General features: G+C 63.8%; 37 protein-coding genes and 1 pseudogene. 17 read left to right on the plus strand and 21 right to left on the minus strand.

The annotated features are described in order from the left end of the window. From ACFSXZ_RS21915 to ACFSXZ_RS21970, 12 genes and pseudogenes are all read right to left on the minus strand, one after another. Positions 1 to 184: pseudogene (locus ACFSXZ_RS21915) on the minus strand (hypothetical protein); the annotation flags it as partial. Between the two features lie 47 nt (positions 185 to 231). Further along, a complete protein-coding gene (locus ACFSXZ_RS21920; protein ID WP_378267012.1) occupies positions 232 to 687 on the minus strand; it encodes a pilus assembly protein TadG-related protein in 456 nt (151 codons plus the stop codon). Continuing rightward, positions 684 to 1211, minus strand: coding sequence for a TadE/TadG family type IV pilus assembly protein (locus ACFSXZ_RS21925; RefSeq protein WP_378267013.1), 528 nt, complete (start codon positions 1209 to 1211; stop codon positions 684 to 686). The genes ACFSXZ_RS21920 and ACFSXZ_RS21925 overlap by 4 nt, the downstream gene beginning before the upstream one ends. A gap of 4 nt (positions 1212 to 1215) precedes the next feature. Continuing rightward, positions 1216 to 1605: a TadE/TadG family type IV pilus assembly protein gene (locus ACFSXZ_RS21930; protein ID WP_378267014.1), complete on the minus strand. Its 390-nt coding sequence runs from the start codon at positions 1603 to 1605 to the stop codon at positions 1216 to 1218. Between the two features lie 107 nt (positions 1606 to 1712). Beyond that, complete coding sequence (locus ACFSXZ_RS21935) at positions 1713 to 1901, minus strand: hypothetical protein (RefSeq protein WP_378267015.1); 189 nt, start codon at positions 1899 to 1901, stop codon at positions 1713 to 1715. A 31-nt stretch (positions 1902 to 1932) separates the two neighbouring features. Continuing rightward, a complete protein-coding gene (locus ACFSXZ_RS21940; RefSeq protein ID WP_378267016.1) occupies positions 1933 to 2826 on the minus strand; it encodes a type II secretion system F family protein in 894 nt (297 codons plus the stop codon). Positions 2827 to 2831: 5 nt separating this feature from the next. Further along, positions 2832 to 3764: a type II secretion system F family protein gene (locus ACFSXZ_RS21945; protein WP_378267017.1), complete on the minus strand. Its 933-nt coding sequence runs from the start codon at positions 3762 to 3764 to the stop codon at positions 2832 to 2834. Then, positions 3761 to 5233, minus strand: a complete 1473-nt coding sequence (locus ACFSXZ_RS21950) for a CpaF family protein (protein WP_378267048.1) — start codon at positions 5231 to 5233, stop codon at positions 3761 to 3763. The genes ACFSXZ_RS21945 and ACFSXZ_RS21950 overlap by 4 nt, the downstream gene beginning before the upstream one ends. Before the next feature lie 35 nt (positions 5234 to 5268). Further along, entirely contained in the window at positions 5269 to 6003 is a 735-nt protein-coding gene (locus ACFSXZ_RS21955) for a chromosome partitioning protein (protein ID WP_378267018.1), read from the minus strand. 164 nt (positions 6004 to 6167) lie between these two features. Further along, complete coding sequence (locus ACFSXZ_RS21960; protein ID WP_378267019.1) at positions 6168 to 6875, minus strand: SAF domain-containing protein; 708 nt, start codon at positions 6873 to 6875, stop codon at positions 6168 to 6170. Positions 6876 to 6980: 105 nt separating this feature from the next. Further along, positions 6981 to 7463: a hypothetical protein gene (locus tag ACFSXZ_RS21965; protein ID WP_378267020.1), complete on the minus strand. Its 483-nt coding sequence runs from the start codon at positions 7461 to 7463 to the stop codon at positions 6981 to 6983. Positions 7464 to 8026: 563 nt separating this feature from the next. Beyond that, positions 8027 to 8452 carry a hypothetical protein gene (locus ACFSXZ_RS21970; RefSeq protein ID WP_378267021.1) on the minus strand — a complete coding sequence of 142 codons (426 nt, stop codon included), beginning with the start codon at positions 8450 to 8452 and terminating at the stop codon, positions 8027 to 8029. A 439-nt stretch (positions 8453 to 8891) separates the two neighbouring features. Between ACFSXZ_RS21970 and ACFSXZ_RS21975 the strand changes: the two genes are divergently transcribed. From ACFSXZ_RS21975 to ACFSXZ_RS21985, 3 genes are all read left to right on the plus strand, one after another. Beyond that, positions 8892 to 9530: a prepilin peptidase gene (locus ACFSXZ_RS21975; protein ID WP_378267022.1), complete on the plus strand. Its 639-nt coding sequence runs from the start codon at positions 8892 to 8894 to the stop codon at positions 9528 to 9530. 92 nt (positions 9531 to 9622) lie between these two features. Continuing rightward, complete coding sequence (locus ACFSXZ_RS21980) at positions 9623 to 10195, plus strand: TetR/AcrR family transcriptional regulator (RefSeq protein WP_378267023.1); 573 nt, start codon at positions 9623 to 9625, stop codon at positions 10193 to 10195. A gap of 65 nt (positions 10196 to 10260) precedes the next feature. Continuing rightward, entirely contained in the window at positions 10261 to 11430 is a 1170-nt protein-coding gene (locus ACFSXZ_RS21985; protein ID WP_378267024.1) for an MFS transporter, read from the plus strand. A 238-nt stretch (positions 11431 to 11668) separates the two neighbouring features. Here the strand turns inward: ACFSXZ_RS21985 and ACFSXZ_RS21990 are convergent, their stop codons facing one another. Continuing rightward, the gene (locus ACFSXZ_RS21990) at positions 11669 to 12598 is read right to left on the minus strand and encodes a phosphotransferase (RefSeq protein WP_378267025.1); all 930 of its coding nucleotides are present in this window, start codon (positions 12596 to 12598) and stop codon (positions 11669 to 11671) included. Further along, on the minus strand, positions 12595 to 14196 hold the full coding sequence (locus tag ACFSXZ_RS21995) for a hypothetical protein (RefSeq protein WP_378267026.1): 1602 nt from the start codon (positions 14194 to 14196) through the stop codon (positions 12595 to 12597). Before ACFSXZ_RS21995 ends, ACFSXZ_RS21990 begins: the two co-directional genes overlap by 4 nt. Before the next feature lie 716 nt (positions 14197 to 14912). Between ACFSXZ_RS21995 and ACFSXZ_RS22000 the strand changes: the two genes are divergently transcribed. Then, complete coding sequence (locus ACFSXZ_RS22000; protein WP_378267027.1) at positions 14913 to 15419, plus strand: GntR family transcriptional regulator; 507 nt, start codon at positions 14913 to 14915, stop codon at positions 15417 to 15419. A 433-nt stretch (positions 15420 to 15852) separates the two neighbouring features. Here the strand turns inward: ACFSXZ_RS22000 and ACFSXZ_RS22005 are convergent, their stop codons facing one another. Together ACFSXZ_RS22005 and ACFSXZ_RS22010 are read right to left on the minus strand one after the other, a co-directional pair. Next, positions 15853 to 16551: a hypothetical protein gene (locus tag ACFSXZ_RS22005; RefSeq protein WP_378267028.1), complete on the minus strand. Its 699-nt coding sequence runs from the start codon at positions 16549 to 16551 to the stop codon at positions 15853 to 15855. A 514-nt stretch (positions 16552 to 17065) separates the two neighbouring features. Continuing rightward, a complete protein-coding gene (locus tag ACFSXZ_RS22010; protein WP_378267029.1) occupies positions 17066 to 17347 on the minus strand; it encodes a hypothetical protein in 282 nt (93 codons plus the stop codon). A gap of 871 nt (positions 17348 to 18218) precedes the next feature. Between ACFSXZ_RS22010 and ACFSXZ_RS22015 the strand changes: the two genes are divergently transcribed. The 4 genes from ACFSXZ_RS22015 to ACFSXZ_RS22030 all read left to right on the plus strand — a co-directional run bounded on the left by ACFSXZ_RS22015 (position 18219) and on the right by ACFSXZ_RS22030 (position 21542). Continuing rightward, a complete protein-coding gene (locus tag ACFSXZ_RS22015) occupies positions 18219 to 19019 on the plus strand; it encodes an ESX secretion-associated protein EspG (RefSeq protein ID WP_378267030.1) in 801 nt (266 codons plus the stop codon). Positions 19020 to 19118: 99 nt separating this feature from the next. After that, a complete protein-coding gene (locus tag ACFSXZ_RS22020; RefSeq protein ID WP_378267031.1) occupies positions 19119 to 19556 on the plus strand; it encodes a hypothetical protein in 438 nt (145 codons plus the stop codon). A gap of 7 nt (positions 19557 to 19563) precedes the next feature. Next, positions 19564 to 20103, plus strand: coding sequence for a DUF3558 family protein (locus ACFSXZ_RS22025; RefSeq protein ID WP_378267032.1), 540 nt, complete (start codon positions 19564 to 19566; stop codon positions 20101 to 20103). An 11-nt stretch (positions 20104 to 20114) separates the two neighbouring features. Continuing rightward, complete coding sequence (locus tag ACFSXZ_RS22030) at positions 20115 to 21542, plus strand: hypothetical protein (RefSeq protein WP_378267033.1); 1428 nt, start codon at positions 20115 to 20117, stop codon at positions 21540 to 21542. A 64-nt stretch (positions 21543 to 21606) separates the two neighbouring features. On the opposite strand, the gene ACFSXZ_RS22035 is transcribed toward ACFSXZ_RS22030, so the two are convergent. After that, positions 21607 to 23058, minus strand: coding sequence for a DNA phosphorothioation-associated putative methyltransferase (locus tag ACFSXZ_RS22035; RefSeq protein WP_378267034.1), 1452 nt, complete (start codon positions 23056 to 23058; stop codon positions 21607 to 21609). Positions 23059 to 24801: 1743 nt separating this feature from the next. On the opposite strand from ACFSXZ_RS22035, the gene ACFSXZ_RS22040 reads away from it, so the two are divergent. The 3 genes from ACFSXZ_RS22040 (at position 24802) to ACFSXZ_RS22050 (ending at position 25836) form a co-directional block, all read left to right on the plus strand. Next, positions 24802 to 25014 (plus strand): hypothetical protein, encoded by a 213-nt coding sequence (locus tag ACFSXZ_RS22040; RefSeq protein WP_378267035.1) that lies wholly within the window; start codon positions 24802 to 24804, stop codon positions 25012 to 25014. Further along, positions 24990 to 25247 carry a hypothetical protein gene (locus ACFSXZ_RS22045; RefSeq protein WP_378267036.1) on the plus strand — a complete coding sequence of 86 codons (258 nt, stop codon included), beginning with the start codon at positions 24990 to 24992 and terminating at the stop codon, positions 25245 to 25247. The genes ACFSXZ_RS22040 and ACFSXZ_RS22045 overlap by 25 nt, the downstream gene beginning before the upstream one ends. Positions 25248 to 25476: 229 nt before the next feature. Then, positions 25477 to 25836 (plus strand): GNAT family N-acetyltransferase, encoded by a 360-nt coding sequence (locus tag ACFSXZ_RS22050; RefSeq protein ID WP_378267037.1) that lies wholly within the window; start codon positions 25477 to 25479, stop codon positions 25834 to 25836. A 105-nt stretch (positions 25837 to 25941) separates the two neighbouring features. Here the strand turns inward: ACFSXZ_RS22050 and ACFSXZ_RS22055 are convergent, their stop codons facing one another. Genes ACFSXZ_RS22055 through ACFSXZ_RS22065 form a run of 3 tightly spaced genes read right to left on the minus strand, consistent with a single transcriptional unit; the run spans position 25942 to position 30394 of the window. Continuing rightward, entirely contained in the window at positions 25942 to 26835 is an 894-nt protein-coding gene (locus tag ACFSXZ_RS22055; protein ID WP_378267038.1) for a phospholipase D family protein, read from the minus strand. Then, the gene (locus ACFSXZ_RS22060; RefSeq protein ID WP_378267039.1) at positions 26832 to 28829 is read right to left on the minus strand and encodes an ATP-binding protein; all 1998 of its coding nucleotides are present in this window, start codon (positions 28827 to 28829) and stop codon (positions 26832 to 26834) included. Before ACFSXZ_RS22060 ends, ACFSXZ_RS22055 begins: the two co-directional genes overlap by 4 nt. After that, the gene (locus tag ACFSXZ_RS22065; RefSeq protein WP_378267040.1) at positions 28823 to 30394 is read right to left on the minus strand and encodes a DEAD/DEAH box helicase; all 1572 of its coding nucleotides are present in this window, start codon (positions 30392 to 30394) and stop codon (positions 28823 to 28825) included. Before ACFSXZ_RS22065 ends, ACFSXZ_RS22060 begins: the two co-directional genes overlap by 7 nt. 584 nt (positions 30395 to 30978) lie before the next feature. Between ACFSXZ_RS22065 and ACFSXZ_RS22070 the strand changes: the two genes are divergently transcribed. The 6 genes from ACFSXZ_RS22070 to istB all read left to right on the plus strand — a co-directional run bounded on the left by ACFSXZ_RS22070 (position 30979) and on the right by istB (position 41338). Next, positions 30979 to 32148 (plus strand): cysteine desulfurase family protein, encoded by a 1170-nt coding sequence (locus tag ACFSXZ_RS22070; protein ID WP_378267041.1) that lies wholly within the window; start codon positions 30979 to 30981, stop codon positions 32146 to 32148. A gap of 61 nt (positions 32149 to 32209) precedes the next feature. Continuing rightward, positions 32210 to 33316, plus strand: coding sequence for a DUF4007 family protein (locus tag ACFSXZ_RS22075; protein ID WP_378267042.1), 1107 nt, complete (start codon positions 32210 to 32212; stop codon positions 33314 to 33316). Beyond that, the gene (locus tag ACFSXZ_RS22080; RefSeq protein ID WP_378267043.1) at positions 33313 to 36921 is read left to right on the plus strand and encodes an ATP-binding protein; all 3609 of its coding nucleotides are present in this window, start codon (positions 33313 to 33315) and stop codon (positions 36919 to 36921) included. The genes ACFSXZ_RS22075 and ACFSXZ_RS22080 overlap by 4 nt, the downstream gene beginning before the upstream one ends. An 8-nt stretch (positions 36922 to 36929) precedes the next feature. Then, positions 36930 to 37763, plus strand: coding sequence for a phosphoadenosine phosphosulfate reductase domain-containing protein (locus ACFSXZ_RS22085; RefSeq protein ID WP_378267044.1), 834 nt, complete (start codon positions 36930 to 36932; stop codon positions 37761 to 37763). Positions 37764 to 38867: 1104 nt separating this feature from the next. Further along, the gene (istA, locus tag ACFSXZ_RS22090) at positions 38868 to 40571 is read left to right on the plus strand and encodes an IS21 family transposase (protein WP_378267045.1); all 1704 of its coding nucleotides are present in this window, start codon (positions 38868 to 38870) and stop codon (positions 40569 to 40571) included. Further along, the gene (gene istB, locus ACFSXZ_RS22095) at positions 40568 to 41338 is read left to right on the plus strand and encodes an IS21-like element helper ATPase IstB (RefSeq protein WP_378267046.1); all 771 of its coding nucleotides are present in this window, start codon (positions 40568 to 40570) and stop codon (positions 41336 to 41338) included. Before istA ends, istB begins: the two co-directional genes overlap by 4 nt. A 205-nt stretch (positions 41339 to 41543) precedes the next feature. On the opposite strand, the gene ACFSXZ_RS22100 is transcribed toward istB, so the two are convergent. Next, on the minus strand, positions 41544 to 42848 hold the full coding sequence (locus ACFSXZ_RS22100) for a DGQHR domain-containing protein (RefSeq protein WP_378267047.1): 1305 nt from the start codon (positions 42846 to 42848) through the stop codon (positions 41544 to 41546). Between the last annotated feature and the right edge of the window lie 1043 nt (positions 42849 to 43891).

Raw genomic sequence — 43891 nt, forward strand, 5'->3', positions numbered from 1 at the left:
GCTCAGCCACTACAAAAGACGCGGATACCCACTCACCTAAGTGCCGTTGCAGTACTAGTTGGTCGGCAATCGTCGCCCGGCGCTGTGCCAGTTCACCGACTCGTTTGGCCGTAGCCGACCTTTTCGCGTTACGAGCGGCATCACTCTCGTGGACGCGCCGTTCGATTTCTTCGGGTGTAGCCATGCGGTTCCTTCCTGATGCGTCGCAAGAGATGCGAGCGACGACTGCGGTCATGGTGAGATCGTCACCACCCCGCGTTGAGGATGAGCGCTTCCGCTTCCATGGACGGTGAGGCTGAAAATCCCCACCATGCTCAGCAGCTGAGTGTTCTGAGACGCCGTGATGGTGACGATCACGGTGTCGCCGGAGGCGGTCACTGTTCCCGATGCGTCCACGGCGGCGAGGTAGGCACGGGCGTCGGCGACGGCCTGCGCGGGAATCAATTGCATGGCGCCGGTATTCCGGTAAGCGGTGAGGTCAATCGCTTGGGCGCCGGCACGAGCAGCGGCCTCGGCCTCTCCGTTGGCCCTGACCTTGGCCGCCAGCGCCAGGCCACCGTCGAGGGTGAGCCCGGCCAGGGCCAGGATCGCAGTGACAAGGACGACGACGAGGGCGGTGACTCGGCCTTCGTCGGCCTGCCACCAGCCCCGCCAGGTCGCTCCCGCGTGCCGTTGCGGGCGGCTCATGAGCCACCTCCGCTAAGCCCCCGCCACCTGTCTATCGGCTCGATCGCGTTGGCGGATAACCGTTTCTGGCTGATCCCGCCGAGGATGAGCGCTTGGCTGATATCAACGGTGCACGAAAGGGTCACGGCGACCGTGCCGCCTGAATGCATGCCGTCGGTTGCGGTGTCCACAGACAACGACGCACACGTGAGCCCCGCCGCAGACAGCGCGCTGGCCGCAGCCGACCGGGCTGCTCCTGTCGCGGTGACGGGAGTGCGTTCAATACTGGCGGCGCGTGCGGCCTGGTGTGCGGCGTCCTCCACCCGCAAGCGCGCGTCGACGCCTCGGTGGATGACGACGGCGACGAATACGAGCAGCATGACCAAGAACGGGGCAACGAGCGTGACTTCTGTGGCGACAGAGCCGCGGTCGGCGCGCCACCAGGTCGCCCACCACCGCAGGCAGCGTTCCCATCTCAGCGGATGTCCTGGGACGCCGGACGACGGTGTCGCAGCGGTGCGCACAGGGTTCGAGTTCGCGGCCATCGGGTCACCCTCCGCTGGCCAGGTCTGGCACGAACCGCTCGACCGGTCCAGCCGCCTCCGCGCGTACCGGCAGGCGCAAGAACGGGATCACCGAAGTGGCGTTGCCGATGATCCGGATCGACGCCGAGGTCGCTGTGCGGCCCGCGCTGACGTTGATGTCGGCCAGAGGGCCGCGCGCGAGTTGGTCGAGCATTCGTTGCGCATCCACACGGCCTTCGTCCGCACTGCCATTCTGAGCTCGCACGACGGAAAGTCCTTGGGAGGCAGCGGCCTGGGCGATGTGGGTAGCATGTGACCACAGGGCGAACTGCACGATCGCCAGCAGCATGAGGAGAAGTAGCGGTGTCGCGATCACCAATTCGGCGGTAACCGAGCCACGGTCGCCGCGCAGCAATCGCCGTAGGAGGCCCGCACGCCCATACTCAGGCCGGGCACCGCACCGCCAGTCAGCCACGTCACTGCTCAGGACACGCTGCTGTATCTGATGCTTGCGTGTCATGGCTACATCTCGATGCTGCTCGCTTTGGCGGAGACCTTTGCGACCACGACCGCGATGATCGCGAGCGCGGCCACGACCAGCAGTGCGGTCACCAAGACCGTTTCGGTCGAGTAACCAGCATCCGGTTGCTGGCGCAGCAGGTCCCACCGCGCCTTCAACGTTGTCCACAACGCCACCAGGTAGGGCTGCATTGTGTTCTCCTTCCTTGGTAAAGGCCGAAACTTAGAGTCCGGTTAGGACTTTCACGAGCCCGGGATAGGCAATGAAGGCTAAGAACCCCAGGAACAGCAACATCACCGGCAGCGACATCCGTTCGGTAGCGGCCTGCGCCTCGCCTTCGGCGTCGGTGAGTTGATGGGTGCGAAGGGCGGAGGCTTTCGCGGCCAGCGAGGTGCGGACCTTGGCGCCCTCGGTGCCGGCCAGGCTCACTGAAGCGGCGAGCTCGGACAGTTCGGTGACATCGAGCTCCTCCCCGAGCTGGCGCAGCTTGGCCCACGGCGTCGTGCGCATCAGCCGTGCGCTATCCAGGGCTCGGCGGATCTGCTCGAATGCCCAACCTCGGCCGACAGCGACAGAACCGGTCAGTGCGCTGTCCACCCCGGCGCCTCCAGCGAGGGTGATCCACACCAGGTCCAGGTAGGCGGACAGAGCATGCCGAAAATTGGTGCGTAGCTTCGCCGCGTCCGACTTCGTCTGCACATCGGGCAGGACGAACCCAATAACGGCCAGCACGACGCCGCCGACGATCGGGAGCTCGATCCCCAGCGACAAACCACCGAGAACGAGGAGTAGTTGCACCACGACCGGCGCGACCAGTCCGGTGATCGCCAGCGTGGCTTTCTCCGCCAGATGCGTCGCGACCGGTCTTCCGGTCACGGCCAGCTCGCGGGTCAGGCGCTGGCCGGGCAGGCCCAGTGCGCGCAACGGGGTGACGAAGGGGCGACCCAGCTTGGCTGCCCAACCGGTGTCTTCGGTGGCCAAAATCGGCTCTGGTGCTGACAGCTTCGTGGCGTGTGCCAGGATCGTTCCGAGTGCGGGGCGTGGTGGGAAGAGCCAGACCGCGAGCGACCACAGGCCGATGCCGAGTCCTGCTCCAAGAGCGAGCGCGGTGATCATGATGGTTACACCTGCCTTTCGGCTATGGCCGGGCCCTGACCGGCAGCGGTGCTTACTTCTACGAGGAAGCGTTCGGGTTCGGGGACGGCGGCGATGCGCGCCAACCATGCGATGCCCGACGAAAACAGCACGCCGATTCCGAGCAGGACAATTTGTCCGGTGGTCGAGTCATACGCGGAGAGGTAGCCACGGTTGAACAGCACGACGGCCACGGCGAAGGTCAATGTGGTGCCCACGATCACCCGCACCGAGGTCCGTGTGCGGGCGCGGCCGGCCTCGACGCGCATCCGCATGGAGGCTTGTTCACGGGCCGCATGGGCCAGCGAACCGAGCAGGTCGGAGAGCTGACGGGCGTGCTGCTCGGCGGCGAGCAAAAGTGCGGCGATCACCAGGTCGCCGGTGGGGTCGGCGAGCCGGTTGGCGAGTATGCGCAGGGCATGCGCGAGTCGGTCGCCGTTCTCGATCCGGGCGGCGAGTTCGCCGACCTCGCCACGGATGGCTTGTGGCGCGAGCTGCGCGGTGGCGAGGATGGCCTGTTCCAGACCTGCGGCGGCGGAGAGCGTATCCCGCAGCATTTCGGTCCAAGTCGCGATCGCTTCGATCCGGGCCACGCGGCGAGTTTGTTCGGGTTCGCGGCCGACGAGGCGGGGCAAGGCCCAGACCGCCAGTCCTGCCAGTACGGAGGCGGCGATCCATCCGGTGGCCAGCCCGATCGCCACACCGACCGCGAAGGCCAAGGCAATCCGTAGTATCCAACGTCGGTCCTGCGTCGCGACTGAAGCCCGCTGGGACCACAGGCGACCGAACGGCCCGGGCCGCCGGTTGGGATCTACTCCGCGCCAACCAATGATGACCAGCAGCAGGCCAACACCCGCCCCCAGCCCCAATACGGCTGCGAGGACGGTGGTGGCACTGATGGTGATGTGTGCCGGGGTCATCGGGGCCACCAGCCTTCCGGCTCCGCCAGCACGCCGGGGTCGAATCCGACATCGACCAGGTCGTCGAGGGTGTCGGTACGCAACGCTCCGGCAACCGGGCGCGCGCGTCGGTCAGCACCGGGTCGGTAGACCTCGTTGGAGATCACCTGTGGGCCGTCTACGCCGACGACCTCGCGGATGGAGGACACCACGCGAGTCGTTCGGTCGGCGGCCCGGGCGAGGTGCACGACGAAATGCACCGCGGACGCCACAAGCAGGTTGGTGGCTTCCAACGGAAGACGTTCGGCGCCTTGGGCGGCGTAGGAGGCGAGGCGGGTGAACGCGATTCTCGAGCTTGAGGCATGCAGGGTCGCCATGCTGCCGTCGTTGCCCTGGCTCATCGCGTTGCACATCGGGATGACCTCCGGGCCGCGGATTTCGCCGACGATCACCCGGTCCGGGCTCATCCGCAGGCCCCAGCGGACGAGTTCGGCCTGGGAGATCGCGCCCTCGCCTTCGACGTTGGGTTCACGGGCTTGGAAGGCGGTCACGTCGGCGTGGATGCTGGGATCGCGTTGCAGCCCGAGTTCGAAGGCGTCCTCGATCGTGACGACGCGTTCCATTGGGTCCATTTCGGACGCGAGCGCCCGCAACAGCGTGGTCTTACCCACTCCGGTGCCGCCGGTGACCAGGGTGTTCTTGCGTGCCTTGACCAACGACCGGAGGAACTGTTCCAGGCCGGGGTCGAGGGTGCCGCGTGCCCGCAACTGCGGGAGGGTCACGGTGAGGTACCCGTGCCGGCGGATCGACAGAGAGGTCACTCCACCTGCCGTGACTCCCATCGCCGCGAACAACCGTTCCCCTCCGGGGAGTTGAAGGTTGACCGCCGGGGAACCGTAGTCGAAGCGTCGTTCCTGACTGGAAGCACGGGAAGCGAGCATCCGCACCAAGTCGGTCAGTTCCTCGTTCGACGAGGCGATCGGTGCGACGTGGGCACGGCGACCGTCTGCGTATTGGACAAAGACTCGGTCGAACCGGTTGGCGTTGATTGTCTCCACGGCGGGGTCGTCCAGCAGTGGTTGCAGGCCGGCCATCCCGAACAGCTCGTTGATGACCTCGCCGATCACGCGCTGCTCGGCCTCGCGGCCGACGAGTGCACGGTCGGCCATCAGTTCGCTCTCACTGTGCGCGAGAACCGCCTCGTCCAGAATCGCGCGGGCCAATTCGCGGCGAGCATCCGTGTTCACCGGAGTACCGGTACGACGTTGCAGCGTGTCCACCCGCGCCGGTAGTTCGGTGCCGAGCGTCTCCCGGAGGTGCTGGCGAAGGCGCCCTACGGCCTCGGTGTTCGGCCTTGCTTCCGTGGAGACGACCTGCGGTGGGAACGGGCCATCTGCGTAGTGCGGAGCGGGTTCCTGCGGCCCTGACTGGTCAGCGGTCGTAGGCGGTTGCCGAGGGTCGCGGCGAGGTTGTCGGTGGCGTGGGAGCAATGGAACAGGCGGCGGATACCCATTGTCGGTGCCGGTCATGACGTGGTTCCCTTCCCCGAGGTTCCAGTACGTGGGCCGGGCTCGAATGGCGACGCAGGCCGTAGCGCGCTTATCGAGACCGGGTTGACGGGTACGTCGGGGACCGTCCGCCCGAGCAGCATGGGTTGGCTTTCGGCGGGGCCCTGGCGTGGCAGAGCGGCAAGTGATGTTCGGTCGGCGATGACGGCTTTGGCGACTTTGTGTGCGACCTGTCCCAACGCGGAATGGGCAGGGCCGCTGCTGCGCCCTCGTAGCGTGGGCCGTCCGCACAAGACCGCCGCGCCGCGTGGATCATCCGGTATCCGGCCAAGCGGCGGCACACCCAGCTCGCGGGCGACCTCGGTTGGCGAATAGCCGTCCCCCACCAACAGCATGGCCGGGCTTGGGGTCCAGCGGCCTAGGCTCGTCAGCCGGCGTGCCAGGTGCGCGAGGTCGTCCGCGTGAGCACGAGTCAGCAAGATCATCGCGTCGGCCGAACGTACGATCGGAAGGGCCGCAGACCCCGCGTCGATCCGGCCGCAGTCCGCGATCACCGCCGTCTCCCACCTGTTCGCGGCGGCCCGCAGGATTCCAGCACCGGTGATCGGGTCGACCAGTGCGGATAGCGCGGCCCGCGCACGGTCGGCGTCCGACGGCGCGGCCACCACGGGCAAACCACCCGGAAGAGCCTGCGCGTGCTGCCACAACAACTCCGGGTCAGCACTGCGCCGCGTGGCCGACGCCAAGCTCACCAGCCCTGGCGTCGACTTTAGGGAGAACCTCGTTCCAACGTCTCCGCCGGAGGGGTCGGCTTCGATCAGCAGCGCCTGCGCAGGCGCTGGCCATCGCGCAGCGAGTGCGACCGAGAACGTGGTCACCCCTGGCGAGCCTTTCACCGAGACCACTACGACCAACATCACTCGCCTCCGGAAAGCATCACGATCGAGAGCTGCCCTGCGGTCACGGCGGCGATCTGGAGGGCAGCAGCCTGGCTCAACTGCACCGACACCACGCTGGTTTGCTGGTTCGGCGACGACGTGACCGCGGCGACCACCGCTGGCCACACCGACATCGCATCGGGGCTCGGAGGACTGGCCATGGCTGTGCCTGTCTGACCCGGCACGAACACCACCGAGACATGCGAGCCCGGCGATACTTGCGGCGGGAACTGGCCCGCCTTCAATGGCAAGGCCGCGATCGCTTGCCCTGCTGCGGGAAGCCCGGCTCCGCTGACCGCGTCACGAGTGAGTAGCGCTCCGGCGGGCAGGCTTACCGACAACGTCCTGCCCACCAATCCGGCTGCCTGGCGGACGTCCACGACGGACACCTCAGGATCGACAGCGACGTTGACCTGCTTGAGATCTTGTGGCATCAGCACCTGCCCGACCGATACCGGTCGCGCCAGTGCCAGAACCGATTCCCTGTTGCCTGAGTTCAGAGACACTACGGCGAAGGCGGCGGCGCAGGCCAGCACGAGCAAGACGCCCAGCAGTAGGTGCGGGATGCTGCGCCGCCGTTTCATTGCCCGCAAGCGCGAGGCGGCCTTCGGGCTGGCCGTGGTCCATGGGGCATCGGTCGACGTCGTGGGTCGGCTGGTGTCCGATTGAGTGATGTTTGTGGTCACGCTGGCACCTCCGGGCATGGGGGTAGTACGCCGCGTCGCCGGGTTTCGACGAGCGGAGAGAAATTCGGTTTTGTCTTTTCGCTGCGGTGGGACCGGGTGCTTGGGTTAGCCTCCGCCGTTGTTGAGGGCTTGAGCCTCGGCGACGCGGAAGGCCGCGTTGCCGGTGGCGGTCATGTCCGGGAAGGTGCCGCTCTGGCCTGCTCCGGACCAGGCGACTGTCCAATGCACCGTCGCGGTGACCGGGAACGCTTGTCCCATCTGGCTTGCCGAGGACATCCGGTAGGTGTGCCCGCAATCCGGTGAGGAGGCGATGGGGTCGGTTCCGGGCCGGAAGGGAGTGCCCGCTCCGGTACAGGTCACCGTGCTGTCATCACCCATCGACCATGTCACCGACGTTGGCGTCGCCACCGCGGTCACGGATACCCCGGGTACTGAGGCGGTTGCCGAGACCGGCCCCCAACCGCTGGACAACCACAGCCAGGTCGGCAGGTTTACCAACTGGTCCCCGGCCGGGTTCGCCGCGATCGCCGGTGTCGGCAACCGCAACTGCTTGCGCGCCATCGTCGCCAATTCCGCAGGCGAGGGCAATTGTGTAGCTCCCGGTTCCTGGCCGTCAGGAATCCACACGGGCGGCCGGTACACCGCGTCCGTACCGACTCCCGGGCCAGTGCACTTCCACACGTACCAAGAACCGGATCGTCCTGGTGTCGGCCCGGCCGCCGACAACGCACCCACGGCGGGCCGCGCTACGGCGTCGGAGCGTATGAGGACCGCCTCCTGCACAACGAAACCAGGCCTGAGCGGACGGTGGTATGCAGCGGTGACGACGCCGGACGGAGGCTCATAGTCGCTTTTGACGTAGGAGCAACTCGCCAGATTCGGTTTGCCACCGTTAATCGTGTCGCCAGGGCTTCCGGCGTTGTTGCCGCCGCTGGATGTGCCTGCCTCTTGGTGGCCGGGCTTGCCGTCGTGACCGGGACTGCTCCCTGACGATCCGCTATTACCGCCCTTGCCCGCGCCGAGATCGCAGACCGGCGCCGGCATCTGCTGGCACTTTGTGCTGCCGAATCCATCGTCGGCCACGGCAGGGGTGGTGCCGCACAGGCCGCTGATCAGAACAAGGCCGGTGACGACTGCGATGCCTTTCGGTCTCAACATGTCGACACCTCGTGGACGCCGTACTCGGTGACTTTCCACGATCCGTCCGACTGTTTTTCGACAATTGCGTTGACCAAGTGCCGCCCGCCAGGGGTGTCGTCAGCGAGTTGTCCGTTGTCGGCCTTGTACTTCAACCAGCGGGTCGCGTCCGCGCAGTCTGTGACCACTATCTTGCGTGGATCACCCGGAGGGTCCACGGAGGACACTGCGGGCTGAAAAGTCGGCTGTCCCTTGGTCACGAGGCCGTTGTAGTGGTCGGCGTACAAGGCGCGCGACATGTTCGTCAGTGCGGTGCCCGTCGCGTATTGACCGAGCTTGGGAGAGCGCCAATCCGATGTTGCTCCGGCGTCGACGAAGTCCTGCCACATGCCCCGGTACACCGTCAGTGCGTCTTTCCTGGCCTTGTCCTCGATGGACATTGCGGTCGACGAAGGAGCCGAAATCGATGTTTGCGCGCTTGGTTGTGTCGCCCCAGACATGGGGGCGGTTGCGGTACCGGAATGACACGAGGTCACGCTCGTCACCGTTACGCCGCTAACCAGTATGGCCGCCACGCGGCATCTCGCGGGGGTCACGACCTTGCCACCTACCACAATCCACCTCCGAACAGCCGAGACAATCGTTCAACATCAAGTGATGTTCAACACGTCTACACCACTGCCCCCTACCGACTGCAAAGTGTGCAAGCACTGACTTTGAAGTCGGAATGGGCGTATGCAGGAAATCTTCACCCGGTTCGGTTACGCCCATTCGGGTCCACGGTCGGCGTGCGCAACACTGGCTCATGGTGACCAGCGTTTTTCGGGAGCAGCGCGGGCCAGATTGCCCGCTGATAGCCGCTGACGGCGGTGGCCGCTGATGTCTGTCGTGGTCATCGCGTCGTGGACGGCTGTCGGCCTTGCCGTCGGGTGTGGGCTGGCGGCAAACGTCGAGCGGCTACTGACCACGGCCCTGAGCGGTCCGTCGAACACGGACATGGTGGTCCCGCTGGTGACTGCGCTCGCGTTTGGTGTTCTCGCCGGACGCTTCGGTCTCCAGTTCGACCTGTTGCCGTACAGCGTTCTCGCGGCCTTGGGGGTCGTGCTCGGGTTGATCGACCTCATCGAGCAGCGACTGCCCAGCGTGCTCATCTACTCCGGAGTCGCCCTCATCGGTGCTCTGCTGGCGACCGCGGCGGTGGCGCAATCCCGAGGATCGGAGTTCGGGCGCGCGCTGGCCGGCATGGTGGTTCTCGCGGCTTTTTACCTCGTTCTGGCGGTGGCTTCTCGAGGAGGACTTGGTGCAGGAGACGTGAAGCTGGGCGGCTTACTCGGGCTGGCGTTGGGTTGGCTGAGTTGGTCGGCGCTCGTGGTCGCCACGTTCCTCGGGTGGCTCACCGCCACGCTGGTCTGGCTGGCCCTCTGTTTGATCGGACGGAGACCGAACGATTTCGCGTTACCCATGGGTCCGTTCCTCTTGCTTGGAGCCTTTGTCACGGTCACCGCTATGCCGACCTGACGTCTGTGGCACACGGCACCTGGGTTCGGACACGGTCCCTCGACGAGCAACGGGGCACTAATTAGTAGTTAGTAACTGGTAACTTGTCGGTCATGGCTGGACGGATGAGTGGAACCGAACGACGTGCGCAGGTGCTGGCCATCGCGGCGGAGGAGTTCGCGGAACACGGGTTGCACGGGGCGTCGACGGAGGCGATCGCGAAGGCGGCGGGGATCACGCAGGCGTATATCTTCCGGATGTTCGGGACGAAGAAAGCCCTGTTCCTGGAGCTGATCCAGACGGCGTTCGAGCGCGTCAGCGACGGGATGCGGGCGGCGGCCGAGGGGAAGACCGGGCTGGAGGCGCTCTCGGCCATGGGCGCCCAGTACTTCGACCTGCTGGCCGATCGGACCGGGTTGTTGTTGCAGCTTCAGGGCTTTGCCGCGTGTGGCGACCCGGAGGTGCGGGATGCGGTGCGGTCGTGTTTCTCGCGGATGTGGGGCACGGCCGAGGAGGGCACCGGCCTGGACCCGGTGACCGTGAAGACGTTCCTCGGGTTCGGGATGCTGCTCAACGCCGGCGCCGCGATGGACGTCGAGCAGGTCGACGCCGGGTGGGCCGAGGGTGTCCGCACCCGGATCAAGCCGGGCCTGTTCGCGCACATCACCACCGCGACGAACCGATGACCGCCCGCACTGACGGCCGCAGCGACGTCTCCGCCCCGCGGAACAGGCGGCTGAGCGTCGCACTGGTGTGCACAGCGTTGGCGGGAGCGGTGATCGGCAGTGTCGGAGCGCCCCTCATCACTGCGGTCGCCACGGGAATGCACGTGTCCCTGGATGCTGCGCAGTGGACGTTGACGGTGACCCTGTTCAGCGGGGCTATCGCGGGCCCGGTGCTGGGCAGGCTCGGCAGCGGCCCGTACCGCCGTGTCACGATCCTGGCCACACTCGCCCTGGTCATGGCCGGTGGACTGCTGACGGTGCTCCCGCTTCCGTTCGCGGCGTTGTTGATCGGACGCGGATTGCAGGGGCTCGCGGTCGCGGTGGGGGCACTGCTGATGAGCGTCGCCCGCACACACCTGCCACCGGAACGCTCGGCATCCACGATCGCCGCGTTGTCGGTCGCAACGACCGTAGGCATCGGGGTTGGCTACCCGGTGATCAGCCTTCTCGACCAACTCGCAGGCCTGCGCGCCGCGTACGGACTCGGGCTCCTCCTCTCCGCAGTCGCGCTCGCCATCGCCTGGCGGACCCTGCCCGTTGAGGCGCCCGGGGACCCGCCCCGCATCGACATCGCCGGCGCATTGCTTCTCGCTGTGGGCGCTCTCGGGATCCTGTTGGTCATCGCCGAACCCTCGATCTGGGCGACCACCTGGCTGGCCGGTGGCATCGTCGCCGGTGCCGTCGCGGTCCTGGCTGTGTGGGCGTTTATCGAACAGCGCGTGACGATGCCGTTGGTGAACCTTCGGTTGCTCGGTCACGGGCCCGTTCTTCGCGCGAACCTGGCGATACTCGTGGCAGGGACAGGTCTGTACCTGCTGTTCAGCCTGTTCACCCGCTACGTGCAGACCCCCACCGGCGCCCATTACGGGTTCTCCCTTTCCGGTGTCGCCGCCGGAGCGGCACTGATCCCGTTCTCGCTACTCGGGTTCCTCGCTGGAAAAGCAGTGCCGCGTCTCATCGCGCGCATCACCGAAGGATGGACCTACATTCTCTCGATCATGATCGCCGGCGCCAGCGCACTGCTGTTCACGGTCGGCAACCAGTCGCTGATCCTCGTCCTCGCTGCGATCGCCCTCCTCGGCTTCGCCGTCGGAGGTGTCTTCGCGGTGATGCCCAGGCTCGTCCTCGTCGGTGTGCCCCAGGAGAAACGGCCAGCGTGCTCTCGATCAATCAGATCGCCCGCAGCATCGGAATGAGCATCGGCAGCGCACTCACTGGCTTCCTCCTCGCTACCGCCACCCCGAACGGCGCCACGCTCCCCACCCAAAATGGCTACCTCACCACCGCGCTATGGGCACTACCCCCACTCGTCGCCAGCACACTCATCGTCGCCACAAACAAATGCTCACGCCGACAAGTGCAAGGGACAGACCTAGTTCAAGCATCAGCAACGTCCTGACCCGCAACAGCCAGGCCGTCCTGCCACGCAGCGTTTCAGAATTCTCTCCACGGGGCGGCGTCGTCATTCCTGATGCCGTCGATCCGTTGCCGTAGGGCTTGCGCGAGCACGGGTTCGGTGGCTGCCCGGCGAAGCGGGCCAGCGATCTGCACCAGGTCCCGCATGGCCAGGAGAGGGACATGCCCGGGCCAGCGAGAGAGGTCGTAGCCGTAAGCATCTGCGAACGCTTGTGCCCAAGCAGGCCCGCGTCCGTAACGCCGAGCCGCGTGCAAGGACGGGATAAGGTCGATCTCACGGGGACCCCAGCACACCGAATCCCAGTCCCCGAGGACGGTGCACTCGGGGCCCTGAGCGTGGTTCCAGAGCAGGTTGCCCGCCCACGCGTCGCCGTGGACGAGGCCCCACCCCAGGGGCCAGTCCAGGCCGTCGAGTTCGCGGCGGACATGCCGGATGTGGTCCAGCAACCAGCGCTGGTCCTCGGAATCCATCACAGTCAGGATGGACGGGGCGCACAAGGCGGTTTCGAGCGATGACAGCGGGGTCCACCGCGGCAATTCGATCGTCGGGCGCGGCATGTTGTGGAGGCGGCGGACGAGTTCGCCCAGGTGTCCGGAAGTCGGCCGGTGACCGTTGTCGCGCTGAGGGTAGTAGATCCAGAACGTCGCCGTTGTCGTCTCATCGACCGCAATCGGCTCGCTTTGTGGAAGCGGGGCAGTCGCGGGGAAATCGTGGTCATCGACGAGCCAACGCGTGATGCCGAGACTCGTCGCCGCGCGGTTCGGCACCTGTGCCCCCTGTTGCAGGCGAGCGACCGCGTTCTCAGCGGGGAGCAGATACACCGCGTTGTCGTACTGGTGGATCAGCCGGGCGCCGTGGGCGTCAAGGTCCGCGAGTTCGCAAGCTCGTCGGATGGTGTTTCTCAGCTCGGGGGTTTCGTAGCCGTTCTTGGTGGGATTGTCCTTCACGAACCGAGAATCTCACGCGGTTCCAGGTCGTAGCTTTCGATGGCAGTACGGACGTCACTAGCGAGTCGTGATCCTCGATAGGGCTGTTGGGTGAGGGTCGACGCCAGCGTCGAGAGCGGGTTGCGTAGCGGCTCGATGCGGAGGCCAGCCGGTAACGCCAGGACCGGCTGGATCGCTTCCCGCATGCCGTCGAGGTCGTTGGTCGTGAGCCGGGCGGCCGCGACATCGAGCCACGCCAACGCGAGATCGCCGTACGAACTCTGCTCAGGCGGACCGCTGGTGTAGCTGGCGATCGCGGCAAGTGCGTCGCGCTCGGCCGAGTCACATCGCCCGAGCAGCAGGTTGACTTCTGCGGAGTAGAACTCCTGTTTCGCGTCGGGGAAAGACAGGATGCCGCCGATGTCGTCCAGGTCGGCGATCTCCCCTCCGCCACCCACCTGTGCACGGGCTTCTCCCGCCGCAGTGAGCGCTGCACATGCGCGCTCGCGTTGCCCTGCGCGCGCGGCGATCCTGGCCTCGTAACTGGCCAGGCGCACCGCGGCCGTGCCGGGGACGCGCGATCGCGCAAGCTCTTCGCTGGCCGCGCGCAGGTGGAGCAACGCTTCCTGGGGCCGGTTCGCCGCCTCGGCAAGCAATGCCCGGGTCCCGAGTGCCCATGCGTGGAGTTCCACGTGACCCGCTTCCCGGGCGCACAACTGCGCGAGTTGCGCGTGCGTGACGCCGGACGACCGGTGCCCCAGGACATGGGAGGCGTGGGCGAGCACAACGCAGGCCATGCCGGTCAGCGCGTACAAGTCCCGCGACCGTCGCAACGGCTGGTGCTCGTACAGGTGTCCCAGCAAGGTGGAGCGCAGGCGGACCAGCCGCGGGAACAAGGAGGCGGCAGGCTGGTGGAGGAACAGGCCGCTCAGCTCGCGGAGCTGGCTACCGTAGATGTCGATAGTCGTTTCACCCAACTCCCTCGACTCCGTCCAAGCCGCGAAGTCACGCGATTGATCAGCGGCGGCCAAGACGAGGTGGTCGAGGTCCTGATCAGCCGTGACGTCATAAAGGATGTTGTCTCCGCGGGCGGCTCCGGTCCCTGGGCCACGCTCGTAGGGCCCGGCGGGGACCGACCTCGAAGCGGAGTGGGCAACTCCCGGATTCCGGCGAGGAATCACGGCGTGCTCTGCGTCGGTCGCCGGGGTCACGGGTGACGGAACATGAGTGGCATGCAACACCACTTGATCCCTGCGGGACAGCTTGTCCACGTCCGCGCGCGCGATCAGGCGATGCGGCGCAGTCCCGTAAACCACGGCCAGTACCGCCAGGTTGTAGGCGGTCGGTGTCTTCGCGCCCCGAGCCACCGGCCATTGCTCAAGCTTGGAGATCAAGCTGGCATCGACCCGTGCTCGATCATCACCGATGACCTCGTTATAACGAACCGCCGCCTGCATCTGGGTGAGGCCGGCCGCATAGCGATATGCGGCGAGCGGCGTGAACTGCCAGCGAGCTCGGAACTCGTCTGCCACTTCTTCGATCGCGCTGCCTCGAGCCAGCATCATCGACCGTAGCTCGTCCCGCTCGCCTTTACCGCCGGATTTTCCTAATCGTCCCACTTCCCCTCCTGCCACCAGTTCACGAAACCAGCGTGGCGTGTCGGCGGTGCTACATCAAGGCCCTGTGTGAAAAATTCTCTTGCACTACGGTCAAAAAATGCATGACCGCAGGTGTGCATACGCAGGTGAACGCCTATGCGTGTGTTCGTACAAGGGTTGGATATCCGGCCCGTGACCCGTGTCGGATTTAAGGGTTGTCTGATAACCAGCCGTTGACACCACCTGAAAGGAAAATACGTGAGAACGAGAAGCTTTGACAACGAACCGTGTCTCGGAGGTGGTTTGGCCCTGCGCACGCGCATGCGTGTGATGCCGATGGCCCGACGACTGGCCCGTTCGGGTTGCCAACGCGGTCTCGGCCAATGGACGGTGCGTTGCCGCGACGGGCGCGGCCGCCGGGCGCGCTTGACCATTCACCTGCATGAACACGGAATCATCCTGACCACATCGTCGCCAGGCCCGTGGTCGTTGGCCCCACTCGACGCCGGACGCTTGCGCGGAGCTATAAGAGACGCCCTGCTCTGCTTCAACCAAATGACGCGACTCCCGAACAGCGGAAAGCACTCGACTTCAGCCATCGACGGATCGCGTTCTCCCCCGACGAGTTCCCTCGAACGCCCGCCGTCACCGCGAACAGCACACCCCGTCGACGGCCGGAACGGACACCCTTTGGATTTTGCCGCAAACACCCATTACTGATTAGGAACCCGTAACCTATGTCTGTCGAAGCCCACCAGGAGCACGCCACGTGCGGGCCGCTCATGAGCCATGAGATCGACCGCGATAACACGATTGGCTACCTCTATATGCAGGTCGCCCAGCATCTTGCGCGACGAATCGCAAGCGGGGACCTGCCAGCGAACAGGCGGTTACCCGCCGAGTTGCAGTTGGCGCGAGAATACGGCGTCTCGCTCGGCACCGCGCGGCATGCGACCGAGGTTCTCCGGGAGCAGGGAATCGTAATCACCGTTCGGAGTAAAGGCACCTTCGTCGTGGCCCGGCCTGAGGCCGAGGGTGACTCCATGGAAGACCAGCCGCACGCCAGCCGGTTGTCATCGATACGGCAACTCGACAAAGTGACACCGCCGCTGGACGACTGCCCGCCTCAAGCACCTTTGCCCTCACCTCAGAACCAACCGCGCGAGACCGACAGCGCAGCGGCGCGGTGGATCCCCGCGCAGGGCGGCGCGGCCAATCCCGGCATGGCCAGCACTAACGGGTGAGCAACGCCCAAACCCGTACGGGCGCCGGGGCCGATGTCGGCCGCACCGCCCTTGCCCGCACGGTATGACCACGCCCACCAGCATCTGATCGCCGCCGACGGTCTTCCCGCGGCCGAAACCGGTCCGCTCGCGGCTGCAACCGGACGGTCGACCGTCGCAGTGCTGGGGGCTTTATGAACGGGGAGACGCGCCCATACCCTCCCCCAGGCGCGTCTCCCCGTTTCTCTACACACCAACAGACATCGCGTTCCCGAGCCATCGACGCCGATGGTCAGTCACTGACACCTTGATCATTCCTGATGGAACCTGGGTACGAAGCCGGTTGCCGTCTTGATCGTTGAGATCAGACACATTACGAAGGGTATCGACTTTGTCGAAGTGATCGCCGATGGCGACTTGACCCTCAATACCGCGTCACCCCGCCCTGCCATGATTACTCGGGGACAGACTGTTTGGTAAGGGGGTATTCCGGGGCTTTCGCCCAGTCGATGGTTTCACCCATCTCCTCGGCGACCAGGGTTGCGATATGACGTGCACCATAGAAGTACAGGCGAGCGCACGAGATGGCGCCGGTAAGTCCAATCGAGTGGCGTCCTCCGGGCTTCGCCCTCAGGACACTGCTTGCGGGCGTGCTGCTGACGTTCTTGATAGGCCCTGGCCAGACCTCACTGCGCCAGCCGCTGGCAAGTCCGTGAGTCAGACAGTGGCGGACCTCCATCCAACCATCTGCTCGTGAGACTGCCTGGTCCCAGCTGACAGTCTCGGTCGCCGGGCGACCGTTGACGCCGGGGATGTTCCAGACCCGCAAGGAAAAGCCGTCTCCCACGCGGGTGGCGATAGATGGAAGCTCTGCGGAAATTTTGGAGGCGAACAGCCTCACTGTGGGGTTATTGATGGTGATTTTCTTTGCCACTTGCGCGAATCCGTGGCCCCGCAGAAGTAGTACTGTGGCAAGAAATTCCTCGACAAATCCCTCGAACGCGGCGATGACCGAGAGTGTGACAGCTGGTGCGAGCGCCGCGTGGTTTCCGGATCCTCCCGCCGTGCGTGGGTGCAGCGCGATAAGTCGTTGCGACACCTCAAGAGACCGGAAGTACTTGTCCGCTGCGGATTGCAGCTCTGGTGAAAACACTTACATCCTCCGTATCCACGCAGCTCTCGCCACAAGATGCGTTACCGTCGTGTTCTTCGCTCCCATTTCACCCGAAATATAGGCTATAGCCTATGGAACTGCCTCCGTAACGGTGTTTCCGGCCCGACAGCTGGGCGCGTGCTCGGGGGATGGGCGCGGTCCGGCCCGAAGTGACTGCTCAAGCGGTTGACCAAGACTGTACTGGAAGCGGCGCTGGAGGCGGAGATGACCGTGCATCTCGACCAGCCAGGCTCCGGCACCTACGGTCCTGATCGATCACTGAGGTGGTGGATCAGTCCGCGTCGCTGGCGCCGCACAAGATCTGGGCAGCCTGATCGACCGCCTGGTCTGCGGGGACTTCTTCGCCGATGATGCTGGCTGCGCGACTGTTGTGCGCCCGGCCAACAGGAAGAAGATCACTCTAACGGCAGCGTCTCGGCGCGGCCAAGCGCGCAGCATGCGCTGGGAGATAGGCCGTGGGCGAGGGCAATATACCGACAAGAAGATGCAGCGTTCACGATTGCTCATACCGCGCGCGACGCACTCTGTTCGTCAAGAATCCGACAGGAGATTCGGCTCCGACCGCGAGCCACTCAAGGGTGTGCGGCTCCAGTTCGACGACCGCCTCTCGGAGGAGTCCTTCCATCTTGCGCGCGTCGCCATGCCCAGCCGAAGCGAGTACAGCGGCGAACCTGCTGAAATCTTCAGAACTCAACACCGCATACGCGGTGTCCACGGGCAACACCTCTTGAACCAGTTCAGCCACGTACTCGTCGCGATCATCTTGATCGGTCACTGACGACCTCCTGCACCTGAGCCCAAGGACGCGGTTCAGACCACCGCTTCGTGCACCAAACACGATGGCAGAGCTTATCGACCGACGAAGCAACAGCAGGAGGCCCGTGGAGCCGGGTTATCTGCACGTAGACGTTTGGCGCTCATGCACGGCCGCCCTGCAGGCAACCCACAGCTGCGTTGATCAGCACTTTTCCGCCGAAGCGTGCCTGAGCCAAACCTTTGAGCACCACACCGTAGCGGACTGGCTGCCGTCCCCTCGCACGGTGTGAATCACGCCCACCAACGTCTGAACGGCGCCGGCGATCGTCCCGCGACCGGAACCGGGCTGCCCGCGGCTGCAACTGGACGGTCGACTGTCCCGGTGCTCAGGGCTTACGAACCGGGAGACGCACCCCGGATCCCCGCCGAGGTGCACCGACCGGAGTCTGTCCCCGCGCTTCCCCACCGTCCAGTTCCCATGAGCCCGGGGCCCAGCAGATCGCTGGGTCATCCGTGAACGCGCAAAGGCTCAATGGGTCCACGCATCGAGATCGTGGGCGCCAGGTCAGCCGCCCACGGCCGAACCTGGCGACGCCAGCGCGTCGAGTCCCAGTCGTGCCGGGGAAGATACAGAGGAATCCCGTAAGGTCGCGGTGGACGTCAACGGCCCACCGAGCTATCTCGTCGAGGCGCTTCTGGCCGGCGCGGAGTGGCGGGCCGTGGCCCCTCGGGCTATCTCGACCGCAGGAACGAGCAAGGGCGTCGGCCCGGAGACGGTTGGTGTAGACCGCGTCTTGCCGCGCCCCACCGCACCCTACTAGTGTTGCGCTACGACGTGACTACTGAACGTGATCGCGGGATATATTGGTCATCGCGGGGGCGGGGCTTTGTTGAGGTTCGATGCTGATCTGACCGAGTTGGACATCCTGGGTGAGGATCTCGGTCTTGGCCGCCCTGTTCACCCGTATGAGATCCCGTATGTGAGCGCGAGTGGTGCCGACCGTGCCGCGCAACGCGACCGGGTGCATCAGCGGCTCCGTCGGGACGGATGGCTCTCCCGTAGCGGCATCCTGCGCGCGGACATCGAAGACCTGTTGCGCATTTGGGCCGAGCCCGAGGTTGTCCTCACCCAGGTCGCGACCGTGGTAGAGGGCGACGGTCAGTTCCTGTACCGAGGCGGGTGGCGTGGCCACACGGGCGTCCTCACCAACCAGGAAGGCACCGTCGTGTCCTTCGAGGAACTCCGTCCGGCTCAGGTCATCGACGAGATGGTCCGATTTCTCCCCCACTGGAAACCCATCGACGGCGCACCGGTGACCTACGTCGACGGCGGCTCCTCCCAGCCCCGCCGGGTGGCCCCCGAGCCGGAGAGGGAGTTCTTCAGCGGCATCGACGCGACCCCGCCGCGGCCGTCAAGCGCTCCTCCCGCCGCAGGGCGGTTTTTCGCGTCGCCGGTCGTGCGGGCCGGGCTCATCGCCTGTTCGATCCGCGAACCCGGCACCCGCGCCAGACCGGGCCGGGAGGTCGAAGTAGGGGCGCTGACCTGGTTCGACACCACCGAGGGCCGGTTTTTCGTCACCGCTGAAACCTTGTCCGACGGCGTCGAGCGGCACACCATCACCCCTGCCGACCGCGCCCGGATTGCCCAGTGGCTGCGCGACCGCCTGAACCGGGAACGCGGCGGCTACTGAGTGCGTCGAAGCCCTGACACCGCGGTACGCCGCTCGGTATCGTGACCTTGCGCGGTACACCGCGATCATCGGAACCAGCCGGCGGGGAGGACGGGCACGATGGCTGACGACACCACGGGCGGCGGCCTCGGCGACATCGCCACAAGCGTTTTCGGCGGCACGGAGCAGGTGACGAGCTTCGCCGACACCGCCCAGCACTATCTCGACATGGCGAAAGCAGGTGACTGGGCCATCGACGAAGAAACCGGAACCCACCTGCGCGGCGCTTTCGCCTACGCACTGAAACGGCTGGCTGAGGTTGCCGCGAGGACACACCGTCTTGAACAGGCCCCCAAGGTCGGCAGCGACACCTACGCCCAGCAGGTGTCGCAGCACATGCTCGCGTCGGTGAACTCCGACGAGCGGTCCCTGCTCCCCGTGTTCAGCACGCTGCAGGACGGCCTCACAAAGTGGCAAGAAGCGATCGATACGGCCGTCAAGCACTACAACACGGCAGATGAGGCCGCCACAAAGCACTTCGGCCCGTTCAAAGACTGAGGAACACGTGACCACCAAAACTAGCACCGTCGGCCGAGTAGCCGTACTTGCGACCGTCGCGGCATTAGGCCTGACCGGCTGCTCCAGCACGACGCCCGGGACCGCATTCCCGAGCACCGGTGCGACCAGTACGGGCACGACGACTACGGGCAATGCGAACGTGTTCAGCGCCTTGAACGCGTGCCAGGTTCTGGATCAACTCCTCACCGGGCAAGGCTTCGACCCCGGAGAGAACATAAGCCGGCGCAATGAATGCGACGCCTCGAAACTGAATTTTGGCACATACAGCATCGCATTGGATCCAGCGCGAGGGCTCAGCGAATATAGGACCGAGAACTCGGGTGCGATGACCACGACCATAAACGGCCGAAACGCCCTGCAAGCCAAACCGAGTGCTGCTATGTGTGAGTTCGCGCTTGAGGTAGGCCAGCACGCGCGAGCATTGGCCACGGCGACTATGGCGGAAAGTACTGCCAATGCGCAGGCGTGTCCGAGTGCGAAGCAGTTGGCGGAGAAGCTTGAGCCGTTGTTGCCGAAGGACCAGTAGGGAGGGTCGTCGTGACGCAGCCGGGTGGGGTGCCGGAGGGATATACGCCGCGGAAGTACGAGTCCGAGGTCTACGCCGAGGTCACGGCGGCGAACGCGAAGAAGAACGTGTGGCTGGACCCGGACTGGCATGACGCGGCCACGGTGGCGGGCCAGTACTCCACCAAATCAGCGCAGGTGTTCGAGCGGAAGCTGGCAGCTGCCGGCGGTGGTTACCGGCCCGGTCTGGACTCCTCCGATGTCGATTACCGCGCCATGCCACACGAACGGCTGCAGGCGATGGTGCGCGATGGGGCAAGCGCCGAGGAGGTCGACGAGCAGGGCCAGGTCGTCAACGACCTGGGGAATGTGTTCAAAGAGCTGACCGGGACCATCCAGCAGGCCGTGTCCAAAGAACAGGCCGGGTGGCAAGGCCACGGCGCGGAAGCCGCCTTTGCCGGGCTCGGTGGTCTCTCCAAGTGGCTTGATTCCTCCGGCGACGCCGCGTTCCTGACGGCGAACCGCTACTCCCAGACCTCGGCAGCGATCGCCAACGCCCAGCACACGATGCCCGAACCGGCCGGGCAGACCGTGCTGCAATCCATGGCCCAGGCGCGCCAGCAGCTCTCCAGCGGAGACTTCCTTGCTGCGATGCAGACCTACAAGAACGCGCAGACGCAGGCGAATGTGGCGTTTCAGGCCCAGCAACAGGCCGCCGCGGTGCTGACCGCTCGGGACCAGACGTTCTACGGCACCGGCTCCACACAGCCGATCTACGCGCCGCCACCACCCCCGGTCACACCCGCCCCGGCTGCTGCGGCGTCGTCGCCGGGCAGCTCGGTTGGGGGGTCGAACGCGGTGATTCCGCAGGTCGGCCGGACCACGGCCGCGAGCGCGTTCACACCATCGGCGCCGGCGGGCACGAGCGGTAGCAGCCCGGTGCCGACGGCGGGCAACCCGATATCGGGCGGAAGCTCGACCGGCGCCAACCCCGTCAGCGGGACTCCGGTCAGCGATCCTCCCGGTGGATGGAGCCGGCCGCCGGGATCGACACTGAACCCCGGCTTGGACGCCGGACTGGTCTCCACCGTGGGCGGCACCGGTGGCGGAGGTGACATCGAACGCGGCGGTTCCGGCCGTTCCGGCGGCTCATCCGGGCGCGCCGCCGGCCGCGTGCCCACAGGCGGCACAACCGAAGAGCCAGGTGCCGGCAAGAAAACCGGCACAGCCGAGCCGGGCGCCAAAGCAGCAGCCGAAGCCGCCCGCAGCGGCGCGGCGGGCAAGACCGGCAAAGCCGGCACCAGCGGCATGCCCGGCGCCGCGGGAGGCAAGAAGGGCGAGGAAGACAAGGAACACAAACGACCGGCCTACATCGTGGACGACGACCCGAACGAAACCTACGGCCTCACCATCGAAACCGACGAGAACGGTAACAAGATCGCACCACCCGTCATCGGTTGATCAAGTCGGGGCCGCACGTCGTGCGATGACCGCAGCCCCGCCCTTTCCGGATACAGTTGGCGGCCTACTCAGCGGGTCTCGCTCGAACCAGTCTGTGGCCTGCAAGACGTAATCCAGCCTGATCAAGTCTGGCCTTCCACCTCTCCTGCGTGCCAATGGCCCGCGCGTCGTCAAGTAAACTAGCGCGCTCTTCTTGCGAAGTGAGCCTTGCAAAAGTGTCGCGACGAGGATAGTCGTCTGCAACAAATGTTTCCTTACGGTGTAAAATTGGGGGGTTTTGTGAGCTGCCGAAATCAGTGTACTTGACATGGAGTCGACGAAGGTCGGCGCGGAGGGACGTATTCAACGCTGGATGGGGATCCCTGTCGAACTCGGGATAGTTCAGGTACGAGACCTTCGGCTCGACTCTATTTAGCTTGACCAAAGTGGCGCCGTCGACTGTGCCGGTGAGAGCGCGCCCGCAACCCTCATACACTCGAAGTACCGGGTCAAGCCGATTGATCGCTGAAACATGGACGTACAATGCCTCTGGCGTAAGCTTCCCGAAAGCGGCAGAGCTACATGCTTTATTTAGAGCTGCCTGGTCGGCGAGTGAGAAGAGTAACTGATCTGCCGATTCGCATGCGGCCCGATACGAGTCATAGAGTGCTTTGACATCGAATTGAATGTCTTCAGGGAGATTGGTGAATTTTGTCCGACCGCCAAAAGCTGTAAGGGCGAGATAGACTGTAAGGTCACGCCGCGCCGCCTCCTGGGCCCTAGCCCACGTGTCATTCGGGATCGTCTGTCGAATGACGGCAATGGCATGCTTGACTGTCGGGAAGGTGTTCTTGAGTTCGTCGGAGTTGGGGATCTCGGTCACGTCGGGGACCCTGCCCCTTTCGGCAACAAAGTCGACGAGCGGTTGAAGGGCTGATCGCTGTGTTTCTAGCAAGCTCTCGTCGATCTCGACGCGGCGATATGCGCGCCGATTGCGGACGCGATTGGCTAGGAATGTATGACTGGTGCTGTCTTCGCGGAATACATAAAAGACCCCCGGAGCTGCCGCAATGCTACGAACAGTGAGATAGTTGTCGATCCAGGCTCGAAGTTCGTCCTGTTTGAAGAATTTTTGGAAAGTTCCTTTGGTTGTTATTATTCCGTCGCCATGGCTCCGTCCCTGTACGTAGCGCGCCTCCCAGTCCGGCCGCGCCGCAACAATCAATGCGCGGCGGGCAAGTGACCATGCAGAATGCAATACACTGACTCGCTCGTGTGGGTCCTCGATGACGTTGACCACATATCCAAGATTAACGACGTCCGCTTCTTTTCGCGGCAAGTCTGCGGCATGGTTCGGATCCCAGCCCGACGCGTCATAGCCAAGCGTCTTCAGCCGAAGCACGTCACCTCCGCGACCGCAGCCGTAATCGAACACCGACGTATCGGGAGTGAGGAGATCGTCGGCGAGAGCGATGGACAGCGGCTTGCTCAGCCCGGTCCGCATCATCGCCGTGCGACCACGCTCGACGGTAGTCATCGTTTCGACGCACCTTCCCGGTCGCTAGTGCCCGCAACCAAGTCTCCCACGGGTTGACCCAGAGATGACCAGGGACAACGCCGTGCACCCACACATAGGCTTGATACCAGTCTTGGAGGGCGTCTGCCACAGCAGGAGTTATCAGTGCGCCGCGAGACCTCAGCCGGTGCGGCGCCAAGTGTACGACCAGCGGGCCCTGCGCCACCGATGCAACTGCGACGTGGCCGTGCGCCGCACTCGAACACATCCTGCCAGGTGCCTAGGGAGGCGCTTTGGGCATCAAGTCACCCATTCGGGCGTAAATTCAATATTTTCTCACGTTATGCACCAGCCTGAGTCGCATTCGGCATCTCCTGGATCATCCGGAAGTTGCGCTGAAGCTGGCTCGGGTATTGCCTCGGTCAAGGGTCGGCCGTATCTTGAGAGATAGGCTGGGTCGCGACCCAAAGCTGCCCGGCGTTCATTGAGCATGAGCTCCAGTTCTGTCGACTTCTTGAACAAATCGGGTTCATAGGTGCGCTGATGTCGCCACGCTTCCATGGTTTTAAAGGGACAGAAGTAACATGAACTTTTCGGTGGAACTGGAAGCCCAGCTTCGCTGATGATGTGCTCACAGTCCGTTCTGCGGAGCCCGAGATCTAGCAAGGGAAATTCGATCTTCTCATTTGGTCCACAGCGCCGCCGGTTCGCTCGGTGGATTTCGTCAAGAGATATTCCGATCCCCACCGTGGCGGGTTCCCGTCTAGAGGCGCCGTGTTGGCGAAGCCACTGGTCTATGACCTTGATCTTGAAGTCTGCTGTACAAGAGCGGCGTCCAGGCGCACCGTTCGCCATCCGAATTGGGATCGGGATCGACCTGCTGTCCGGTCGCTGCAAGCGCTGCATCAGCGTCTCAATGGACCCGTCCCTGCGTCGCCGCTGCAGTTCTTTTAGATCTAATCCACTCCGTTCGGCGTAGGGGCCCGCTATTTCTCGAACATATGCGAGGGTGGAAGGATTCTCGCTGTCGTCTCCAACGTTGGAGAACAAGAAGACTCTATAATCGATCCGCTGTTGTGCGGCGAGTACAAGGAGTGCTGTAGATTGAACGCCGCCGCCATACGAGATTACTTTCATGGAGCGCCTCCTGGTTGGAATTTCGATGTATGAAGTTTTGGGCACCCATGAAGGCTGCGATTGACATGTGACACGTCGTAAACCCTAATTGATAGGCACTAGGCTCTTCAATGAACGCACGTGAAAATCTGAAAAGAACTATATGTGTCTCTATTTTTGATTCGATCTTTAGCTTGGCGCGGATCCTGGTGTGCGGTTCGGCACAAACAGCTGAATGTGGTACAAGCGACGATGCCTCGTGGTTGACCAGGGACCCGCCACGCCAGTTCATCTGTGATGTGCAGAAACAGCCGGTAGCTCGATGGTGTACCGTTTCGAGGTGCCGGCAGGGACGTGGCGCTTTTATGGCAAGGCTTTGGTCGTGGCAAGAGAGGCCAGGGCGCAAGCACGAACAGGATGATGTGGGCATACCCGAGGCGGACATTGTGCTGCCTGAGTTGATCACGCTCGGCGACGATGTCGTCTACCAGTTTCTCTACGACGATAACGGGCTGCGGAGGGCGGGATCCGTTACACGCAACGAGAACTGGTCGTTCGCTGCCGGGAGTTCATCCAGGAACTCTATAGTGGTGGCGGGGATATCGGCGACTACTTTGCCGGTGCCCCGCCGGAGCCCGGGCGCCGCTGATGCCGGGTTCGCCGGACGAACCCGATCGCTTGGGGACCAGCCCCGATCTGCCCGGCTTTGCGCACGACGTGGTGCAGGCCGGAAACATCCACGGCGGGGTCCACTTCCATGGTGGCCGCTACCCCGACGGCCAGCTCCGCGCCAGTTGCGTGGCGACGTCGGCGGTTTCGCCAACCGTGGAACAGAAATGCGTGTCCTCGACGCTGTCCTGAAACGGGAACCGGGTGCGTCGACCACGACCGGTCTCTACGCCATCACCGGAACCGTCGGAGCGGGCAAGACCTCGCTGGCATTGCACTGGGCGCACGGTGTCCGCAGCCATTTCCCCGACGGGCAGCTCTACGTGAACCTGCGCGGGTACGACCCGGGCGATCCGGTGAACGCGGCGCAGGCTCTTGACCACTTCCTGAGGGCGCTGGGTGTTGCCCCTCCGGGATCCCGGTAGGCCTGGAGGAGCGCTCCGCGCTGTTCCGATTGCTACCTGGCGGACCGGCGCGTACTCGTCGTCCTCGACAACGCCGCGACGGCCAGCCAGGTACGGCCCCTGCTGCCCGGGAACCCGGATTGCCTTGTTGGTGACCAGCCGCCATCGGTTCTCGGGGCTGCTTGCCAGGGACCACCGATCTACCCCCTCGGGTGACTGTACGTCCGGCTAAGCGCGGTGACCAGGACGGTTGGCCGGCCGGGTATGGCGGTTGCACCGGTTCGAGGCCGAATTGGGGGTGCCGCCGGAGCGGTCCGGGCTCGGTGCCCGGCTGCGCGAAGAACTGGCAGAAGCCGTGGATAGCGAGGCCGATCTGGTCTTGGTCGGGCTGATCGACGGTACCCCGGTTGGGCTCCTCCACGGGCAGCTGCCGCAGGGAGCATGGATCGAACGGCAGGCCGCCGTGGGCCCAGCGGGCTATGTGTCCCGACTGTTTGTCGAACCGGCGACCAGGCGGGGTTCGGTCGGCCGGAGCCTGGTCACCGCCGCACACGAGGCGCTCCGGTACGACTGGTGCCGAGGTCGCGCTATAGCCTCCGGAAGAGCTTGATGACACAGAAACGAGTCGTGGCGCAATGTGGCGTAGGTCCGCTCGGGTTAGCTGATCTTCAGGAGGCCGCAGATCGCGTCCCGACTGCGTGGTTCGGGCGGAGCCCTATCCGATCAGGCGGGTGCCGCCCCAGATTCTCTGGTAGCCCGGAAGGAAGTGGGCGATCCAGGCAGCCAGGGTTTCCCATACATCCGCCGGGTCGTCGATGGGATGACCAACTTGGTGGCAGATCTCAACGAGCCGCTGTACAGCCTTCATGGTGGTCAGGTTGCTGCACTTCCGTGCGATCTTTCCGGTAAATCCTTGTCGCAGGATCGCTCCCACGTATGTATTGAATGCGTCCTCGGTCGTGAGCCCATTGGGTACGCCCAGCGCGTCCAGGTCGGGTCGAACGAGATCTACCACGCCGTCTTCCCGCTGCCCGGTATACACACGCCAAAGAACATCCGGGGGTCGATAGGTAGGCAGCCAATCGGTGTGTTCTGCTGTCCCGACGGGTGTCCAGAAAGACGGCGTGGGCAATGTAGCCGCGGCATCGAGGATTGCGTCGCGGTCGGTTTCATTGGCGATAGAGGACGTCGCTCGCAACACGCCGAGCAGTTCCGCAAGTGCTGGATCCTCCGCTGACGTTTTCACGAGGATCTCGACACCGCCTGGTCGGGTCCAGCCTAAGCCATTGGTGGTCACGTTTGCCGAGCCGACCAAGGCAGAGGCGCCGGCAACGTATGCCTTCGCATGCACGACAGGGTGCAGCGCCACCGTCCCGCCGCGTTCGCTGATCAGATCGAACACCCGCGGGTCGCTCACTCCGCTGGCGACCTCATCGGGTCGCCAGCGCGTGAAGACCTCTAACCGACACCCTGGTGGCAATGCCGACAGGATGGGTTGGATGCCTGGCACGGTGATGAAGGGCGCGATGATCGTGAGGTCTTCCGCGTCGCCTGCCAGTTCGAGGAGTCGGTCTCCACAGCGCTGTGGGTCAAAAACCGCCTGGGTCACACGTCGTCCTCTCCGTCCTGGCCTTCGTCATCCTCGCCGAATGGTGAGGCTGCCTTGAACGCCTCGTCTTCGACGTATTCAGCGAGGCGACGCCCCCATCCCTCTCGGAATTCCTGAAGCTGTCGAGACTGCGGACCCGTCCTGTACTCGTTCTCCAGCCGTGACCATGCCAACAGGAGCCATGTCATCGCGTCGGCACTTTGCACCAGCAGATTTTTCGCTTCGGCTTCGCTCATTTCCTGAACCTGGTCATTCGACAACTGCAGAGGCTCAATCAGCCTCTTGTACGCTGGGTGAGCGTTGTTCAGATACAGGATCTCAAGGTTGAGCGCCTCGTCGGGCCAGAAGAACGCGTTGAGCTGCTTCACCGGCCGCTCGACCACCTGAACGGTGACACCGCGTTGATAGTTGGCGATGACCGCGCCACGAATTTCCGCAGGGACATCCTGGTCTTCGAGGATTCGCTCGATCGTCGCTGCCGCCTGGCCAGGGTCGGGTTTAGCCTTAGCGAATTTAGTTTCTCCAGGAGTCGGGCTGACGCTTGAGCGAGTTTTCTTGACGCTGGAAGCAACATCCGTGACTTTGGGCTGTGTGCGTCGAGCCTCGGATCGTGCGCTCTGCTCGTTCTTTCCGTCACTCTTCATGTTGGCCGCGAGCTGGACAAGCTGGAAAGCCATGTCGTAGAGCTCGGCGATGGGATGATCCTCATCGAAGAGCCCTTGTTCGAGCGCTTCCTCTTTCGTGATGCGGTGCTCTCGGACAAGGCGCAGCGCCTGTGTAAAGTAGGGCGCATCCTGCTTGTTGTTCGTGACTCCGAAGACATCATCGAGACACGGATCGAATGCGACCTCGATACCCCACCAGCGGTCCGTTGCTTCCTGAGCCAGTGTCTTTTCCAGCACCAACTCTCGATCCGCACGCATGACGGAGATGCCGGCGTTGTCACGAGCGTGTTGCCCCTGCTTGGTACTGGAGCCGGGCCTGCCACCGGGCCGCGCTTCGGGCTTCGCGAGCGATAGGCGGGCACGGACAGTTGAGACGCCCTCGCCATCCGGACGTTGAATAGAGAACGTGCGAGATCCAGGATATACGCCGAAAGGCGCCTCCTCCGTGATCTGCTTGTAGGTCACACTGCCGTCATCTGCGGTCTCGGCAGCTTCCCAATATTCGAGAGTGGTCTCAGCGGGTGGAAGCAAGTAAAGCGGGTCGTTGGGCCGGACCTGATGGAAGTTGTCTGGTGCGAGGAGTGTCTCGCCTTCCATGATCGCGACCTTGATGCTGCGTTGCCGGTCGTTCGTTGCCAAAAAGTTGCGGTAGACCCGGCCCAGAAGGTATTCAGTGTGGGCCAACATCGTGTCGGCCCGTAGCCACCGCAACTTGTCGAGCACAGTCCAACGGATCGCCGTCCCGCTATAGACCGGCTGGCCTGTAGAGGTATCGGGCATCGCGTGCCTTCGGTAAACCTCGAAGACCCAGTCGGGCATTTGGACGTAGTCAGGGCTCGACGGATCGGTTGGCCACGGGACCGTGAGCGCTGTGTCCTTTGCGGATGCCTCTACCTCACGCAGATCCAGATAGGTGTGCAACGCGTTCTCTGGTTGTGAGTTCTGCCAAGTCCACACATCTGTGCGTTGACACTGTGACACGCTCGCCTGCGGGAGTCCCATACCGAACCGTCCGATACCTGAACGGTCGTCGTACTTGGGAGAACCCCCAAACGACAGTCCAAGGTTCAACGACTCGTCCGTCATTCCAACGCCGTCATCGATGACCCAGATTTCATCGACCCGGTTCGACGCGCGTTGCTTGCTCATCACTTTGCGTTGCACGATGACTAGCAGGACGGTGTTGGCATCGCCCCATTGGAACGAATTGTCGATCAGCTCAGCCAGCGCATAGTCAGTGCCCTTGTAGCCGGTGTCGCGGATCGACTTGACCGTCTGTGAACCTGACAGGAGAGGTGCTTCCTTGGGCTTGTTGGCTGGTGCTACCACAGGTCCTCCCAGTGTATGAACGCAGAAGCGATGGAGCCGAACGCGGGAATAGACGGGTCGACAACAGTGACGACGACGGCATTCTGGTTGCCGCCGGCCTTTGGGCCCCGGATGCCGCGGCCAACCATTTGGCTGTAGAGCACGAGTGAACGGGTGGGGCGGGCGATGACGACCGCGCTCGTCTGCGGTGCGTCGAATCCGGTAGTGAGTACTCCGTAGTTGACCAGCACGCGGGGTACTGGCATTGGGCTTTTGAACATGCGGATCGCGGTGTCGCGGATCTCCGGCGCTGTCGTGCCGTCGACCGAGTCAGCCAACACACCAGCCCCTCGTAATGTCGACGCGATCAGGTGGGCGAGCTCGACGGATGCAGCGAAGACAATGACGCGTCGATGTGACTCACGGATGAGATCGAGCGTGGTTCCGACGACGGCGTCGAGATAGTCGCCTTCGTCTATGCCCAGTTCGATCGCGTCGTCGCTGTCGGTCATAGGGTCCGCGTCAATGTCTGGCAGCTCTCCGAGGAGACGGAACTCCGGTTTGGCCAGGTAACCCTGCTGTATCAGGTACTCGACCGGGTTGGCCGCGGCACCGGTCTCCCCCGTGTCGAGTTCGACCTTTGTGCGCTGGAAGAACTCGGCAAGCTCATCATCGGTGTCAGATCCGACAAAGGTGCGTCCTGGCGTCGCGCTCAGACCAACGATGGGGGTGATCGGTAATCCCGCAGAGGACAACCGCTGTACCACCCCTCGGTAGGTCGGGGCCACGGCTTGGTGAGCCTCATCGAAGACGATGAGCCCCAGCCGACGGCCAAGGTCGTCGATGAATCCCAACTCGTCTTGACGAGCATAGATTGTCTGCAAGCTTGCCACGAGAAGACCATCCGTCACGTCCTCGCTACGCCATTCTTGGCCACCCCACGCGGCGACGATCGGGACTTCGCGGTTGCCCAGGGTGCCCCAAGCGCGATGGAACTCGCGCGCTGCTTGATCCAGAAGCTCTCGGGTGGAGGCAACCCACAGAACAGCTCGCCCCTCGTGTTCTCGCAGGAAGTCGCAGACCAAGTTCAAGGCCGTCCGCGTCTTTCCGGATCCCGTCGGCATGTGCAGCAGCAGACGGGGCCGGCCTTTCCGCAGCAGCGCTCTCATCTGCGCGACGGCTCGCCGCTGATGCGGGAATAGGCCGTACGCCGCTGCAGTCTCGGTGGGCAAGGGCGCTGGCTTGTCGCTGTGCGCCTCCGGCAGGCCGAGAAAGACAGCGACGCGGCCCGCGTTTGCGGTCATGTCTCGCGTGCTCAGCTCGGCGCCGTTGAGTGCGAGGCGCGCCGCCAACAGTCGACGCTGTTCCTCCGGCAGCTCATCCGGTAGCACTCCAGCATCCGCTAGGCGCCGGATGGCAGACACCGGATCACCCAGGCATGCGAGGGCGAGCACCGCGTCGGCAGGCATCTTGCGAACAAGGCCTTCTCGAACAAGCCCGGTAAGCGTTCGCGCAACCCGGGCATCGACGAACGAGCGCGCATGCGTTGACGCGCTCAAGAGATCAAAGACGGTGAACCGCTCCATCAGACCCGACCGCGACGTGACAGGTGGTCCATACCTACGGTTTCCATCTCTGTGGGCCTGCGGCGGTTGCTTGTTGATGGATCAACGGAACGGTACAAGCCTTCTACCGCGGTACCGTGGCTCTTCGAGGGAACCATCCTGTCGACAAAGTCCATCTCCACCGGCCCCCCTCCGTACGCCGTCGCTCCGAGATCATCCCTTACACCCCCTCATTAGAGCGGACGCCTCTGACATTCCCTCGGGAGGCTCGCCGTAACGGCGATGTCCCGCTCCTGCAAGGTCGCGCCGACCAGATTCCGCATTCCGCGCGCGAGACCGGCGAGTCCTCAGCGAGTGACGTAACATCGCTGGTCATATGCCTCCCGCCATGCGACAGCGGCTACGACGACGACCCACCTCGACGGGGCTATGGCCACAGCGGCAGGCATCGCACGCTGAGTGATCGTCGCCGTTCGCCCGGTGCGCCTACCGAAACTGTCAGAGGGGTTGGCTATGATCGCGACGCACTCCTGGTGGGACGAGAGGGCCTACCGCGAAGATCCGCCAGGAGTGGCCAACGTACCCGTGCGGCAGTAGGGCAGGACATGGACGATGACTCAGTCGAGGCCGACGTCGTCTACCTCGATTACAACGCGACCGCACCACTGCGGCCGGAAGCTCTCGAAGCGATCCTGACCGCGTTCCACCGAGTTGGCAACGCGTCCAGCCTCCATCAGGCTGGCCGCGACGCCGCCACTAGGGTTGACAAGGCTCGCCGGCAACTCGCTGACTTGCTCAATTGCCACCCTGGCGAGATCATCTTTACCTCCGGTGCCACCGAGGCGAACAATCTCGCTCTGCGTGCCGCCTATGCTCGCGGAGGGAGGCTGGTGACGACAGCCGTTGAGCACCCGGCAATCCTAGAAACGGCACGAGCCATCACCGTTGGCGCCTCCGACGCTCTCGTGGTGCTGCCGGTGGACAAGGACGGCACTCCCGACCTCGGCGTCCTGGACGCGGCGCTCGACCGCAGCGACGTGTCCGTGGTCTCGGCCATGCTCGCCAACAACGAGACGGGCGTACTGACTGACCTAGCACCCATCGTCAAAACCGCCCACGACGCTGGCGCGCTCGTGCACACCGACGCCACGCAATATGTCGGCCGGCTCCCCCTGGATCTTGCTGAACTTGAGGTCGACTTGCTGTCCCTGTCGGCCCACAAGTTTGGCGGTCCGCAGGGCGTCGGGGCGCTCGTCGTGCGGCGGGACACCTCGCTGCCCTACATGCCGCTGCTGATCGGCGGTGGTCAAGAACGTGGATGGCGGGCCGGCACGCTCAATGTTGCAGGGATCGTTGGGCTCGGAGCTGCCGCTGACACGGCGCGACGGCATCTCGAGGAGGAAGCCATCCGTGTCGCCGAGTTGCGTGACGCGTTTGAAGCAGAGCTGATCGCGCGGGTGCCCGACTGCGTGATCAACGGTGGGGGCGTGGCCCGCCTTCCTGGGGTTACGAGCGTGACCTTCCCCGGGGTGCCGGCGGACGCGGTTCTAGCCGCGATGCCGGATGTCGCGGCGTCGGACGGCAGTGCCTGCGCCTCCGGGGCTCCAAGCCCTAGCCATGTCCTGCTTGCGATGGGACGTAGCCGTGACGATGCCGACTCGACGGTGCGCTTCTCGCTTGGCTATGCCACGAGCAGGCGCGACATTGAACGGTCCATCGTTGCGGTCGCGAGTGCCGTCGGGCGTGTCCGTGCTGTCCTAGCGGCCACTGCCTGACACGAGCGATTCGCCGCCGCTGCCCTAATAAGCTTGTTTGTAGATCGAAAGGGTTTGTCTGATGTCCGATAGCCGCCTTGCCGATGCTGCCGAACCGAAGTTCGGGCGCCATGAAACGTTCGCGCCGCGCTTCGGTTGGTTGCACAAGGCGTACCTGGCGGTGAAGGGTGACAGCGAGACGTTCCATCGGCAGGACGCGCCGGTCACGCTCGGGGTGGGCAAGAACATGGTCTATTCCATGCGGTACTGGTGCCAGGCCTTCAAACTAACCGAGGAGCATCCCCACAACGACCCGTCCTATCGGGCGTACGTCGCGTCGCCGACGTGGCGGGCGCGGTGGCTGCTCGACGAGGAAGGCGCCGACCCCTACCTCGAGGACACGGGCAGTCTGTGGTTGCTCCACTGGTGGCTGCTCTCGTCTAGCCCCGGGGCCAAGTGCCTCGCGCCGAGCTGGTACGTGATGTTTCATCTCGCTCCGTTGTCTCGGGAGACATCTGAGGGGATGGCGACCATCATTACTCGGCATGTCCACGAGAACTACGACGAAGAGCAATGGCCGGCATCGGAGTCGATCGGTCGCGACGTCGACTGCCTGATCAAGATGTACGCGCTGGATCAGGAGTTCAATCCGCTGTCGCCAGGCAGCTTCGAGGACCTGCTGGCCTGCCCCTTTCGCGAGCTTGGGTTGTTGGAAGGGCAAGGCAAGGGCAAAGAACGCGAGTGGCTATTCACCAGCGGATCCCGCTCTAACCTGCCGGCGGCAGTGCTGGCATACGCGTGCTTGGACTACGCTTCGCAGTTCTCGCCAAATGCCGGATCTATCTCGCTCGCCCGGCTAGCCAACGAGCCCGGCGCCCCAGGCCGAGCCTTCCGAGTCGGCGAACCAGAACTCACCAAGGCCATCGAAACACTGGTCAACGACCACCCCGCTCTACAGATCGTCGAAGCGCTCGGCCAGCGGAGTCTCGCCTTCTCGACGGAACCTCATGCCCTCGCTTGGGATGTCCTCGACGAGCACTACGGCAGGGTCCGTGACCGCGAAGGGTTCCCCACCCCACAGATGTGGTCCCAGCAATATCCCAGCCTTGACCGCGGCAATCGCAAGCGTCCGCGTAAGAAAGCCGCCCCGCAAGCCGAGAGGCTGGCACTGATGGAGGAGAACGCGTGACAACCGCGACCAAGACCACGCGGCGCACTCGCCAGACCAAGGCCGTCGCACATATTCCCGAGGGAATCAGCCTCGTTGGTTCCGAGATGCGGTCCACCAACCTCGAGCGCGATGTCCGCGATCAGCACCTGTACTCACCGTATGTCGGAGCGCGAGCGCTCGACGTCCTCGACCGCATCACGAACGCGATTGCCGATCTTAAACGCACCAGGGCGTTCTCCTTCACCGGTCCCTACGGTTCGGGCAAATCAACCTTGGCGAACCTGTTCGATGCGTTCCTCGGGCACGACCCCGGCCGCCAGTCCGAAGCCGAGGCTGCCGTCGCGACAACTAACCACGGTCTTGCCGCACGGTTGGCGCGGGTACGCGGCGAACTTGCGCCGCAAGGTTTCCTCGGGGCCGTTGCGACCGCTGACCGTGAACCGCTTGCGACAACGGTGCGTCGCGCGTTGCAAACAGCCGCGGAACGCCGATGGAAAAGGCGGCCGCCGAAGTCTGTAGCGCAGGCCCTGGCGGCGTGCACGGAACACCGGGTGCCGACCACCGAGAGTCTCGTGGAAGCGGTCAGCGCACTGTGTGCTGAGGCTCCCGTCTTGTTGATCATTGACGAGTTCGGCAAAACGCTGGAACATCTCGCTGCTGAGGGCGACTCCAGCAGCGCCGAGAATGACGTGTACCTGCTCCAGGTGCTCGCCGAAAAAGGCGCAGGGCGCTCCGGGTTGCGGCTGTTCATGGTCACTCTTCAACACTTGGCCTTCACCGACTACGCCTCGCGTTCCAGCACCATCCAAAGCAAAGAGTGGGCGAAGGTCCAAGGCCGCTTCGAGGACATCACCTTTGCCCCGAATCTCGGTGACGCCGTTCACTTGCTGCGGCGCCGACTTGACCTGTCCTCGGTCAAGCCGGCTGGCCGCAAGCTCATCGACACGCAGGCTCAGGCTGCGGCAGCGGCCTGGCGCACACACGCTCTAAACGCCATCGTGGATATCTCGCAGGAGATGTTCGCCGACCTCTACCCACTGCATCCGCTCACGGCGATCGCGGCGCCGCTTCTGGCCGCCCAAATCGGTCAGCACGACCGCAGCCTCACCGGTTTCCTGGGAAGCGACGAGCCCCACACCGTGCGCCGCGCACTGGACACATTGACGACCAAGACCCCGACCCGAGCCTCCACCCTCCGCCTGCCGCAACTGTACGACTACTTCTTCGCATCCGGGCGCACGACCCTACTCGCCTCGGCCAATGCCAGCCGATGGCTCGAAGTGGACCGCCGAATCAACGAGGCCAATGGACTGCCACCCGAGGACCAAAACGTCCTCAAGACCATCGGCATCCTGAACCTGATCGACGTCGATGGCGTCCTCCGCGCGACGCCCGCGATGATCCAGTTCGCGCTGCACGATCCGACCGACGCACAAGATCCCGAGCGTTTCGCTGCCCTGCAAGAGCGCCTCGACAAACTCGAAGCCAGCAGCTTCGTCGTTCATCGCGAATACAGCGATGAATACCGTATCTGGCAGGGCACCGACGTCAAGATCGACAACCGTGTCAACGACATCGCAGGCCGCCTTGAAGCACCCGATGTTGTCCGCTATTTCAACCAACAACTCGGAACGGTACTTCCCGTGGCGGTTGTGGCTGGCGGCCACAGCCAACGCACCGGCATGCTGCGCTACTTCCGTACCGCGATCAGTCACCGCACCGATAAACTGCCAGGCCCCGAGGTGGTCACAGACGCCGCCGATGGCCTCATCGTGTACCACTTCGGCCCGCTCACCGACCGGCCTGTGGTCAACTCACCACTACCGGTCTTGATCGGAACCAGCAGCAAGTCCGCGACAGTTCTCCAAGCGGGGATCACCCTCGTCGCTCTCCAGGAACTTCTCGAGGACAAAACGCTCGACCGAATCGCGGTCAACGAGATCAAGGAACGCATTGCGGACATCTCACACCGCATCGGCAGCTTGCTCGACGAGGCGTTCAACCCCGTCAGCCCTCAATCTTCCTGGCATCTCTGGGCCGCCGGCAACGACACCAGCACAGAGCCGCGCGAGCAGATCAAGGCGCGCAGCTACTCAGGGCTGGTGTCCAAAGCGTGTGACGCGGTGTACCCGTTCACTCCTCACATCCGCAACGAGATGGTCGGGCGTCATCAGCTCACCAGCATCGCCTCCAAGACCCGTCGTGAGCTGTTGACCGCGATGCTTCAAAAATCCGGCTACCCGCTGCTCGGGTACGACACGACCCGGTACACGGCCGAGCGTGCGATGTACGCAGGAGTGGTGCAGTACCTGGGCTTGCACCGAGAGGCCAAGGCCTTCGTCAGCAGCTCAACCGGCAACGGCATCTTCACACACGGCATCTCCCGCCCCAACAAGGAGCAACAAAACGAGAGTATCCATCCCGCGTGGGAAGCCCTCGAAGAGGCACTGACCAACGCAAAACAACCCACCCCCATTGTGGACATCTACCACCAGCTCATGGCTCCCCCCTACGGAGTCAAAGCGGGAGTGGTACCGATCCTGGTGGTCACCGCCCTCATCCTGCGAGCCGAAGACGTCGCACTGTTCGAGGAGGGCAACTACTGTCAACGACTGACACCCGACATCATCGAACGCCTCAACGTTCCCTACCCGGATCGCTTCACCGTCAAGGCCATGCCGATCGGACGCGGCCAGCGTCGGCTCGTCGTCGACCGTCTGGCCTCGTCCCTAGACGTCGACGCACCCACTTCACCATCAGCCCGCAACCCCAGACTGCTCGCGGTCACCCGAGCAATGCTGGAACGCGTCATGATGCTCGTCCCCTACGCTCGCCAAACACGACGCCTCAGCTCTGACGCACTCACGATTCGAGACGTTCTGTCTAATGCAACTGACCCGGATGAGCTTGTGTTCGTGGCTCTGCCGAAGTCACTGGGATTCGCGCCGATCTCGCTCAACGCCATCAAAGACGAGCCCACGGCCAACGCCTTCGTCGATCAACTGATCACAGCGTTGAACGACCTCTCCGGTGCCAGTGCGGCACTTCGGCAAGAGATCGTCACGACCATGGGACGCGCGTTCCGGCTGCCACCAGACCTCGGAGAACTCCGCTCCGGCCTCACTGAGCGGCTGCGCGGATTTGCCAACGCGCCCCTCGAACTTAACCTGCAGGGATTCGTGTCCCGCGTGCTCAATGAGACCCTGTCGGATGAAGACTGGCTCGACCCGATTATCATCCGCCTTACGAACAAGGCCCTGGGCGACTGGACCGATCGAGATGCCGAAGGCTTTTCTCGGAGAGTCGAGGAAATGGCACGGGCTCTCGACCGTGTCAGCCACCTCTATGATGTCCATCGCTCGCCCGCGCTGGACACATCCGGCGGACGAGCCGAACCCCGACAGATCGAAACCCGGCTACTGACCCTCACTACCGCCGGGGGGGCGGAAGAACGCACCCTCATCCACGTGCCGAAAAAGTCACGGCAGGCAGCAGACAAGCTTGTTGTCAGTGTTATCCGGCAAGCTGAGAAAGCACTCGGCCCCGACGGTGCGCGCATCCTGCTCGCCGCTTTGGCCGAACGCCTCGCAGCGGCCACCCAAGATCCGACCCAGCAAAGGTAGGAGTTGTCGTGACCGACACCGAGTCCAACGGCAAGAAGCGCCACGTCCTCGGCCTCTCCGGTGGCAAGGACTCCTCGGCGCTGGCGATCTATATGCGCGACCGGGTGCCCGAGATGGAGTACTTTTTCTGTGACACCGGTGCCGAGCTACCGGAGACCTATGAGTACCTTAACCGGCTCGAGGCGGCGGTTGGCAAGCCGATCGTGCGGCTCAACAGCACCCGCGACTTCGACCACTGGCTCGAGGTGTACCAGGGGACGCTGCCCAGCCCCCAGATGCGCTGGTGCACGAAGAACTTGAAGATCAAGCCACTCGAGGAGTGGGTTGGTGACGATGAGGTCATCTCCTACGTCGCCATCCGCGCGGACGAAAACCGGTTGGGGTATGTGAGTACCAAGCCCAACATCACGGCGGTGTTCCCCTTCCGAGAGGACGGGGTTGACCGGGCCGGTGTCGACCGAATCCTCGATGAGGCCGGGATCGGGCTGCCGGACTACTACGAATGGCGCACTCGATCGGGCTGCTACTTCTGTTTCTTCCAGCGCAAGCATGAATGGGTGGGCCTCAAAGACCGGCACCCGGAACTGTTCGAGAAGGCGGTCGCGTACGAGGAGAAGGTCAACTACCGGCACACGGCGATGCAGGACCGGCAATTCACCTGGTCGCACAACGAGTCGTTGCGCGAACTAATCGACCGTCGAGACGAAATCGAAGCCAGGCATCAACTAGCCCTCGAACGCGCGGCCAAGCGCGTCAAGCCCAATCGTCCGCTCTTGGAGATCTTGGCCGATGCGCACGATGAGGACGACGACCAGGCGGGTTGCGCCGTGTGCCATCTCTGAACGGTTCACCGCCTGAGCGTACGAGAGCGAAACCGGATCGAGCGTTCGATGCCCTGGCGATTCAACCAGTGCGCCATTCTCTCCAATGAACTCCAGCGACGCGTGGCACTGACCGGACGGCCGACATGTGCGAAGCTGCTGCGATGACTCCGCTACCGCGGCTACCCGTTTGTGTAGCGTTCGCAGCGAAACCTCTCAGATGTCGACCGTAAGCATACGCCGCTACTGGACATCAGCGTCGGGCCTACGCACTCATGGGTGCCCAGACTTCGGTTGACATCGCGGTTCCTGATTTCAGGCCGCTGGCGCGGTCGGGTAGATGGTCTCAAACTCGACCGGGACGGAGTTTGCCCAGGCTGCGTTGCCGGCGTTTGCGGTGGTACTTCGTCTCGATCCCGCACGGGGGCGCTGGCTGCCGGCCCAGTTGACGGACGAGCGGGAGGCTATTTTCCCGGCAGGTTGCCCTGCGCCAGATACGCAGCTGCCTTGCGCAGGACTTCGGTCTCCTGCTCCAGCAGCCGGTTTGCGCTTGCGCAGTTCCCGCAGCTCAGCGGACTTCTCGCGCGTCACAACGGGCCGGGTACCGTCTTCGACGTCAGCCGCGCGCAGCCAGTTGGCCAGGCAGGACTCCGAGATCCCGAAGTCCTTGGGGACTTGCTTCAACGAGGCCTCGCAGCCACAGGCCACGGCCACGACATCCTCACGGAACTCGCGGAGGTAGGGCTTGGCACGATGACTTCCCTCCCAGCAAGGCCGAAGCCTCACACGTCAGGTGCCAACCAAACCCTGGGCAGACCTCATGACAGCGGAGTCTGCTGCCATGAGGTGTCATCCATGGCGCAGCTTGTTACCGCCGCGGATTAAAGAGTTGCCAACCACCTCGTCGAAGCGGACTCGTGAGAATACCCGCTGGGTGCGTGTCAGCGCTCATGAAATTCGCAGGTCTGAGGGGTTTTCGCTCACGTAATTCCGCAGGGCGTCGCTCACGTAATTCCCCACCGGGAGGGTGAGCGTGTCGTTGTGGCTGGGTCCTCGCGAAGGAAGAGGCTTCACCGGTCCACGTCAGGTGGCCGGGGAGTGGGATTGGCGAGGAGAACGTTCGACGTGACTGATGTGACCGAGATCCTGGTCCACTGGTATGCGGGTCGCTCGCAGAGCGAGGTCGCGACCAGCCTGGGTGTGGACCGCAAGACGATCAAGAAGTACGTGACCCCGGCGATTGAGGCCGGCATCGTCCCGGGTGGGCCGGCGATGACCGTGGCGGACTGGGCCGAGCTGACCGGCAAGTGGTTCCCGGCGGTGACCGACACGCGGCTGCGGCAGACGACCTGGCCGCAGATCGAGACCCATCGCGACTACATCGCGGACATGCTCAAGGCCGGGGTCACCCAGGCGACGATCTGGCAGCGGTTGCGCGACGAGCAGGGTTTGCAGGCGAGTCTGGCGTCGCTGAAGCGGTGGGTCGCGGCGAACCTGCCCGAGGAGGTCCGGCGCGATCGGGTCACCGTGCTGATGGACGAGCCGGAACCGGGCGGGGAGGCGCAGATCGACTACGGGCATCTGGGCGCGTGGGTCGACCCGCGGACGGGCCGGAAACGGCGGGTGTGGGCGTTTGTGATGGTGCTGCCCGCATCCCGGCACATGTTCGTGCGGCCGGTGCTGGCCATGGACCAGCGGGCGTGGACCGAGTGCCACGTGGTGGCGTTCGACTTCTTCGGTGGGGTGCCGGCCCGGTTGGTGCCGGACAACCTCAAGACCGGGGTGGATAAACCGGACCTCTACGACCCGAAGATCAACCGGTCGTATGCCGAGTTGGCCGAGCACTACGGCGCCCTGGTGGATCCGGCGCGGGCGGGCAAGCCGAAGGACAAGCCGCGGGTGGAACGGCCGATGCCCTATGTCCGGGACTCGTTCTGGCGCGGTCGGGAATTCGTGTCCCTGCAACACATGCACGAACAAGCCGCACGGTGGTGCCGGGAGGTCGCCGGGCGCCGGCAGTGCCGCCCGCTCGGTGGTGCGGCACCGTTGTCGGTGTTCGAGGCGGTCGAAGCCGGTGAGCTGAAACCGTTGCCCCGCAAGCGGTTTGTGCTCGCCACCTGGTCGAGGGGCACGGTCGGTCCGGACATCCATGTCCGGGTGGGCAAGTCGCTGTATTCGGTGCCGTGGCGGCACCTCGGCCGCCGGGTCGACGCTCGGGAGACCCCGACGGTGGTGCAGATCTTCGACAGCGGGGAGCTGATCGCGACCCACGGCCGCCGACCGGCCGGGAAGTCGACCGATCTGTCGCACTACCCGCCGGAGAAGATCGCGTTCACGATGCGGACCCCGACCTGGTGCCGCAGCCAGGCCGCCGACATCGGCCCGGCCTGCGTCGCGGTGATCGCCGGACTGCTCGAGGTCAACGCCCTGTTCCGGCTGCGCGCCGCGCAGGGCGTCCTCGGCCTGGCCGGCAAACACGGCGCGACCCGCCTGGAGAAGGCCTGCGCCCGCGCGATCGAGGTCGGCGACCCGACTTACCGCACGGTGAAAGGGATCCTGACCGCCGGAACCGAGGCCGACCCGCCACCGCCCTCGACCGGCGACGGAGGGGCCGCGGCGCACCTGCACGGCCCTTCGCAGCTGTTCGCGAACGTCGTGGCCCTGCCCACCCCGAGCACCACACCCGCCGGGGACCAGGCCACCACGAACGCCGATCACGACACCGCTGCCCACGACGAGCGCGGCGACCACCGCGCCCCTGCCCCCACCGAGCCCGCTCAGCCCACCGGACTCGCATCCGACACCGACACTAATGAGGAAGCATTATGACCATTGTGGACACCGCGCTGCGTGACGCCCTGCGCACGCTGAAGCTCTCCGGGATGCTCGACACCCTCGACGCCCGCCTGGCCCAGGCCCGCGACGGGGAACTCGGGCACCTGGAGTTCCTGCAAACCCTCTGCCACGACGAGATCGGCCGCAGGGAGCTGACCGCGATGGGCCGCCGGCTGCGCCGCGCGCACTTCGACACCGAAACCACCTTGGAGGAGTTCGACTTCCACGCCAGCCCCAAGCTGCCCGCCGCGCAGATCCGTGATCTCGCCGCGCTGCGCTGGCTGCACGCCGGCGAGTCGGTGATCCTCTACGGCCCGGTCGGCGTCGGCAAGACCCACATCGCGCAAGCGTTGGGGCACCTGGCAATCCGGCACGGCGCCGACGTCCGCTTCGCCAAGACCAGCCGCATCCTGGCCGACCTCGCCGGCGGCCACGCCGACGGCTCCTGGAGCCGCCGACTGCGCGAACTCTCCCGGCCACCCGTCCTGATCCTGGACGACTTCGGAATGCGGGAACTCACCGCACGCCAGGCCGACGACCTCTACGAACTGATCAACGAACGCGCCGGACGCTCGCTCGTGCTCACGAGCAACCGGTCACCGGTGGACTGGTATCCGTTGTTCCCCAACGCCGTCGTCGCGGAGTCACTGCTGGACCGGTTGATCAACACTAGCCACCAGGTATTCATGAACGGCCCCAGCTACCGGCCGAACAAGCGCCCCCGGAGTGTCGCTGGTGACAAGAAGAAGACCACCGAGTAGAACATCATCAGGACCCACCACCTGCGGAATTACCTGAGCGCAGGCCCCGGGAATTACGTGAGCGTTCACAGTGCGGCTCACAAGCGTGACCGGCACGGGGCGCAAGACGCCAAAACCTCGCGTTTCTGTCGGTCTTGTCGCGAGGATGGGCCGCCGTCCGCAGATCTCGGTTATCGGTGAGCACGCCTGCAACGAGCCCGACATGTTATCGACTTACCTCCACCGGAAGGCGGGTGGCGAGTTCTTGGACAGAAAATTGGTACCTTTTGTTCTTTACAACCCTAAACGATTTTAATGCTCGCTCGATTTGTGCCCGAGAATTAGGTGCAAGATGTGCGAGGAGAAGTTCGTAGAGAGCTTGGCTGTTCTCTTTTGCGGAGATCATCCTTCCTTTTCGTGTACTTTCGGGTGTTTCCTGCCATACAGTCGAGAAAGGGGCGGACGACATTCGCCAATTGAGTTCGCTTAGGCGTTCAAGTAGTTCTGGAAACCCCAAGAGTCCTTGCTCTATAATGTGCCGCACTGCGCGCACAATCTGAACTTGTACCACTGGTCGCATAAACGGATGTCCGTCACCGTCGCGACCCTTTGGTGCGCGCAAGTCTTTTGGTGCTGCCTGGGCTTCGTAGCGACTACGCAAGTCGCCACATGCAACAAGCAGTTCATCAATACGTCTCGCTAGGATATCGTAACTTTCATCAAGAACTTCGTCCGTGGCTCGCTGCGAAGTCTTATTAATGCTATCGTGTAACCCAAATCCTAGGTCAGTCAGTAGATCGTAGAGAACACCGATTGTTGTCCAGGCGGTGCCGGTAACACCAACCTGTCGAGTCGCAAGTTTTACGTCCCCGTCGGTGCCAACCTTGCTGAAAACTTGGACCACGCCTGCTTGGCTAAGGAAATCGTGCTCGTCAAGGAAGCGACGCGTGAGAATAGCGAACCCATCGTCCTCATCCAAGGCGATGTTTTCTTGAGCGGTAGTTTTTACCGCATTCCTGTTAATATTAGTAAAAAGGCGACGAGTCCGGCGTCGTCCGGCTTCATTATCAAAATGTGGAACTACGATCACGCCGATATCTTCGCGACCAAGTTCCGGATCCCGCTTAACTGCATCTTTGATAGCTTTCAAGCGATGTTGACCGTCGAGCGCGAAAAACTGGTGAGTGCCGTCGAAGGTTAGCACGCCGAAGTTTCGATCCATTCCCGCGAGAACCTCAATATTTTCAGAGTTCTTTTCGAGTTCTAGCGGGATATACTCAGGTGCGCCGCCCCAGGCGGCGACAATTATGGAGCCAAGAAATCTATTCTCGTTTGTGAGTAGGTAGTTGGTGATTTCAGCAGTGCGAGCTCCAACGCCACGCTGGATCATTGTGGCAAGGTCTTGATTGCCGCCCAAATCGTGTGCGAAATTGATCTCGCGGGCCACTGCAGCATAGCTCATAATGCAGGAATAGTAAGTCCAATTCCCGACCTTTGCTTCAAATGCCGGGACAAACGTTTTGGATGGCATCCAGTCCCCTTCTTTGCGGCTTCAGTCCTGGTCTTCTTTCCAGGCGGAGCGAGTGTTGCCAAGTCGGCCCCGCAGTTTTGGCCGACTCTGATTATTTAGCGGCGGATTGCATAGTCGGATGAGGCGACGCTCTAGTATCGCAATTCTTCTTCGGTCTTCGATCGGTGCGCACCAGAATTCCATCGGTTGAAGCGCTAAGTAGCGAGTGAGCCGTTCGCTTCTAGTAGTGGGTTCTGTTCGTGTCCATAGATCTTCCGGGTCGCCGCGTAGGTGTCTCCGGTAGTCCTTATAGCGTGTGCGGATAGTGTTGCCGTAGTCAGTGCCCGAAGCCCCAGCCTGTCCGATATAAAGAATCTGAGGAAAGGTCCCGCCCTTCGACATGTTTGATAGATGGAATTCGAACAAAGGCCGCCACACGAACATGTAAAGACCGGGTTCATCAGGTAGAGCTGGAGCGAGATCCTGTGTAGCTAGGTGGATCTCCCAGGGGTTCGCGAACTTCCGAAGATCAGCTGCCAGCTGCTGGCAGCCATCGGCATCCAGCATTCGGAGCAAGCCGACATCGATCTGGAGTGCCGGGCTATCTTCTTCCCTGTATCTCCTGGCGAGCTCATCCAACCCCACCACTTGTCGCCCCCATAGTGTGTGATTCCACCCATTAGGGTTAAGTGTGACAGTCGACACGACGGCGTTGGGAGGGGACCCCTGCTACGAGTGCGGCCGATCAGGCGTCTCAGGGTTGTGAAGCGCTTGAGGTGCCGCCAGGCCGACGAGTCCGTGTAACACCATCAGGAGCCGTGACCTGCACTTTGTTCGGCGCCATGCTAGCCAGGCATCGTGAAGCCCGTCGGCGCTCCAGCCGGCCATCGCTAATGGCGGACCGATCGTTGCGGTGTCCGGAACCCGTCGCTCTGGGGCGTAGCTTGGCGATCACGGCCAGCGGTCGGCTCTCCAGTACTCGCGCCGAAGGTGGTTGGCGAGTCCGCGAACAGGGTGGGCTGCACGTGAGGTGCCGGGTTCACCGTGGTGAGTTCGGTCCTTTT

Source organism: Amycolatopsis pigmentata (assembly GCF_042684065.1).
Lineage (GTDB): Bacteria > Actinomycetota > Actinomycetes > Mycobacteriales > Pseudonocardiaceae > Amycolatopsis_E > Amycolatopsis_E pigmentata.

Bases quoted from the DNA above. Each gene is read 5' to 3' on its own strand.
- ACFSXZ_RS21920 (WP_378267012.1), bottom strand. From the start codon at position 687: ATGAGCCGCCCGCAACGGCACGCGGGAGCGACCTGGCGGGGCTGGTGG.
- ACFSXZ_RS21925 (WP_378267013.1), bottom strand. From the start codon at position 1,211: ATGGCCGCGAACTCGAACCCTGTGCGCACCGCTGCGACACCGTCGTCC.
- ACFSXZ_RS21935 (WP_378267015.1), bottom strand. From the start codon at position 1,901: ATGCAGCCCTACCTGGTGGCGTTGTGGACAACGTTGAAGGCGCGGTGG.
- ACFSXZ_RS21940 (WP_378267016.1), bottom strand. From the start codon at position 2,826: ATGATCACCGCGCTCGCTCTTGGAGCAGGACTCGGCATCGGCCTGTGG.
- ACFSXZ_RS21945 (WP_378267017.1), bottom strand. From the start codon at position 3,764: ATGACCCCGGCACACATCACCATCAGTGCCACCACCGTCCTCGCAGCC.
- ACFSXZ_RS21970 (WP_378267021.1), bottom strand. From the start codon at position 8,452: ATGTCCATCGAGGACAAGGCCAGGAAAGACGCACTGACGGTGTACCGG.
- ACFSXZ_RS21975 (WP_378267022.1), top strand. From the start codon at position 8,892: ATGTCTGTCGTGGTCATCGCGTCGTGGACGGCTGTCGGCCTTGCCGTC.
- ACFSXZ_RS21980 (WP_378267023.1), top strand. From the start codon at position 9,623: ATGGCTGGACGGATGAGTGGAACCGAACGACGTGCGCAGGTGCTGGCC.
- ACFSXZ_RS22000 (WP_378267027.1), top strand. From the start codon at position 14,913: ATGTCTGTCGAAGCCCACCAGGAGCACGCCACGTGCGGGCCGCTCATG.
- ACFSXZ_RS22020 (WP_378267031.1), top strand. From the start codon at position 19,119: ATGGCTGACGACACCACGGGCGGCGGCCTCGGCGACATCGCCACAAGC.
- ACFSXZ_RS22035 (WP_378267034.1), bottom strand. From the start codon at position 23,058: ATGACTACCGTCGAGCGTGGTCGCACGGCGATGATGCGGACCGGGCTG.
- ACFSXZ_RS22040 (WP_378267035.1), top strand. From the start codon at position 24,802: ATGCCGGGTTCGCCGGACGAACCCGATCGCTTGGGGACCAGCCCCGAT.
- ACFSXZ_RS22045 (WP_378267036.1), top strand. From the start codon at position 24,990: ATGCGTGTCCTCGACGCTGTCCTGAAACGGGAACCGGGTGCGTCGACC.
- ACFSXZ_RS22065 (WP_378267040.1), bottom strand. From the start codon at position 30,394: ATGGAGCGGTTCACCGTCTTTGATCTCTTGAGCGCGTCAACGCATGCG.
- ACFSXZ_RS22070 (WP_378267041.1), top strand. From the start codon at position 30,979: ATGGACGATGACTCAGTCGAGGCCGACGTCGTCTACCTCGATTACAAC.
- ACFSXZ_RS22075 (WP_378267042.1), top strand. From the start codon at position 32,210: ATGTCCGATAGCCGCCTTGCCGATGCTGCCGAACCGAAGTTCGGGCGC.
- istB (WP_378267046.1), top strand. From the start codon at position 40,568: ATGACCATTGTGGACACCGCGCTGCGTGACGCCCTGCGCACGCTGAAG.
- ACFSXZ_RS22100 (WP_378267047.1), bottom strand. From the start codon at position 42,848: ATGCCATCCAAAACGTTTGTCCCGGCATTTGAAGCAAAGGTCGGGAAT.